This is a genomic window from Paractinoplanes aksuensis, assembly GCF_024137025.1.
GTDB lineage: Bacteria > Actinomycetota > Actinomycetes > Mycobacteriales > Micromonosporaceae > Actinoplanes > Actinoplanes aksuensis.
The window spans coordinates 1-56,733 of record NZ_JAMYJR010000039.1; the positions used below are offsets into that span (position 1 = coordinate 1).

Genomic DNA, 56,733 nt, shown 5'->3' on the forward strand with positions numbered 1-56,733 from the left:
GGCCGGGCAGGGCCGCGCCGGGCAGGGCCGCGCCGCGCAGGGCCGCGCAGGGCCGCGCAGGGCCGCGCAGGGTCGGCATGGCGTGTTCGGTTGGGTGGGATCGGGCCGGCTGAGCGGGCGCGCGCCGGCCGGGGCGTTGCTGTCCCCCGACGGCTCGGGGCCGAGGTTGATGTTCGGCTGGGGGTGGTCCACAGGGTGGGATGAGGGTGTGCTGGTTGGGGTCGTCCGGACGGGTTTTATCCCGGTCAGTGGGCGCCCCGGAATTCTGGTGGTATCCGGAAGGCAACGTGTGAGTAACAATGGCATTGATCGGAGTGCGTGCCGTCCGACTGAGTGTGGCCGCGGCCCGACCGGAGGTGGCGACATGTTGAGCAGGGAAGACAGCCGACGCCTGGCGCAGCTCGAGCGTCAGCTCCGCCGGGACGACCCCGAGTTCTGCGCCCGCATGACCAGCGGCCGGCTGGAGCCGCCGCGTCCTCGACGACCTTCCCTCTCGCTGCTCCTCACCGCCGCCGTCATCTGGATCGCCGCCCTGATTCTCGGCGTCCTCGGCTGGTGGGTCGCCGCGGCATCCGCCGCCTTCTTCGCCACCGTGGTCATCGCGGCCGCCGTCCTCCGCCGCCCACCGGGCCGCCCTCGACGCATCACCCCCGACCAACTCCCACCGGAGCAATAGCTCCACCTCGGCCGACCGGATCCGCGAATCCACCGGCGCGATCGCATCCCGAATCCGCGGTTCCGCACCCAGTCATCCGCACCTACGAACAGCGCCGAATTTTGTCCACCGCGATGGTCCCCGAGTCCTTCGCGGTGATCGTTCGCGAGTTTCGTCGGCCGTGCTGGTGTCCGAGTCCTTCGCGGTGATGGTTCGCGAGCTCCGTCCGCCGTGCTGGTCTCCGAGTCCTTCGCGGCGATGGTCCCCGAGCTCCGTCCGCCGTGCTGGTCTTAGACTCTGTCCACCGTGCTCGCGGTCGAGGCCTGGGCGCCGGGTCGTCTCCGAGTCATCCCCGACCAGCCGCCGTCCTCTGTCAGCCATCGGGCCGCCTCGCCTCCCCGCCCCGGCCAACTTTCGCCGGAGCACTAGCTCCGCTTCGGCCGACCGGATCCGCAGAGTTACCGGCGTGATCGCATCCCGGCGCTTGCGCTGCGGATCCCGCCAGCCGCCCCTGCCGCCCGTCCGTGCCGCCCGTCCGTGCCGCCCGGCCTTGCCGCGCAGAGAATGCCGGTACCAGCCGTCCTCCGTTGGCGACCGGGGCGCCCCGCCGACTCCCAGCTGCCGCCGGAGCTATCGCTCCGCCTCGGGCATTTGGATGCGGGCCGACCGGTGCGATCGCATCTCCGTGACCGCGTCGTTGGATCCCGCAAGCGCCAGCCTTCCTGACCGCGCTTGGCCTGGCCGCGTGCTTTCGCGGACCGCGTGGACCCGTTCTTTGTGCGCCATCGTTGCGGGGTTTGCTGTGGGGTGGAGCGATTCGCTGGGCGGTGTGAGGGGGTGGATGTTCACGGGTGAGTCTGGGCGGGGTGAGGGGAGCGGGAGCGGAAGACCCAGATGCGAAGCAAGAGGAAGCGGACTGCGGTGGCCAGCAGATTGGCTGCGACCAGGACGACCAGCTCTACCGGCTGGGATGGGGCTGAGTGCAGGTCGCCCAGCAAAGTCAGGGCTCCGCTGGTCAGGGCCAGGCCGATGCCGAAGACGATCAGGCCCTGGGTCTGGTGGCGCCAGGCGCCGTCATTGCCCCGTACGCCGAAGGTCAGGCGTCGGTTGGCTGCGGTGTTGGCCACGGCGGTCAGCAGCAGGGCTACGAAGTTGGCCCACTGTGGACCCAGGCCCATTCTGAGGGCGGCATACAGGCCCAGGTAGGCGAGGGTGCTGGCCACCCCGACGGCGGCGAAGCGGATCAGTTGGCCGGTCAGGCCGGCGGGGACTCCGGCCACCGGCAGGGGGTCGCGGCCCAGCTGGTCGCGCAGGGCGGCCAGGGGAAGCTTGCCCGAACCGAAGGCGCGCAACAGGCGTACGATGCCTTTCAGATCGGCCACCGCGGTGGCGATGATGTCGACCCGGCTGTCGGGGTCGTCCACCCAGTCGACCGGCACCTCGTGGATGCGCAGGCCGGCCCGTTCGGCCAGCACCAGCATCTCGGTGTCGAAGAACCAGCCGGTGTCCTCGACCATGGGCAGCAGGCGGGCGGCCACGTCCGAGCGGATGGCCTTGAAACCGCACTGGGCGTCGGAGAAACGGGCGGCCAGGGTGCCGCGCAGGATCAGGTTGTAGCTGCGCGAGATGAACTCGCGCTTCGCGCCTCGGACGACGCGGGAGCCGCGGGCCAGCCGGGAGCCGATGGCCAGGTCGGAATGGCCGCTGATCAGGGGCGCGACCAGCGGGAGCAGGGCGCCCAGGTCGGTCGACAGGTCGACGTCCATGTAGGCCAGCACGGCCGCGTCGGACTGGGTCCACACGTACTTGAGGGCGCGGCCCCGGCCCTTCTCGGCCAGGCGCACCGAGGCCACTTCGGGCAGGTCGTACGCGAGCCGGCCGGCCACCTCGGGGGTCGAGTCGGTGCTCGCGTTGTCGGCGATCGTGATGCGGAACCGGTAGGGGAACGAGGCACTCAGGTACGCATGCAGGCGCCGCACGCACGGCTCGAGGTCGATCTCTTCGTTGTGGACCGGGACGACCACGTCGAGCACCGGCGAGTCGAGTCGGGTCGGGGCCGCGGTGTGGGCCGGCTGCGTCGAAAGGCTCATCCCCCCACGATGATCGCGCCCCATAAGCGCGATTTGTGGCCGCCCTGTGCCGCGCCTGTGAAAACCCCAACCCCCCAAAGGCCCAGCCGTACGTTCCCAGCCTGACCCGAAGACGGCCGCCGCACCGCCATGCGCCCGCAACGCGCCGGCTCACCGAGGGGTAGCCGCCCTGTGCCGCGCCGTCTGTTAAACCCCAACCTCAAACGCCCAGCCGCGCGATCCCAGCCTGGCCCCAAGAAGGCCGTCGCACCTGCCCGTCGCCCGCAACGCGCCGCCTCGGCGAGGGGGTGGGCAACTGCCTGCAGTGGCGGTGTGGCCGGCGAGGAATAGCCGCCCTGTGCCCCGCCGCCTTTCAAATCCCAACCCCAAGGCCCAGCCGTACGATCCCAGCCTGGCCCGGAGACGGCCGTCGCACCCGCCAGTCGCCCGCAACGCGCCGGTCGGCTCGGCGAGGGTGGGCACTGCCTGCAGTGGCGGTGGGGCCGGCTAGGAACGCCCGAGCCGCTGCCACCCAGCAACGGGACCACTTCGCCGGGGCGATGTCGAGATCGAGAAGGGCGGGGCGGTGACCCGGGCCGGCCCGTTGCCGGAAGGTGTTGTTCGAGCGGGTGGACCAAAGGGATCGGCCGGCTCCCGGGTGGGAGCCGGCCGATCGTGGGGGTTGAGTGGTGGATCAGGCGGTGGTGCCGTTCTGCTGGGTCAGGTCGTAGACGGTGGTATTGCCTACGGTCTGGGCGGTGAAGTTCTCGGCGACCCAGGTGGCGATCTCTGAGCTGGCGCTGCTGCCGCCGGAGTTGCCGCGGCCGCCACCGAAACCGCCGCCGCCGATGAAGTAGTGGATTTTGCCCTCGGCCACGTACTGCTGGAACTGGGTCAGGGTGGGGGAGGGGTCGCTGCCGTTGAAGCCGCCGACCGCCATCACCGGGTCGCCGGTGGCCAGCTGGTAGCCCGACGCGTTCTGTGAGCCGACCGCGGCGGCGACCCAGGTGTACTGGTCGGCATTGGCCTCGAGCAGGGCCTTCATCTCGGCGCTGACCGTCGCGGCGTCGAGCAGGCCGCCGCCGCCCCGCATCCCGCCGCCACCGTTGCCGCGGCCACCGAAGCCACCGCCCTGCGTGCCGCCGGTCCCGCCATTGCCGGTCCCACCGTTCTGCCCGGTGCCGTTGCCGCCGCCAGGAAGGGTGCCGGTCCCGCCGCCGGGGGACGTGCCGGTGCCGTTCTGGTTGCCGCCCCCCGGAAGGGTGCCGCCGGTGCCGTTCTGGTTGTTGCCACCGGGGAAGCTGCCGCCCGGGAAGCCGCCCTGAGCGCCGCCGCCCGGGAAGCCGCCCTGAGCGCCGCCGCCCGGGAAGCCGCCCTGACCGCCACCGCCCGGGAAGCCGCCCTGAGCGCCGCCGCCCGGGAAGCCGCCCTGACCGCCACCGCCGCCGGGGAAGCCGCCGCGACCTCCGCGGCCGGGTCCGCCGCCGAAGCCGCCCGACGTCGCCGGCCCGGCCGACGGGATCGAGCCCGAGTGCCCCTCCGAAGCAGTCTGCACCGCGTACGCCGCAGGACCCGCCAGCACCGCGGCCAGCGCAACCCCGGCCGCGACAGCGGCGATCCGAGCCGGCAGGCGAAGGGCGCCGAGCAGCCCGACCGCTCCGGCGAGGCCGCCGATCAGCACCACCCACCGCAGACCCGGCAGGAAGTCCGCACTACGTCCGAGCAGGTGGAACGACCACCAGGCGGTGACCGCGACCGTCGCCGCCAGCGTCACCGCCGCGACCACGTTCCGCCGGTGCCGCCAGAGCAGCGCCGCCCCGATCGCCACGACCGCGCCGACCGCCGGGGCCAGCGCCACCGTGTAGTACGCGTGGAAGATCCCCTGCATGAAGCTGAACACGAGTCCGGTGATCAGCAGCCAGCCGCCCCACAGGATCAGCCCGGCCCGCTGCCGGTCCGTCCGCGCCCGCCGGGCCGTGACGACCAGCCCGGCCACCAGCAGGATCAGCGCCGCCGGCAGCAGCCACGAGATCTGCCCGCCCTGCTCGCTGTCGAACATGCGAGTCAGACCGGTCGAGCCCCACATCCCGCCGCCGCCCATGCCGCCGCCACCGCCGCCGACGCTGCCGGTCTCGTCACCGTTGAGCCGGCCGAGCCCGTTGTAGCCCAGGGTCAGTTCGAGGATGCTGTTGTTCTGCGAGCCGCCGATGTACGGCCGCATCGAGGCCGGCACCAGTTCGACGATCGCGATGTACCAGCCGGCCGAGACGACCAGCGCGACGCCCGAGAGCAGCAGCTGCCCGATGCGTTTGCCCAGCTTGGGCGGCCCGGCGATCAGGTAGGCCAGCGCGAACGCGGGCACCACCAGCAGCGCCTGCAGCATCTTGGCCAGGAAGCCGAACCCGACGAAGACCCCGGCCAGCATGATCCACTTGGTCGAGCCGTTCTCGATGGCCCGTACGGTCGCATAGGCCCCGGCCACCATGAGCAGCACGAGCAGGGCGTCCGGGTTGTTGAACCGGAACATCAGCACGGCGATCGGGGTGAGGGCGAGCACCGCGCCCGCGATCAGCCCGGCCACCGGCCCGTACCAGCGGCGCACCGTGGCGAAGAGCAGCCCGACACTGGCCACACCCATCAGCGCCTGCGGCACCAGGATGCTCCACGAGTTGACCCCGAAGATCCGGGCCGACAACGCCATCACCCACAGTGCGGCCGGCGTCTTGTCGACCGTGATCGAGTTGGCGGCGTCGGAGGAGCCGAAGAAGAACGCCTTCCAGCTCTCCGAGCCGGCCTGCACGGCGGCCGAGTAGAAGGCGTTGGCCCAGCCGTTCTTGTTCAGCCCCCAGACGTAGAGCACGCCGGTGGCCAGCAGCAACGCCAGCAGGGCGGGGCGCACCCAGACCGGATCGGAGGAACGCCGGGCCGGCGGTGGCGGCGGCAGGTCAGGCGCCACAGGGGGAGGGACGGGCAACGTCGTGGTCATGGTGACCAGATTCGGCGCTGCCCCTGTCCCGCCTTTATGTCGTCCCTGTGGCCTAGCTGTGAGTACGGCGCTTGGCGGCGGCGGTCGCGAGCCGCTCCAGCACGGAGACCGTCGCGTCCCAGCTCATGCACGCGTCGGTGACCGACTGGCCGTAGGTGAGCTCGCCCCCGAGGTCCTGGCGGCCGGCCTCGATAAAGCTCTCGAGCATGACGCCGCTGATGCCCTTCTGACCGGCTTCCATCTGCTCGGCGATGTCGTCGGCGACGAGCGGCTGGCGCCGGTGGTCCTTGCCGCTGTTGCCGTGCGAGCAGTCGATCACCAGGCGTTCGGGCAGCCCGGCCTTGCGCAGCAGTTCGAGCGCCCCGGCCACGTCGGCCGCGCTGTAGTTGGGCTTGCCGCCGCCCCCGCGCAGCACCAGGTGGGTGTCCGGGTTGCCGGTGGTGTGCAGGATCGCGGGCGTGCCCGAGTAGTCGATGCCGGGGAAGACGTGCGACACCTCGGCCGCCTGGATGGCGTCGATGGCGGTGGCGATGCTGCCGTCGGGGCGGTTCTTCATGCCGATCGGCATCGAGAGACCGGAGGCGAGCTGGCGGTGGACCTGCGACTCGACGGTCCGGGCGCCGATCGCGCCCCAGGCCACGGTGTCGGCGATGTACTGCGGGGTGATCGGGTCGAGGAACTCGACGGCGGTCGGCAGGCCCTGACCGACGATCTCGAGCAGCAGCTTGCGGGCGATGCGCAGGCCGGTGCCGACGTCGCCGGTGCCGTCCAGCGCGGGGTCGTTGATCAGGCCCTTCCAGCCGACGGTGGAGCGCGGCTTCTCGAAGTAGACCCGCATGACGATCAGCAGGTCGTCCGAGAGGCGCTGGGCCGTGGAGGACAGCAGACGGGCGTACTCGCCGGCGGCGACCGGGTCGTGCACCGAGCACGGGCCGACCACGACGAGCAGCCGCGGATCTCGGTGGTTGAGCACGTCCTCGACCTGGCGCCGGCCGTCGAGCACGGTGTCGTGCAAGTCGCTGGTCAGCGGCAGCTCGTGGTGCAGCAGGGCCGGGCTCATCAGCGGCACGACCTTTTCGATGCGCTGGTCACGGACGCGCTGGACCTCGGGGGCAGTCACGGTGGGTCTCCACTCCTGATGCCGGCGCCCACGGTGAGAGCCGGCGGCAAACAAAAAGGCAGCGACGTCGTGTCGCTGCCCGGGCCGGCTCTGGCTAGGTGTCTCAGGTCATGGCTGACTCATGGCTGAGGCACCGGCGGGAGCCGGCCCACTAAACCACGAATACCAGCGAGACATGTGGGCCAGCATAGCGCCTCAGTTCGGCCGCGGAGCGATTTGGGCCAACTGCTCAGCTGGTGGGACGGGGGTGGGACCCAGCGGCAGCACGACCGTGAACACCGTGCGGCCGGGCCGGCTGTCGACCGAGACGTGGCCGCCGTGCGCGGTGACCACGGCGTGCACGATCGACAGACCGAGTCCGGTGCTGCCCGCGGCGCGGGAGCGGGAGCTGTCACCGCGGGCGAAACGCTCGAAGATGTTCGGCTGCAGTTCGGCCGGGATGCCGGGACCGGCATCCTCGACGCGGAGCACGGCCGCGCCCGAGGTCGCGCTGACCCCGACCGTGACCGTGGTGCCCTCGGGGGTGTGGGTGCGCGCGTTGGCCAGCAGGTTGGCCAGCACCTGGTGCAACCGGGCGCCGTCGCCGGTCACGACGACCGGCTCCTCGGGCAGGTCGAGCTGCCAGTAGTGGCCGGGGCCGGCCGCGTGGGCGTCGCTGACTGTGTCGACGACCAGCATGCTGAGGTCGACCGGGTCGTGCCCGAGCGGGCGGCCTGCGTCGAGCCGGGCCAGCAGCAGCAGGTCTTCGACCAGCCCGGTCATCCGTTTGGCCTCGGACTCGACCCGGCTCAGCACGTGGGCGATCTCGGCCGGGACGGCGGCCCGGCTGCGGCGGCTGAGCTCGGCGTACCCACGAATGGCGGCCAGGGGCGTGCGCAGCTCATGGCTGGCGTCGGCCACGAACTGGCGTACCTGCATCTCGCTGGCGTGCCGGGCCTCGAGCGCGTTGCCGACGTGGTCGAGCATCTGGTTGAGCGCGGCGCCGACCTGGCCGACCTCGGTCCGCGGGTCGGTGTCGGGCTCGGGCACGCGCTGGGCCAGCCGTACCTCGCCGCGGTCGAGCCGCAGCTCGGAGACCTTGGTCGCGGTGGCGGCCACCCGGTCGAGCGGGGCCAGCGTACGCCGGACGATGAGCGCCCCGGCCCACCCGGCGATCCCGAGGGCGATGAGCACCGCGCCCCCGGTGACCAGAGCGACCCGCAGCAGTGTGAAGTTGGTGTTCTTGAGCGACAGGGCCACGACCCGGGTCTCGCCGTTGCCGGTGGTCAGCGCGACGGCCCGGAACGACCCGTACCCGTCGAGAGTGATGTCGCTCTTCGTGCCGTCGGCCGGCACGGCGGTGAGCTCGGCCTGCGCGGCGTCGCTGAGCGGCTCGTACGCGAGCACGGCGTAGCCGTCGTCCTCGGCGGTGACGATCAGGCCGCCGGTCACGACCGTCGGGACCGTGTAGGTGATGCTGATCGAGCCCGGTTCCGCCCCACCGAACGGGCGCTCGCGGTTGAACGACGGCGGCGGGCCACCGTTGGTCCGGCTGTGGAACGGGTTGCTGGTCTGGTCGAGCTTGGTGTCGAGCTGCGCGTAGAGCGTGTTGCGCAGGAAGAAGTAGGCCGTGCCGCCGACCGCGAGCCCGAGGATCGTGAGCAGGACGATGATGATCGCCACGATCCGGGTCCGCAGCGGCCAGCCCGACGGGCTGCGCCAACGGGCCGGATGGGCCCTAGTCAGCGGGCTTGAGGACATAGCCGGCTCCGCGCATCGTGTGGATCATCGGCGAGCGGCCCGCGTCGATCTTCTTCCGCAGGTACGAGATGTAGAGCTCGACCACGTTGGCCTGGCCCCCGAAGTCGTAGTTCCAGACCCGGTCGAGGATCTGGCTCTTGCTCAGCACCCGGCGCGGGTTGCGCATCAGGTAGCGCAGCAGCTCGAACTCGGTGGCGGTGAGCGTGACCAGGTCGCCGCCCCGGCGCACCTCGTGGCTGTCCTCGTCGAGCGAGAGGTCGCCGACGATCAGCTGCGAGTCGGTGCGCAGGGGGGAGTGGCCCATCCGGCGCATCAGCCCGCGCAGCCGGGCCACCACCTCTTCCAGGCTGAACGGTTTGGTCACGTAGTCGTCGCCGCCCGCGGTCAGGCCGGTGACCCGGTCCTCCACCGAGTCCTTGGCCGTCAGGAACAGCACCGGCACCTCGGGCGTCTCGCCCCGCAGACGGCGCAGCACCTCGAGCCCGTCGATGTCGGGCAGCATCATGTCGAGGACGACGGCGTCAGGGCGGAACTCGCGGGCCGTGCGCACGGCGGTCTGCCCGTCACCCGCGCTCTTGACGTCCCAGCCCTCGTAGCGCAGAGCCATCGAGAGCAGCTCGGCCAGCGTCGGCTCGTCATCGACCACGAGGACCCGGACCGGGCCCCCGTCGGGGCGGCGGAGGTCGGTGCCGGAGTCTGAGTTCGCCATCGTCATGCCCCTACTGTCGTGGGCCACGCTATGCGCCGGCTTTCCTGTTCCTGTGTACCAGCTGTGACTCCGGACGGCCTCAGTCGCCGGCCGTCACCACGAGCGCGGCGTCCCGCAGCTCCGCCGCGCCCTGCTTGAGTCGTTCGGTGTAGTACGGCCGGGTCCAGGCCGCCCAGCGCACCTGACCGACCGCCTGATCGGTGCCGGACGCGGTCAGCGACACCGTGACCCCGGGACTGACCTGGGTGGTGAGCTTGCCGTTCCTGGGCAGGCCGACCCGCCGAGCCGAGGGGTCGGCGAACCCGAGCATCGCCCACGGCACCCGCACGCTCAGGTCGTCGCCGTCGAGCTCCCACAGCGCCCGGCTGTCGGCCTCGTCGTCCTGCGGATCCCACGTGCCGTGCCGCAGCTGACCGGCGTTCTGCAGTTCGAGCGGCAGCTTGGCGCCGGTCCGAGGCAGGGTGAGCGCGCGGTTGACCAGCAGCTCGACGGGCTTCCAGCCCTCCGGCGCGGGGCCGCGGTCCGAGGCCGGCACCCGGAAGTCCAGCTTCATCGGGTCGAGCTGATTACGGACGTACGCCTGACCGCTGTGCCCGACCAGGTTGAGCGCGAAGACCGCGTCCGGCCGGCGGTCGCCGCTGCCCGGCATCGGCGCGCCGGTGACCCCCGGCAGCACGTCGAACGAGACCATCATCGAGCCCGGCGGTGAACCGGCCAGCTTGGCCTCGAGGTGCAGGTACTCCTCGTCGACCCGGGCCGTGACCGCGCGCGCGGGCCAGCCGTCGGAGTCGAGCAGCCGCTGCTCGCCGGCGTCGGGCGGGCCGTCGGCGTCCATCGCGAGCAGGCCGAAGTGCTGCTCGTTGGTGAGCGGGTCGTGCCAGAGCTGCCGCCGGGCCGGGTCCTGCTGGCCGGCCGTGTTCCACGTGTACCGGTACCACTCGTCGGCCCAGCTGAAGACGAAGCCGCCGCCCAGACCCTGATCCTTGATCATCCGCAGCAGTTCGGCGTTGATCCGCATCGCGTCCTGCTCGCTGTGCCCGCCCTGCGAGCGGCCCAGCGGCGCGTTGTGGGCCGATCCGATCGAGGACGGCACCCCGAACTCCGTGATCAGGGTCGGCATCGTGGCGTGGTGCCGGCGCAGGTCGGCCAGGTAGCCGGCATACGGGTCGGCGTGACCCTCGTACTCGTAATTGATCAGTTTGGGCTCGTGCCGCAGGAAGTCCGGATAGAAGGGGTACGCGTGGTAGCTGGCGAACGTCCCGGCCGGCCAGTCCGCCGTGGGGAGCACGTGGTTGGCGTCGATCGGCAGCAGATCCTCCTGCGGCAGCGGCTCCTGCGGGTGCTTCAGCGGATCGGTCGTCGGCCAGTTCACGAAGGCGATGGGCTGGCTGACGCCGTGTCCGGCGACGTATCCGGCCAGGTCGTTCATGCGGGCGGCGAGCCAGCGTTCGGTCGGTGTCGACTTGGGGGTGTTCCGGAAATAGCGGCCGAGGAACCGCGGCGCCGAGGCGTTGCGCCGGTCGGAGGCGGCGGCCGCGCCCGGGTCGATCTCGCGACCGATGATCCAGCCGGCCAGCCACGGCGTGACGTCGGTGGCCCAGACCCCGCCGACCTGCCCGAAGGTCGCGGTCCGGGTGAGTTTGCCGGTCACCGCCTCCGAGGCCGCCCGCAACTCGCGGCGGAAGGCGTCGGTGAACGGCTTGTCGAACAGGTTCCGCTTCTTGACGTACGTCTCGTCGGGCAGCCGGACCCCCTGCACGAGATAGAGGGGGCGCTCGGTGTTGGCCTGGTTCCAGGCGGCGAGCTGCTCGTAGAACGCGGGCGGGTGGATCTCGTAGATCCGCACCACGCGCAGGCCCAGCCAGCCCATGGCGGCGAACCAGGCCCGGTACTGCGCGGCCGAGATCGGCCCCTCGCCGGGCAGGTGGCCGGGGGTGGTGTCGCCGAGGTCGACGCCGGGCAGGAAGGTGCGGTCGCCGCCCGCCGTGTGCAGCTGGAACTGCTGTCCGTCGGCGCTGGCGACCATCCGCAGCCCGTCGGCAGTACGCGGCTGCGGCGCCCACGAGGTGCCCCGCGGTGGCGACGGGATCTCCCGCATCCCCGAGATCAGGAAGGCGGGCGAGGTCAGCGCCGGCGCCGACGTGCCGCCGGCCAGCAACAGGCACAGGCCGAGCACGAAGACACCGATCACGGACGCCCTGAATCGCCCGGACCGGGGTCGGGCCGGCGCGGTCACGAGATGGCTCGGAAAGTCCCCCACGGAGGCATTGTCTGACGGCTGAGTTGCTGTATCAGCCGTTTTGTCGGGAAGCTTGGATCATCGGAACACTCGCCGTTGACGCGTTGTTGTGCCAGCGTTAGACAGGCCGCCGAGAGTGGGGAGCGCACACGTGGATCTTCTCGAGGAGTACCGCCGAGCCACCTTCTTCTTCGAGTCCGGGGATCCGCTGGGCGCCGCCAAGCTGCTCGAGCCGATAGTCGAGGCCGAACCTCACAACACGGCCGTCCGGCAGTTGCTGGCCCGCGCCTATTTCAACTCGGCTCAGCTGACCAAGGCCGAGGAGCAGCTGCGCACCCTGGTCGAGCACGACCCGTCCGACCACTACGCGCACCACGTGCTCGGCCGCACGCTGGAGCGGGGCGGGCGCTTCCGCGAGGCCCTGCCCCACCTGCGCCTGGCCGCCGCCATGAACCAGCAGGCCGATTACCAGGAGGCCCTGCACCGAGCCGAGCAGTGGCTGGGCAAACCCGAGAATGCGTAGGGTCTAGACCGTGAAACTGAAGCTTGACCTGCACGACATCTTCAACAAAGGGCAAGAGATCGACCGGGCTCTGCGCGGGATCATCGACGAGGCCATCCAGAAGAAGGCGGCCACGGTCGAGATCATCCCGGGCAAGGGCAGCGGCGCGCTCAAGAAGAAGGTGCTGCGCTTCCTCGACCAGCGGGAGATCAAGCAGCTCTATCACCGGGTCGAGAAGGACGGCGACAACTGGGGCCGGCTCTTCGTGCACTTCAAGCACAACGAGTCGACCGGCCGTCGCGGTCGCGGGCGCTAGAGCGTGTAGCTCTTGGCCACGGCCAGCATCTCGCTGGTGTGCGAGCCGACGATGCCGACGCCGCTGGGCCGGGCCTGGAAGCCGGGCAGCTCGCTCAGGCCGTCGCTGGCGTCCATGGCCCGGAACTTCACCGGGCCGGCCGCCCGTACGACCAGCTTGATCTCGATGCCGTCGGCCGGCGGGGCGTGGAAGGCGAACCCGAAGTTCGGTGTGTGGACGGGCACCGGCCGGCCCTCGACCGTGGCCGACTCGACGACGACGTCGCCCGGCACGTGCAGGGTGGTCAGCCGCACCTGACGTTGGGGCTTCAGACGCAGCGTCATCGTGCGGGTGTCGCCCGAGCGGGTGTCGGACTCGACGGTGAGCAGCGGTGCGGGCAGGTCGGCGGCCTGCGCGTCACCGGTGCGCACCTCTTCGGGCCCGAAGGCGGGCATCGTGTCGTCGATCCGGCGCTTGTCGCCCGACACGTAGTTGCTGGTCCATTTCTGTACGTCCGTCTCGTCGCTGATCCAGCGGGCGGTGCCGTTGTCGGCGTCCATCGCGTACATCAGTTGGGTCAGGGCGGGACGGTCGGCGTCGAAGCGGTCGACCGCGAGGCCGGCGACGACGCACACCAGCACGGCCACCAGGGCGACCAGCGTGGGCAGGGCGCCCCGGCGGCGGCTGCGCAGCGCCTCGACGCCGCGCTGCCCGCCGGCCACCGGGTGGATCAGGTCGATCACCGGGAGCAGGGCCAGCCCGAGCAGAACGGTGAGGAAGGCCCCGGCCGCGCCCAGGCCCAGGCCGAGCGCGGGGAAGAGCATGACGACCGTCGGCAGCAGGATGACCGTCGCCACCGCGCCGCCGAGCGCCACCACGATCACCGGCAGCCAGCCCCGGGTGGCCACCGCGACCAGACCGGCCACCGCGCCGGCCAGGGCAGGCAGGGCGGCCAGGTAGGAGCCGCCGGGCACGAAGGCGGCCAGCACGACGCCGAGCACGGCCAGCCAGCCGAGCCCGGCGATGGCCAGGGCGGCCGGGCCGAGGCGACGGCGCAGCAGCGCGAACCAACTGATCACGACGGCCGCGGCCAGCACGATGACGGCCAGGCGATAGAGGCCGGGGCGGTACGGGTCGATCGGCATCGCGGCGTACTCGGGCCGGATCAGGGTGATCGCGAACCAGAGCACCTGGGCCAGCACCGGCGCGAGCACGATCGGGACCAGGGTCAGCACACCCGCCTTGAGCAGGCGCCGCCCGCCGGTCAACCGCTGGCGGCGGGCCAGCCAGGCTAGCGCGGCGACGGCGAGCACGGCCAGGACGGCGATCGGCCAGACCAGCGAGCCGGGATAGCGCACGAGGAAGCCGGGCGCCGGGAAGTAGGTGGCGTCGGCGCCGCCGGTGACCTCGAGGGCGGCGATGTCGCGCCCGCCCAGCTCACGGACGACGGCCAGGGTGTTGTCGCCGTGGTGCTGCAGGCTGTCGCGGTCCATGGCCGACGGCAGGTCGGTCGGCCCGTGATAGACGGCCGCGCCGTCGATGTAGGCCGCGTTCAACCCCGCGAAGCCGGCCTTGCGGAACGCCGTGAAGTCGGTGTCGTTCGTCATGATCCGGTAGATCTCGACCGCGAACGACGTGCCGACCGGCTTGCCGGCGTGGCTGTACGCCTCGACCAGGTCGTCGTTGCCCTCGGAGGTCTCGAACATGATCGCCGGCCCGCTGCTGCCGCGCGCCTCGAGATTGAGCACCACTCCACCGTCGCGGGCCAGCGGATGCTGGTCGACGAAGGCCTTGGCCCCGCACAAGCAGGCCTCTTCGCCGTCGGTCAGCACCAGCACCACGTCGTTGCGCAGCCGGGGGGCGGCGAGCAGGGCCCGGGCCGTCTCGAGGATGGCCGAGGTGCCGGCCGCGTCGTCGTTGCCGCCCGGCCCGACCTGCACCGAGTCGTAGTGGGCGACCAGGAAGATGCGGCCGGTGGAGCCGGTGCCCGGGATCGTGGCGATCACGTTGCGGACCCGGGCCAGGCTCGCCCCGCCGGCGCTGGCCGAGAGCCCGGCGCCCTCGATCGACACCGTGTCCTGCACCTCGGGGGTCAGGCCGAGGCCGCGCAAGGTGGTGATCAGGTGTTCCCGCACGTCGTCCTGAGCGGGGCTGCCAACCGGGTGGGGCCGGGTGGCGATCGCCTCGACCTGGGTGAAGGCGCGCTCGGCGCTGAACTCGGTGGCCGGGGCCGAGGTAGGGCGCGCGGACGGCGGCTCGATGGCCCACAGACCGGCCAGGCCGGCCAGGACGAGCACCACGACGGCGAGGAGGGCGGCCGGGGCCCGGCGGGCCGGTTCGGTGATTGCGCGCGCAAGCATGGGTGACATCTAAGCGGTTGGGTACGACACCGGGTAGTGGGAAGATCGTTATGGGCGTGCCCTAGCGTTGTCCGGGTGAGCACGCCCATCGACCCCGCAGCAGTCATGGCGGCGTTCATCGACGCTGTCGAGCCGTACGACCCGCGCCCCGAGGCCGACCCGGTCGCGCTGATCGGCGTGCGCACCGCGCTGGGCGAGGCCACCTTCGCGGTCGGCGACCATGTGATCCGCGCGATGTGCCGGGCTCTCGCGGCCTACCGCGACCCGGAAGACCGGGGCACCTGCGTGGAGTGTGGCAGCCGTCACCTCGACGAGAACCTGCACTGCGGCGAGTGCGGGCGGCTGCACGGCATCCTCGGCGAGGTCATCGCCCAGCACGCCCGGCGGGTCGCCGCCGAGGACGTCCCATGAGATCGCGCCGGTGTTGTGCGCCGCCCCCGGGTGGGGAACTATCAGCGGGTCAGCGCCGGGTGGTACGAGTGGGGGGTCGGCATGACTGAGCGCTCGGTCGCACCGCGCGCCCGGGCCGGCGACGCGGCCTACCAGGAACGTCTGCGGGTGCTGCTGGTCGAGGACGACGAGGGCGACGCCTTCCTGGTCCGCGAGCTGCTGCACGAGGCTGACGCGCCGTTCGACCTGCGGGTCGCGACCAGCCTGCGCGAGGCCCGCGGCCAGCTCGGCGGCGTCCACTGCGTCCTGCTCGACCTCGGCCTGCCCGACGCCGAGGGCCTCGACGGGCTGCGCAAGCTGCTCGCGGTGGCCGGCAGCGCCGCCGTCTGCGTGCTCACCGGTCGCTCGGACGAGCACCTGGGCGTCGCCTCGGTCGCCGAGGGGGCCCAGGACTACCTGGTCAAAGGTCAGGTCGACGGCGTCCTGCTGACCCGGTCGCTGCGCTACGCGGTCGAGCGCAAGCGGGCCGACGAGAACGCCCAGCGGCTGCGCGAGATCGAACTGCGTCAGGCCGAGTCGGCCCGCCTCGAACGTGGTCTGCTGCCCCAGCCGCTCATGTCCACCGAACGGGTGGCAGTGCACACGTTCTATCGCTCGGGCCGGGCCCTGGGCCTGCTCGGCGGCGACTTCTTCGACGTCGTCCAGGTCGGCCCGGACAAGCTGCACGTGATCGTGGGCGACGTCTGCGGGCACGGCGTCGACGAGGCCGCGCTGGGCGTCGAGCTCCGGGTCGCGTGGCGGGCGCTGGTGCTGGCCGGCGTGCCCGACGACCGGATCCTGGGCTCGCTCGAACAGGTGCTGATGAGCGAGCGCCGGGCCCGCGAGGTCTTCGCGACCGTCGCCTCGGTGGTGCTCGACCTCGAGGCCAACAAGGCCGTCTTCCGGCTCGCCGGTCATCCGCCCCCGGTGCTGCTGCGGGACGGGCAGGTCACACCGGTCGAGGCGCGTAGGGGCATCGTCCTCGGGGTACGACCGACACCCACCCCGGCCACCGAGGTGGATTTCTCGGGCGAGGACTGGTCTTTGCTGATGTACACCGACGGACTGATCGAGGGGCACACCGGCGTGGGCAACGAACGGCTCGACGTCGACGGCCTGCGCGGGCTGCTCGACGAGCCCGCGGCCCGCTCGGTGCCGCTCGCCGCGCTGCCCGCGTGGCTGGTCGGCCGGGCCGAACAGGCCAATGGCGGCCCGCTCGCCGACGACGTGGCGATGCTGCTCATCTCACGCGGCGGTGGCCGGTGAGCAGCCTTTTCTCCGTACGCACCTGGACCCTGCGCCGCCGGATCGTCGCCCTCTGCATCGCGGTCGGGATGCTGCTCAGCGCGCTCGGTGTGTTCGCCGCGATCACCGCCGCCTCGAACAACCGCCAGCTGGACGACGTGCTCAACCGGGCCAGCCCGATGCGGGCCGCGGGCGAGTCGCTCAACACGGCCTATGTCGACCAGGAAACCGGCATTCGCGGCTTCGCCATCACGGGCAACGAGGCCAATCTGACGCCGTACACCCAGGGCATGGCCGACGAGCAGCGGCTGGTCGACCGCATCGAGGACCTGCTGCACCCCGAGGACACCGACATCCGCGCCGAGCTCGACGAGGTGCGGCAACGGGCCGAAGTCTGGCACCGCGAGGTGGCCGATCCGGTGGTCGCGCTGATCCGGGCCGAGGGCACCCAGGCCGGTCAGGACAGGCTCCGGACGACCTCGACCGAGCGGTTCGACGCCCTGCGGGTCGCCATCGCCGACATGCAGGCGGACATCCAGATCCTTCGTACGAAATCGGCCGACGCGGCCAAGCAGAGCAGCCGCACGATGGTGGCCATCCAGATCTCCGCCGCGGTCATCATCATCCTGGCCGGCTCGGCCCTGTTGCTGCTGCTCGACCGCATGGTCAGCCGGCCCGTCACGGACCTCGCGGAACAGGTCCGCGAGGTGGCCGACGGCGCCTACGACAAGCACATCGAGAGCACCGGCTCGCCCGAACTGGCCGGCCTGGCTCAAGATGTCGACGGCATGCGGCAGAAGATCGCGGCCGAGCTGACCGAGGTGCGCGAGGCCCGCAGCCAGATCGAATGGGTCAACGACCAGCTCAAGGTGCAGGCCGAGGAGCTCACCCGGTCCAACCGCGACCTCGAGCAGTTCGCCTACGTCGCGTCGCACGACCTGCAGGAACCGCTGCGCAAGGTGGCCAGCTTCTGCCAGCTGCTCCAGCGCCGCTACTCCGGGCAGCTCGATGAGCGGGCCGACCAGTACATCGCATTCGCCGTCGACGGCGCCCAGCGCATGCAGCGGCTGATCAACGACCTGCTGGCCTTCTCGCGGATCGGCCGGCTCACGGCCGGCTTCACCGAGGTCGAGCTCGACCGGGTGCTGACCGAGGTGCGGTCACAGCTCGAGACCCGGGCCGGCGAGGACGCCGAGATCAGCTGGGGCGACCTGCCGACCGTCGAGGGCGAGGAACCGCTGCTCACCACGCTGTTCGTCAACCTGATCGGTAACTCGCTGAAGTTCCGCCGCCCCGACGTGCCACCGGTCATCCGGGTCAGCGCCGAGCGCGAGGGCGACGAGTGGCGGGTCAATGTGCGGGACAACGGCATCGGCATCGAGGCCGAGTTCGCCGACAAGGTCTTCGTGATCTTCCAGCGGCTGCACGCCCGGGACGCCTACGAAGGCACCGGAATCGGCCTGGCCATCGTCAAGAAGATCGTCGAATATCATGGCGGACGGATCTGGCTCGACCTCGACGTCGAGGACGGAACGTCGATCTGGTTCACCCTCCCGGTGCTGCCGGGCCTTCCGGCCGAGCAACCCGCGGCGCCGGAACACGAGGCGAGAAAAGAGGTCACCGCATGACGGCTCCCATTCGGGCCGACGGCACCCCGATCGAGGTGCTGCTGGTCGAGGACGACCCGGGCGACGTGCTGATGACCCAGGAGGCGTTCGAGGAGCACAAGGTCCGCAACCGGCTCAACGTCGTCTCCGACGGGGCCGAGGCGCTGGCCTACCTGCGGCGCGAGGGCGAGTACGCCCAGGCCGTGCGCCCCGACCTGATCCTGCTCGACCTCAACCTGCCCAAGCGCGACGGCCGCGAGGTGCTGGAAGAGATCAAGAAGGACGACGAGCTGGGCCGCATCCCGGTCGTCGTGCTCACCACGTCGGCCGCCGACGAGGACATCCTGCGCAGCTACCAGCTGCACGCCAACGCGTACGTGACCAAGCCGGTCGACTTCGAGCGGTTCATCACGGTCATCCGGCAGATCGACGAGTTCTTCGTCAGCGTCGTGAAGTTGCCGCCTCGTGCTTGAGCAGGTCGGCGAGCTGATCCGGGAGGTCGCGACGACGATCGTGCTGCCGCGGTTCCGGCACCTCGCCTCCGACGAGATCATCCAGAAGGCGCCCGGCGACCTGGTCACCGTGGCCGACCGCGAGTCCGAGGTCGCGCTGACCCGTGGCCTGACCGCCCTGCTGCCCGGCTCGACAGTGGTCGGCGAGGAGGCGGTGGCGGCCGATCCGCGGGTGCTCGAACGGGTCGGTGACGCGGGCGCGGTCTGGATCGTCGACCCGGTCGACGGCACCAACAACTTCGCGGCCGGCAAGACCCCGTTCGCCCTGATGGTGGCCCTGCTGCACGACGGCCGGCCGACCGCCTCGTGGATCTTCGACCCGGTCGGCGACCACATGACGGTGGCCGAGCTCGGCTCGGGGGCCTACCGCGACGGCGTACGGGTCAAGACCCGCACCGACGACCCCGGCGCGGCCGCCCTGGGTGGCGCCGTGGCCAGCAAGTACCTACCGGAACACCTGCGCTCGGTGGCGGCTGCCCACACCTCGGCCTTCCGCGAGGTCACCAACGGGCGGCACTGCGCGGGGTGGGAGTACCCGGCCGTCGCCCTCGACGAGCAGCAGTTCGCGCTGTTCTGGCGGATCCTGCCGTGGGACCACGTGCCGGGCTCGCTGATCATCGAGGAGGCCGGCGGCACGGTGCTGCACCTCGACGGCACGCCGTACCGGCCGACCGACAGCGAGCGCGGGATGCTCGTGGCGGCCAACGACGACATCTGGCGCACGGTCCGCGACACCCTCTTCCCCGACACCTCGATCCTGTAGCAGCCGTGACGTCGTACCTGGAAAGTGTTTTCGGTCTGCGGGGCCGGACGGCGCTGGTGACCGGCGGCAGTTCCGGCATCGGGCGCGACATGGCCGTCGCGCTCGGCCGGGCCGGTGCGCGCGTCGTGCTGGTCGCCCGCCGCCCCGAGCCGATGGCCGAGGTCATCGACGAGCTGCGCGGCTTCGGCGCCGAGGGCCAGGCGATCTCGGCCGACCTCGCCGACCGGGCCGAAGTGGCGCGGGTCATCGCCGCGGTCGAGGCCCCGGACATCCTGATCAATTCGGCCGCGGTCAACCGGCGTCCACCCCTGGACGAGCTCACCGAGGACGACTGGGACGTGACGCTGGCGGCCAACCTGACCGCCCCGTTCCTGCTCGGTCAGGCTTTCGGGCCGCGGATGGCCGAGCGCGGCTGGGGGCGGATCATCAACGTCGTCTCGCAACAGGCCTTCCGGGCGTACGGCAACAGCGGCGCCTACGGTGCGGCCAAGGCCGGCCTGGTCGGGCTGACCCGGTCGCAGGCCGAGGCGTGGTCGGCCCGCGGTGTCTGCTGCAACGCGATCGCCCCCGGCGTCGTCCACACCCCACTCACCGAGCCGGTCTTCGCGGATCCGGCAATCGTCGCCAAACACGCGGCCCGCACGATGATCGGCAGAAACGGCGTACCCGCTGATTTCGGGGCGTGTGCTGTCTTTCTGGCCAGCCACGCCGCCATCGCTGTGACAGGCCAAACACTCTTCGTCGACGGTGGTTACTCGGCCACTTGATCGATCTGCCTTTCCCTTACGTATCACGGTAGAGTCTGCCCGCGATCGACCTGGGGAGGTATTCCGTGGCGGCGGTTTTCAGACGCCGGCTCAGCACCGTGCTCGTGATGGTCATGGCGTTTTTGCTGGTGGCCCCCGCGGCCGCGCACGCCGACCCCGACGAGGGCGACGACAAGACGCTGCGCAACGCGCTCGAGTCCGCGGCCAAGGGCCAGGCCGTCGCGATCCAGAAACTGGCCGCCTCGAAGAAGCGGGCGGTGCAGCTCCAGACGACGGTCAAGCAGGCCGAGTCCGGGGCCAAGGCGATGGAGAAGCAGGTCGCCGAGATCGCCACCCGGTCGTACCGGCTGGGCCGGCCCAACACGATGTCGATGTTGCTCGACTCGACCTCGCCCGACGCCTTCCTCGAGCGCATCGAGCAGCTCGACATGATGGCTCAGTTCGACGCGAAGGTGCTGATCCGCTATCGCGAGACGCTGGACAAGGCCGAGGCGGCCAAGGCAGCGATCGACAAAGAGGTGCGCGAGCAGACCAAGCAGGTCGCGGCGCTGGGCAAGAAGAAGAAAGAGGCCGAGCTGGCCCTGGCCAGCGTCGGCGGCGGCTCGGTCGCGGGCGGTTTCGTCTCGGGTAACTCGCCGCTGGCCAAGCCGGCGCCGCGCAACTCCGACGGCTCCTGGCCCGACGAGAAGTGCACGATCAAAGACCCGACGAGTTCGGGCTGTCTGACGCCGCGCACGCTCAACGCCTACAAGGAAGCCAAGTCCGACGGCTTCACCCGCTACACGGTGTGCTGGAGCCAGCGGAACTCCGGCGAGCATCCCAAGGGCCGGGCCTGCGACATGTCGTCCAACGCGACGACATACAAGAACTCGCCGGCGACCGGCGGTGACCGGGCGTACGGCGATCGGCTGGCCAACTACTTCGTGAAGAACGCGAGCCGGCTGGGCGTGATGTACGTCATCTGGTTCCGGCAGATCTGGTTCCCGGGCGACGGCTGGCGAAGTTACAGCGGAAGCGGCGGGGCCTCGGCCGAGCACACGAATCACGTCCACGTGTCGATGCTTTAACGGCTGGTCCCAGGCGACTGCCAGGTTCGGGCGGCTAGCATCCGGCGGATGGGAAACCCGCCGCCGCGCGCTCTGCCGTCCGGCCTCGCCACCGCTCTGGTCTTCGGGTCGAGCGGGGCCGTGCTCGTCCTCGAGATCCTCGCGCTGCGCCTGGTCGGGCCCTATGTCGGCGTGACGCTGCAGGTGAGCAGCTCGGTCATCGGCATCGCGCTGGCCGCCATCGCGTACGGCACGTGGCTGGGCGGCCGGTTGGCCGACCGCTACGACCCGCGGGTGCTGCTGGCCCCGGCGCTGCTGCTGGGCGCGATCGGCACGGCCGTCACGCTGCCGCTGGTGCGGTTCGGTGGCGAGCTGCTGCGGGGCGGGGCCGCGCCGGCCGTGCTGCTGCTGGCCGCCCTGGCCATCTTCCTGCCCGCGTTCATCCTGTCGACGATCACCCCGCTCGTGGTCAAGCTGCAGCTGAGCGATCTGAACCGCACCGGCTCGGTGGTCGGGCGACTGTCCAGCATCGGCACCCTGGGCGCGATCACGGCCACGCTGGCGACCGGCTTCATCTTCGTGGCCGCGGTGCCGTCGAGCTGGATCATCATCTCGCTGGCGGTGCTGCTCGCGGTCTCGGGCGGCGCGCTCGGGTGGTGGCTGCGGCGCACGGGGGCGGTGCTGCCGGGCAAGCCGCGCACGCGGGCCGTGCTGGCGTCGGTCGGCCTGGTCGGGGCCGGGCTGGGGGTGGCCTCGCCCAACCCGTGCGACGTCGAGACGGCGTACCACTGCGCCGAGGTGCGCACCGACCCGGCCCAGCCCGGTGGGCGCGACCTGATCCTGAACTCGGCCCGGCACTCGTACGTCGATCTGGACGACCCGCGGCATCTCGAGTTCGCGTACATCCAGTGGATCGGCGTGGTGGCCGACGTGCTGCCCATGGGGCCGGTGTCCGCATTGCACCTGGGCGGCGGCGGCTTCACCGTGCCCGACTACCTGCGGGCGACCCGGCCCGGCAGCGATCAGCTGGTGGTCGAACTGGACGGCGGCCTGGTCGACCTCGACCGGGCCAAGCTCGGCCTGACGACCGGTCCCGATCTTCGCGTACGGGTCGGGGACGCCCGCGTGGGCGTGGCCGACCAGGCCTCGGCGTCCTACGACTTCGTGGTCGGCGACGCGTTCGGCCACCTGACCGTCCCGTGGCACCTGGCCACGAAAGAGATGGCGACCGACATCGCGCGGGTGCTGCGGCCCGGCGGCATCTACGTGCAGAACGTGATCGACTACCCGCCCGACCGGTTCATCCGGGCCGAGCTGGCGACGGTGGCGTCCGCCTTCCGGCACGTGGCTGTGATCAGCAGCCAGGAGGCGCTGGACGGCAAGGTCGGCGCCAACTTCGTCATCATGGCGTCCCAGTCACCGCTGCCCGAGGCCGATGTCAGCCGCCGCGTGGCCAAGGTCGCCGACCCGGCGGTGGTGCTGACCGGCGAGCCCCTGGCCGAGTTCATCGACGGGGCGCGCGTGCTGACCGACGACTATGCCCCGGTCGACCAGCTCCTGGCCGGCTAGTTCCCGGCCCGGACGGGACGGGCGGGACCGGTCGCGGCGGCTGGCCGAGGTGTTGGCCATGACCTCGGCCCGGCAGCCGACGCCGTCAACGGAGAACGCCAGCGGCAGCGGGTTGTAGTCGCGGTATTCGCCACGCAACGTGAAGGACTTGAGCTTGCCGTGACCCTTCGCGGTCACCTTGCGGCCCTTCTGCGTGACCGTCCTCGAGCCGCCGGTGAGCTTCTGGGTGCCCGGGTACGAGAACTGGACCCGCCACGAGCCCGGCGCCGAGGTCGTGACCGTCAGCTGGGCCTCGTAGTTGCGCCCGGAATCGTGCCGCAGCTGATAGCGGACAGCGCACAGGCTTTCATCGCCCGGCCCGACCGCCGCCACCGCCGTGCCCGCGGCCTGCGCCTCCTGGACGTCCGGAGCCTGCCGGCTGGCCGCCCATCCGGCCCCGGCCGCGGCCATCACCGCGAGGGTGACCAGCGCCGCCTGGGCCCGGTGGTGACCCCGGAGCAGGCCGCCGGTGACCCGCCCGCCTTCGAACAGGCCACCGCCCAGCGGCCGGGCCCCGCGCAGACGCAGGGCCGCCCCGATCTTCAACCCGGCCCGCAGGCGCAGCACCCGGGCCGCCGGCCGCGGTCCCGGCCCGCCACCGGGCAGGCCCAGATAGGTGAGCAGCGAACGGCCGAGACCCGGGCGCCGGCGGGGCACCACCGCCGGTGGCCCGGCCTTGCCGCGTACCGCCTCGGGGGCGTCGTCGGCCCGCTCGACCGGGGGCGGGATGACAGGCTGGATGCCGACGGTGGCGGCCAGCTCGCGGGCCACCTCGGGCGCGGTCGGGCGATCGGCCGGGTCCTTGGCCAGGCAGCGCAGGCACAGCTCGGCCACGGCCGGCGGCAGACCGGGCAGGGCGGGCAGCGGATCCGGATCGGCGTACAGGTGGGCCCGCAGCGCCTCGGCGGTGTTGTCGGCCGGCCACGGGTGGCGGCCGCACAGGGTGCGATAGAGCAGCAGCCCGAGCGCGTAGACGTCGGTCGCCGTGGCCACCTGGGCGCCGCCGAGCCGCTCCGGCGCCAGATAGGCCGGGGTGCCGAGCAGGCTGCCGTCGGGCGCGGCGTCGCGCTGGCCGACGATGGCCGAGATGCCGAAGTCGACGACCTTGGCCCCGCCACCGGTGAGCATCACGTTGGCCGGGGTGACATCCCGGTGCACCACGCCGCGGGCGTGGGCCGTGGCCAGGGCCGACGCCACCTCGACGGCCACCGTGACCGCCTCCCGCCAGGGGAGCGGGCCCTGCCGCAGGATCCGGGCCGACACCGACTCGCCGTCGTTGAGCTCCATCACCACGTACGGGACGGTCAGTCGCTCGTCGAGCGGGGACTCGCCGAAGTCGAAGATCCCGGTGATGTGCGGGTGGCAGAGCCGCGCCGCCGCGAGCGCCTCCTGCCGCAGCCGGTCGCGGAAGGTCTGATCGTCGGCCAGCCGGGGAGACAGCACCTTGACGGCGATCGCGCGGCCGAGCGTCTCGTCGTAGCCGCGCCACACCTCGGACATGCCGCCCGTGCCCAGCTTCTCGACGAGCCGGTAGCGCCCGGCGATACGAAGCGAGGCCAACTGACCGTTTCGCTCCGTCCGCCCCATGTGCCGATTGTGACCCGAGGGACGGGCCGCGCATGCCGGTCCGCCGAAACCCGTTCCGCTCGTGCCCGAATGCCGTATTCCGGCTAGGGTCAGCTCGATCAGTCCCCTTCCGGACGGAGGGTTCGCATGCAGCACACCTCGGTGACGGTCTTCGCCTCGTTGCGAGGGCGTGTCTCAGCCCGCTAGAACGCCGGCGGGCTCACGCTTCTCCTCGCCTCGGGGCGGTCGCCTTCCGACCGTTTCCCTCCTCCGAGGAGTTCTTGTTGCGTGCCCATTCCGCCGTGCCCCTGGGCGCGGATTACTGGAAGCTCTGGACGTCGTCCGCCGTCTCCAACCTCGGTGACGGCATCACCATGGTGGCGGGCCCCCTGCTCGTCGCCTCGATCACCACCGACCCGGCCGCGGTGGCCGGCGCGGTCTTCGCCCAGCAGCTCCCGTGGCTGCTGTTCGCCCTGATCAGCGGGGCCTGGGCCGATCGCCTGGACCGCCGCCGCCTGGTCGTCTCGGTCAACACCATGCGGGCCGGCGCGATGGCTGTGCTGGCCGTCGCCGTCGGCTTCGAGGTAGCCACGGTGCCGCTCATCCTGACCGTGTTCTTTCTGCTCGGCACGGGCGAGACGCTGGCCGACACGGCGTCGGCCGTCTTTGTGCCAGCCGTCGTGCCCGAGGCCGGGCGACCAAAAGCCAATTCCCTGCTGTACGCCAACTTCAACGTGCTCAACCAGTTCGCGGCCAAGCCGTTGGGTGGTTGGCTGTTCGTGGCGGCGGCCGCCGTGCCGTTCGCGGTCAACGCGCTGACGTTCGCCCTCTCCGCCGCCCTGATTGCCACCATCCGAGCCATCACTCCGACGCCTGCGGCCCCGGTCGACCGGTCGCCGCGACCCGGGGTGCGGGCGGAGATCGGTGCGGGCGTGCGGTGGCTCTTGCGGCATCGGCTGCTGCGCACGCTGGCGGTCACGATGGCGGTCGGCAACGTGGTCTTCTGCGCCGCGTTCGCGGTCTTCGTGCTGTACGCGATGCGACGGCTCGGCCTCAGCGACGTCGGCTACGGGGTGCTGCTGGTGGCCTTCGCGGTCGGCGGCTTCCTGGGCACGCTGGTCGCGCCCGCGCTGATCCGGCGGATCCGGGCGTCGTACCTGCTGCGGGCGGGCCTGCTGGTCGAGGTCGCCCTGCACGCGACGCTGGCCCTGAGCCGGGAACCGTGGGCGGTGGCGGCGATGATCGTCGTCTTCGGCGTCCACACCACGGTCTGGGGTGTGGTGGTCACCACGATCCGCCAGCGCGACGTGCCGTCGGCCCTGTTCGGGCGGGTCACCAGCGTCTACTCGTTCCTGGACCTGGGCGGGGCGGCGGTCGGATCGCTGCTGGGTGGGGTGCTGGCCACGGCGTACGGACTGGTGGCGCCCTATTGGATCGCCGCCGTGGCCATGGCCTTGGTGGTTGTTGTCGCGTGGCGACCTCTCCGGAGTGCCGGCCTCTGAGCGTGGCGGGGGCCGCTGCCGTCCGGCGCTGCCGGTGAAGCGGCCCCCGCCCTCGCGGCCGGATTCTTCTGCGGCCTGTGGACAACCGGCCCGCCTGTGGATAACTCCGGGTTCTGTCGGACCGGCCTGATAGACATGCCCCGTGACCGAGACGATGCCCACCGCCAGCCCAGCCGACCGAGCCGCCGTGCGTGAGCAGGCCGAGGCGGTGCTGCGCCGGTTGGCCGGCGAGCACGCGGTGCTCCGCGAGGATCAGTGGCGGGCCATCGAGGCGCTCACCGTCGACCGCCGGCGGGTGCTCTGCGTGCAGCGCACCGGCTGGGGCAAGTCCGCCGTCTACTTCGTGGCGACCGCCCTCCTGCGCCAACGCGCCTCGTCCGGGCCCACGGTCATCGTGTCGCCGCTGCTCGCCCTCATGCGCAACCAGGTCGAGGCCGCGGCCCGGGCCGGCATCACGGCCCGCACGATCAACTCGGCCAACCTCGACGAGTGGTCGCTGATCGAGGCCGAGATCCGGGCCGGCGAGGTCGACGTGCTGCTGATCAGCCCCGAGCGGCTCAACAACCCCGACTTCCGCGACAACGTGCTCCCCGGCCTGGCCGCCGAGACCGGTCTGCTCGTGGTCGACGAGGCGCACTGCGTCTCCGACTGGGGTCACGACTTCCGTCCCGACTACCGGCGTCTGCGCACGTTCCTGGCCGGGCTGCCCGGCCGCACGCCCGTGCTCGCCACCACCGCCACGGCCAACGCCCGGGTGACGGCCGACGTGGCCGACCAGCTCGGCGACGCGCTGGTGCTGCGGGGCACGCTCGAGCGCGACTCGCTGCGGCTGGCCGTGCTCGATCTGCCCAACCCGGCCCACCGGCTGGCCTGGCTGGCCGACCACCTCGACCGCCTGCCCGGCTCCGGCATCATCTACACGCTCACCGTGGCCGGCGCCACCGAGACGGCCGACTTCCTGCGCTCGCGCGGCTTCGCCGTGGCCTCCTACACGGGCCAGGTCGAGGACGGTGAGCGCCGCGCGGCCGAGCAAGACCTGCTCGACAACAAGATCAAGGCGCTGGTGGCGACGTCCGCGCTGGGCATGGGGTTCGACAAGCCCGACCTCGGCTTCGTCGTCCACCTGGGCGCCCCGCCCTCGCCGATCGCCTACTACCAGCAGGTCGGCCGGGCCGGCCGGGCCGTCGAGCACGCCGAGGTGGTGCTGCTGCCGGGCGCGGAGGACGCAGCGATCTGGCGCTACTTCGCCTCGCTGGCCTTCCCGCCGGAAGATCAGGTGCGGGCCGTGCTGGCCAACCTCTCAGGCGACCGGCCGATGTCCACCCAGGCCCTCGAGCCGCTGGTCGACCTGCGCCGCAACCGCCTCGAGATGATGCTCAAGGTGCTCGATGTGGACGGTGCGGTCCGGCGCGCCCGCGGCGGTTGGCTCTCCACCGGCGAACCCTGGACCTACGACTCCGCCCGCCTGCGCCGGGTCGCCGAGGCCCGGTCGGCCGAGCAGCAGACGATGATCGAGTACGCCTCGACGACCACCTGTCGCATGGAATACCTGCGCCGGTGCCTCGACGACCCCGAGGCCCAACCGTGCGGCCGCTGCGACAACTGCGCCACCCCGCTGTTCGACGCCGAGGTGTCGGCCGGCGCCCTGGCCGCGGCCGACGCGTTCCTGGGCCACCCGGGCCTGGTGGTCGCGCCCAAGAAGATGTGGCCGACCGGTCTGGCCGCGGTCGGCATCGGGCTCAAGGGCAAGATCCCGGCCGGCGAGCAGATCGAGCCCGGCCGGGCCGTCGGGCGGCTCTCCGACCTGGGCTGGGGCAACCGTCTGCGCGGCCTGGTCAGCCCCGAGGCGCCCGATGCCGCGATCCCCGACGAGCTGGCGGCCGCGGTGGTCGAGATCCTCAAGGACTGGGCGCACGGCGACGACGCGTGGGCCCAGCGCCCGGCCGCGGTGGTCGCGGTCGCCTCGAGCCGCCGTCCCGAGCTGATCAGCAGCCTGGCCGAGCACATCGCCCGGGTCGGCCGGCTGCCCTTCCTGGGCACGGTCGCGGTCGCCCACGACGACGGGTCCGACGCGCGGGGCAACAGCGCCCAGCGGGTCCGCGCCCTGCACGACGCCTTCACGGTCCCGGCCGAGGTCGCGGCCGGGCTCGGCTCGCTCTCGGCCCCGGTGCTGCTGGTCGACGACCTGGTCGATTCCGGCTGGACGATGACGCTGGCCGGCCGGGCCCTGCGCCGCGCGGGCGCCGAGGGGGTGTTGCCACTGGCGCTGGCGGTGGCCGGCTGATACCGCGAGGTCGCCGCATACGGGGTGGGGGTATGCTGGCGTCATGTCCGACGAGTCGACGCCGCAGCACGGTCCGCATGGCTATTCGGGAGACAAGGCGGCGCTGCTCGGCCGCCTCCGCCGCATCGAGGGCCAGATCCGCGGCCTGCAGCGCATGGTCGACGAGGACACGTACTGCATCGACGTCCTGACCCAGATCTCGGCCGCCAAGAGCGCGCTCCAGGCGGTGGCGGTGGGGCTGCTCGAAGACCACCTGGCCCACTGCGTCGTCGACGCGGCCCGGGCCGGCGACCCGACGGCCAAGGTCAAAGAGGCGTCGGACGCGATCGCCCGGCTCGTTCGTTCCTGACGCTCTTCGAAAGGCGTTTCCATGTCTGTGACCAGCACCTACACCGTGACCGGCATGACCTGCGGCCACTGCGTGCAAGCGGTGACCGGCGAACTGTCGGCCCTGCCGGGTGTGGACGCGGTGCAGGTCGACCTCGCCTCGGGCGCGGTCACCGTGACCAGCGAGACCGCGCTGACCGACGACGCCGTGCGCGCGGCGGTGGACGAGGCCGGCTACGAGCTCGCGAATGCCTGACACGGCCCCTCCGGCCGTCGAACCCATCGACGAGCAGGCTGAGACCCCGGTCGGCGACAAGGCCGGGTTCCGGCTGGCCGCGTTCGGGGCGGTGCTGATCGTCGTGCTCTTCGCGGGGTACGGGCTGGGGCGGCTCAACAACTCGACCACCTCGGCCTCGGCGCCGCCCACGGCGGGCAGCCAGGCGGGGGCGGCCATGCCGGGCATGACCGTCGACGAGAACCAACAGCATGCGCACAGCGGCGGCGGCCCGTCGGCGCAACCCGTGGACGAGAGCCAGCCCCACGCGCACGGTGCCGACGGCACCTCGGTGCAGGCGGGGACGGCCATGCCCATGGGCGCGGCCGTCGGTGGGCTCTCGCTCAGCTCGGGCGGGCTCACCCTGGTGCCGGAAACGACCAGCTTCCCGGCCGGGCGGGCCCAGCGGCTCAGCTTCCGGGTGGCCGGGGCGGGCGGGGCGGCCGTCACGACGTACGCGGTGGTGCACGACAAGCCTCTGCACCTGATCGTCGTGCGGCGCGACCTGACCGGGTTCCAGCACCTGCACCCGACCATGGCCGCCGACGGCACCTGGGGGATCGACCTCACCCTGGCCCAGCCCGGGATCTACCGCATGATCGCCGACTTCACCGCGATCGTCGGCGGGCAGCAGGTCGCCACCACGCTTGGCAGCGACCTCACGGTGGCCGGTGACTACGCGCCGCAGACACTGCCCGCGCCGGGTAGGACCGACCAGCCGGACGGCTTCACTGTCTCGTACGAGGGCACGCCCGGCACCCAGGCGACCCAGCCGCTGCTGATGACCGTGACCGGTGCCGACGGCAAGATCGCCCAGCTCGACCCCTACCTGGGCGCGTTCGGTCACCTGGTCGTCATGCGCGAGGGTGACCTGGCCTACGTGCACGTCCACCCCGAGGCCACGCTGGTCGACGGCAAGGTCAAGTTCTGGCTCACCGCACCCAGCCGGGGCAGCTACCGCATGTTCTTCGACTACCAGGTGGCCGGCCAGGTCCACACCGCGGAGTGGACCCTCAAGGTCGAGTAGGACCGGTTCTCGGGCGGGCCCGACCGGGGCCCGCCCGGTGCTACGGGAGCATCTTTTCCAGGGCCGGGGTGACGCCCCACTCGGTGGTCAGCGCTTCGTACTCGGCCTGCTGGGCCGCGGTCGGCGGGGTCGACGTGCGGCGGGCTCGCAGCAGCAGGTTGCGCGGGGTGTGGGCCGAGTCGATAAACTCGACGACCTCGACCTTGTAGCCGTTGAGCCGCAGCAGGGCGGCCCGCAGCGAGTCGGTCAGCACGTCGGCGAAGCGCTCGCGCATGATCGCGTGGCGGGTCAGCTCGCCGAACGGGGCCGGGGCCGGGCGACCCTTGAGCTGGGCCGCGATGTCGTGGTGGCAGCACGGCGCGGCCAGCGTCCACTGCGCGTTCCACTCGACGGCCCGGGCCAGCGCCTGGTCGGTGGCGGTGTCACAGGCGTGCAGGGCGAGCACCAGGTCGGGATCGAACGGCAGCGTCGCCTCCTCGATCGTGCCGGCCACGAAGGTCACGTCGTCGGCGCAGCCGAGCGAGGCGGCCACGGCGGTGTTGCGTACGCGCTGGTCCTCACGCACATCGACCCCCACGACCTGAACTTGCGCGCCGCGCCCGGCCAGATAGCGGTAGGCGGCGAAGGTCAGGTACGCGTTGCCGCAGCCCAGGTCGACCACCCGCAGCGGCGACGGCAGCGTCTCGGGCAGCGTCGCCGCCAGAGCCCGCAGGAAAGCGTCGATCTGGCGCCGCTTGGCCGCGTTGCCGCCGATCACCTCGAACAGCGGGTCGCCCGGGTCGAGCAGCCACTGCTTCTGCCGGTCGTGGCCGTCGGGCGTCGCGGGCGCGCCCGCCGAAGCCGCGCGGTGCACCTGAGCGTCACCCTTCTTGGTCACGCGCAGTTGCAGCGTGACCGAGGACGTCTCGACATGCCAGTTGCCGAACGGCTCGGCCAGCAGCTCATCGACGGCGGCGGACGCCTCGTCGCCGGGCGCGACGTTACGGGTGAACGGGCGCGCGCCGTCGTCCGTCACGATCTGCAGTCGCGGCCCACCTTTGAGTGTCACCGGCCTGATCTCGGCCCTGGTCACCGAAGGAGTGAACCCGCGACGGCGACCGGCCGCCACGGCTCGGGTCAATCCGGGCGTCAGCAGCAGATCTCGGACCTCGGACAGGGCATCGGCGAGCTGTTGTGGCATGTCTCCATTCTGCCGCGCGTCGTTCGGAAACCCACGCGGCGTAAGATCCCGCCGCACACGCGCCGTGAGGTGCTGTCGGGCACCAGTTGATCTTTAGATAGGCTGACAGGCCGGGAAGTGAGGTGCCTTGCCGATGTCGTTGATGGCCGATCCGCCGGGGGCCGACCGGCTCTCCGTTCGTGTGCGCCGTAACACAGTCGGTGCGCATGATTCGGCCCAGCGCAGCGGCTTCCTCGACTCCCTGGCCGCGGGCCAGTTGCCCTGGGAGGCGTACGCCGACCTGACCGCGCAGCACTGGTTCATCTACGAGGCGCTCGAGTCGGCCGCCACCACGATGGCCGACGACCCGGTGGTGGCCACGTTCCTCTTCCCCGAGCTGCGGCGGCTGCCGTCGCTCGAGGCCGACCTGCAGTTCCTGTACGGGCCGCGGTGGGCCGACCACCTCTTCGCGCTGCCCGCCACGACGACCTACTGCACCCGGCTGCGCGACGTGGCCCACCGGGCGGCCACGGGGTTCGTCGCGCATCAGTACACGCGCTACATCGGCGATCTCTCCGGTGGGCAGTATCTGGGGCCGGCCATCGCCCAGTCCTACGGTCTGCCCGCGACCGACGGCCACCGCTTCTTCATCTTCGCCGGGGTCGACCCGATGGCGTTCAAGACCCACTATCGCGGGCTGCTCGACTCCGTGCCCTGGTCGCACCACGAGCAGGAAGAGTTCATCACCGAAGTCAACGAGGCCTACCGGCTCAACATCGGCGTCCTCAACGAGCTCCAGAGCCGCTGGTCCTAGGTTTGCTCCCCGGACACGAAACAGACCCAGGAAGGCCGGCAGACGTGACGGATCCGTTCCCGCCCGAGGTGGTCGACCAGATCGCCCGGCACATGAACGACGACCACGCCGACGACAACGTGCTGATCGTGCGCGCGCTCGGCGGCGTGCCGGCGGCGACCGCGGCCCGCATGTCCGGCCTGGACGCCGACGCCATGGAGTTCCACGCGGTGGTCGACGGCATCGAGGTGCCGGTGCGTGTCCCGTTCTCGGAACGCCTCACCGAGCGCCGCCAGGTGCGCGCCGAGGCCGTCCGCATGTACCGCGACGCCTGCGCCGCGCTGGGTCTCGAGCCCCGCCACTAGATCCGCCTGCGTTCGGGTCGGCCTGCGTAAACGAAATGCCCCTCGGCCCGTGGTGGGCCAAGGGGCATTTCCCGTACGAATGTCAGGCGGTCGCGCCGACGCCGGCTTCCGATCCGCCGCTCATCTCGGCCGGCGCTGCCTCGGCCGCAGCCGACTCGGCACCGGTGCCGGAACCACGGCTGCCCCGTCCACCCCGGCGACGCCGGCGGCGGGGAGCGGCTGAATCCGACTCGTCGGACGACTCGGACGCGTCGGCGCCCTCTGGGGCTTCCGCGGCGCCGTCGGAGAACTCCGGGGTCGCCACGCGACGGCGGGACCGCGCGCGCGGAGCGGCCGCGGGGGCGTCACCGTCGGCGTCGCCCTCGGTCTTCGCCGGGGCGTCGGTGGTCGCGCCCTCGGCACCGGCCGGAGCGTCGTCGCCGACCCGGCGGCGGCGCCGCTGCCGCTTGGGCCGCTCGCCACCCTCGCCGCCCGGCTCGTCGCCGGACGGGCTGGAGGACGCGGGGGAGGAGCCACCCCGGGTGCGCCCGCCGCGCCCGCGGGGGCCGGTCTCGCGACGGCCCCGGCGGCTGCCACCGCCCAGGTCTTCCTCGACCTCGGCGGCCAGGCCGACCCGGCTGCGGTCGGCCGTCGGCAGCGTGCTGGTGACGTCGGCCGGGATGTCCAGGTCGCTGTAAAGCGCCGGGCTCGTGTGATAGGTCTCGGGCGGCTGCGGCATGCTCAAGCCCATCGACTTGTCGATGAGGACCCAGCGCGGCATGTCCTCCCAGTCGACGAAGGTGACCGCGACGCCGGTCGCGCCGGCCCGGCCGGTGCGGCCGATGCGGTGCGTGTAGGTCTCGGGGTCTTCCGGGCAGTCGTAGTTGATCACGTGGGTGACGCCGGAGACGTCCAGGCCGCGGGCCGCGACGTCGGTGGCCACGAGCACGTCGATCTTGCCGCTGCGGAACGCGCGCAGGGCCCGCTCGCGGGCGCCCTGGTTGAGGTCGCCGTGCACCGCGGCCACCGCGAAACCGCGGAAGTCGAGGTCTTCGGCCAGCCGGTCGGCCGCCCGCTTGGTGCGGGTGAAGATCATCGTGAGCCCGCGGCCGCGGGCCTGCAGGATGCGGGCCACCATCTCGACCTTGTTGAGCGGGTGGGTGCGATAGACGACCTGCTTGGTCAGCGGGGACGGGCCGCTGTCGGCGGTGTGGCCGGCGTGGATCGTCACCGGGTGGCGCAGGAAGCGGCGGGACAGGGCGACGATCGGGTCGGGCATGGTCGCCGAGAACAGCATGGTCTGCCGCTGCTCGGGGATCATGGCCAGGATCTTCTCGACGTCCTCGAGGAAGCCCAGGTCGAGCATGCGGTCGGCCTCGTCGAGCACGAGGGTCTTGACCGAGTCGAGCTTGAGCTGCTTCTGCTTGGCCAGGTCGAGCAGGCGGCCGGGCGTGCCGACCAGGATCTCGACGCCCTTCTTGAGCACGTCGACCTGCGGCTCGTAGGCCACCCCGCCATAGATCGGCAGGACCCGGACGCCGCGGGTGCTCCCGGCGGCGGCGAGGTCGCGGGCCACCTGCAGGCCCAGCTCGCGGGTGGGGACGACGATGAGCGCCTGCGGACGGCCGTCGGCGCCCTCGGAGGGGGCGGTCACGCGCTCGAGCATCGGCAGGCCGAAGCCGAGGGTCTTGCCGGTGCCGGTGGGGGCCTGGCCGATCAGGTCGGTGCCGCGCATCGCGATCGGCAGCGCGTATTCCTGGATGGCGAAGGCGTGGGTGATACCGGCCTTGGCCAGCGCTTCTACGGTCTCGGCACGGACACCCAGCTCAGCGAAGGTGGGGCTGTCCGGGCGGACCGGCGCGCGGTTGGTTACGGGAACCAGTGCGGGTTCAGTGATCTCGATGTTGTCGGTCATGAAGTTTTACGGGTGCCTCTCGTGGTGCGCCCGTCGGAAGTCTGGGGCGCGGTCTGGATAGGGCGCGGGCCACACGCTCACAGAAGAAAAGCGGGCCGCACGCGCGGGTTGCCGCGGCGATCGGTAGAGATCGACGTCGACGGCAACGGGCCCAGTCTACCCGACAGAGCGATCGCGCACCTCAGAGCGGACTTCCGGCCGGAAAGCACGCGGAGGGCGCCCCCGAGCCGAGCCGGGGACGCCCTCCGCGAGGGTGGAACTGATACTCAGCGGGTGGTGAAACCGAACGGACGCGTGTTCGAGTCGGCGATCTCCACGTAGGCCACCTTGGCGATCGGGATGATCACCTTGCGGCCCTTCTCGTCTGTGAGCGACAGCACGCTGTCCTTGGCCATCGCCTCGGTCACGGCCTGCTCGACCTCCGCCGGGGTCTGAGCGCTCTCGAGCACCAGCTCACGCGGCGTGTGCTGCACGCCGATCTTGACCTCCACGGGGCCCCTCCTTCTCGCGGTCCTACCGCTGGCAAGGCTATCCGATTTCGGCCGGGGTGCCGCCCGATGCGCCGCCCTGGAGGGGGAAGCTGGCGATTCCCCGCCAGATAAGCGCAGCTACGAGCGCTTCGGCTTCAGCTTTAGGCGTACGCCGACCGTTCGCCAGCCAGTACTGGGCCGACTGCCCGGCCGCCCCGACCAGGCCCGCCGCCAGCAATCGGGCCGCGTCGCCGGCCAGATTCGTGTCCGAGATGATCGTGTCGGTGACGGCCGCGATGCAGCCCTGTTCGACCCGCTCGACCCGCTGGCGGACCTGCGGGTCGTTGCGCAGGTCGCTCTCGAAGACGAGCCGGAACGCCTCGCTCTCGTGGTCCATGAAGTCGAAGTAGGCCCGGACGGCGCCCTTGACCCGTTCCTTGTTGTCGGCCGTGGCCAGCATGGCGTCACGCACCTTGGCGATTATCGCGTCGCAGTGCGTGTCCAGCAGGGCCAGGTAGAGCTCGAGTTTGCCCGGGAAGTGCTGGTAGAGCACGGGCTTGGAGACGCCGGCCCGCTCGGCGATGTCGTCCATCGCCGCGGCGTGGTAACCCTGGGCGACGAAGATCTGCTGAGCTGCCGCGAGCAGCTGCTTACGGCGTGCGGAGCGAGGCAGACGGGTGGGACGGGCCGTCTGAGCTCCGCCGGACGCAGCGGTCATGTCTCTCGAACCTCCAGGGGGTCGGACCCCATTCGCCGGCGCGGATTGCCCGGATCGGCGCGTGATGCTGTCGATGGGCAATTGTCGCGCCGCTGCAACTTATCGCCACTGCAAGCACACGGTAGCCTCAGCGGGGGCGAGCGAGGAGCACGCGGTGGATGAATCAGGGCATTCCGGAGACGCCGGAGCCGCAGACAGCGGCAACGGCGCCGATTCGCGTGAGCGCGCTCGGGTGAACGGCTGGGCGACTCCCGACAGTCCCTGGTCCTTCACCGGGTCCACGGTCGACCCCGAGGCCGAGGTGCCGGCCTGGCGTCGTCCGGCTGCTGAGGCACGCTCTTTCCCGCGTAATCCGGCATTTCCCTCCTCGGCCGTGCCGGTGTCGGCGTTGCCGAGCTCGAGCATTCCGGCGCCGTCCCCGGCTCCGGCCCCGCCCGGTTTTGTCGACGCCCAGAAAAGCGGCGAAATTCCCCCGTCCGGGGAGTCCGCGCCGGGCGGTTCGCGGTGGGACAGGTCCCGCTTCTCCGAGTTGCTGAGCCCGCACCCCCGGCCGGGGGAACAGCGCCGCCCGCCGTCCGAGCCGGCCCCCACACCCGCCGCCCCGGTCTCGTCGCCATCCACCCCGCGCGAGCCCGGCCTGACCACGGGCGACCGTCGCGAGCCCGGCCTGACCACGGGCGACCGTCGCGAGCCCGGCCTGACCACGGGCGACCGTCGTGAGCCCGGCCTGACCACAGGCGATCGCCGTGAGCCCGGCCTGACCACAGGCGATCGCCGTGAGCCCGGCCTGACCACCGGCGCCCGGCGCGAGCCCGGCCTGGGCAGTGGCACCGTGACGCCCGGCCTGGTCAGTGGGAACATCCCGCCGGCCCGGCCCGCCCCGATGCGCGCCTACGACGTCCCGACGCCCAGCAGCGCCCCGCCCTACCCGTACGAGGGCGACCTCGACGACGCCGCGCCCGAGCCCCCGAGCCCGGTCGTCCAGCAGCGCGCCGCCGTCCCGCTGGTGCGCCCGGCCACGCCCGGCGGCGGCCGTCGAGCCGACTGGGGCACGGCCGAGCACACCACGACCGAGCCGCCCCGTCACGCGCTGAGCGGCGGCACCCCGATCCAGGGCGTCCCGCGGGTGGCCTCCGACGAGCCCGGCCCGGCCCGGCCGGCGTACGACCCGTCGAGCTTTCCCCGCCGCCTGTCGTACGAGCCCCCGGCGCCCTACGAGTCGCCCAAGAGCTTCGACGCCCCCCGGCCCTACGAGCCCAAGCCGTTCGAGCCGGCCCCGCCCTACCCGGGCTTCGAACCGCCCGAGGAACCGAGCCAGGGCGTCCTGCCCCAGCGCGTCCCGGCCCAGCCCGACATTCCCAAGGGCGTCCCCGAGCCCTCGCTGGTGGAAGCCACCGCGGAGACCCCCGCGCTCGCCCGCATCGCCACCCACCTGCGCCGCGGCGACGTGCTGCCGGTCCAGGAAAGGCAGGAAGGTTTCGACGTGCAGGCGATCCTGGCCGCGGTGCGCGAGGTCGAGGGAGTGCGCGACGCGTCGCTGCGCCAGACCCCGACCGGCGCGCACAGCCTGCGGCTGGATCTCGCCGAGGGCGCCGACCCGGCCGAGGTGAGCCGCCGGGTGGCCCGCCTGCTGCAGGACCGCATGGGCCTCGACGCCGCGATGCCCGGCGAGGCCCCGCCCGCGGCCGCGCCGGTGTCCCCGTCAGCTCTGGTGCCCCGCAGCCGGTCGGCCGGGCCCGCGCCGGTCTCGGCGCCGCCCGTACGGTCGTCGCTCGCCGACCTCTACGCCCCCGCCCCGGACCGGCCCGATTTCGGCCGGACCCAGGAGCGCAGCCCCGCTGACGACCGGACCGAGCCTGCCTCCGGCCCGGACCGGACTGATCAGCTCGGGACGGACCGGTCGGAAGAGACCGCGGCTCGCGAGCGTGAAGCCCGCGAGCAGGCGGCCCGCGAACAGAAGGCCCGCGAGCAGGCCGAGCGCGAGCAGGCCGAGCGCGAGACAGCGGAGCGGGAGAAGCGCGAACGCGAAGCCGGTGAGACCCGGGAGCGCGAGGCCCGCGAGCTCGAGACCCGGACGCGCGACCGGGAACGGGAGACGCGAGAGCGGGAGAAGCGCGAACGCGAGGCCCGCGACCGCCACGCCGCCGCGGCCCGGCTCGTCCCCGAGGTCGAGGAGGCGGCCGAGGTCGTCCCCACCGGCTCCGAGTACGGCCCGCCGCGCCCGCTCTATCCCGGCGAGCACCCCGGCCCGCGCATCGTCATCGAGAACGTGCACGTCAACACGTTCGGCTCGGACGCCACGGTCGAGGTCCGGCTCACCGTCGGCGCCCGCACCGCGTCCGGGGTGGCCAGCGGCCCCGCGGTCGACGGCTACCTGCTGCGCCTGTGCGCGATGGCCACGGCCGGCGCCGTCGACGAGCTGCTGGCCGAGTCCGACCACCCCGACGGCCCGGCCCGCTGCTTCGTCGAGCATGCGGCCGCCGTCCCGTTCGGCGCGGCCCAGGTCGCCGTGGTCGTGCTGTTGCTGTCCTGCGGCGGCTGGGTCGAGCAGCTGGCGGGCTCGGCCGTGGTCACCAGCGACGACCGGCATGCCATGGTCCGGGCCACTCTGGCCGCGGTCAACCGCCGGCTTGAGGCACTCTTGTCTCGATGAGAGGCGCCAACCTGGCCCCCGACAGCGCACTGCTGCCCGAGGGCGAAGCACCGGATCCCTGGCCCGCGCGACGGGTCACCATCGGCGGAGCGATGCTCCACGTCCGTGACACCCCGGCCACCCGGCCCGAGGCCGAGCCGGCCGTCTATGTGCACGGGCTGGGCGGGTCGTCGCAGAACTTCACCGATTTCGCGGGCCTGCTGGCCGACCGGTTCGACGCGCGGGCGGTCGACCTGCCCGGCTTCGGCTACAGCGACCCGAGCCCCCGCTATTCGATCGGCTCGTTCGCAGGCACGCTGATCAGCTATCTGGAGCACGACGGGCGGGGACCGGTCCACCTGGTCGGCAACTCGCTCGGGGGCTCGATCGCCGTGCGCGTGGCCGGTCTGCGGCCCGACCTCGTGCGTACGCTGACGTTGATCTCCCCGGCCATGCCGTTCCTCGACCCCCGGCGTACGGCTCAGGCCCGGGCCTTGCCCCTGCTGGCGCTGCCCCGGGCCGACCGCGTGCTCGGGTGGGCGTTCTCGCGCCTGACCGCCGAAGAGATGGCCGAGCAGGTGCTGGCCGCCTGTTTCGGTGACACCCGCAAGGTGACCCCGCAGCGCCGCGCCGAGGCGATGGAAGAGATCCGCCTGCGCTACACGGTTGAGCACTACCCGAAGGCCTATCTCGGCACCCTGCGCGGGCTGGTCTCCAGCTTTCTGCGGGCCTATCTGCCGGGGGCGAACTCGCAGTGGCGGCTGGCGGCCCGGGTCGAGGCGCCGACGCTGGTGGTCGGCGGGCTCAACGACCGGCTGGTCGACGCGCGGGTGCCGCTCCAGGTGGCCCGGGCGATCCCGGACTCGCGTCTGCTGATGCTGCCCGGCGTCGGCCATGTCGCCCAGATGGAGGTCCCCCGGGTGGTGGCCCGGGCGGTGGTCGGCCTGCTGGACGACATCCGTTCCCCCGTGGGGGGATGAGCGGCCCCAGGAACGACACGACTCGCGGGACACGCCGGGGAACGGCGCGATTCGGATCTCACAAGATCCATCTAGGGCGGACACCGTTCAGGCCGGTGTGCGACGCTGGCGGCGATGATCGACGAAGCCCTCGCGCCGCCCGCTCTGCGCCCGCCGCCCCGCCGGGATCGGTGGCGCAAGTGGTGGCTGGCCGCGTTCGCGTTGGTGATCGTCGTCGGCGCCGGATTCGCCGTCGGCCGGCGCATCGAGCAGGATCCGGCCTTCCTGGCGGTCCCGCCGAGCGCAGCGCCGGTCCCGAGCGCAGCGCCGGTTCCGAGTTCGCCGCCGGTTTCGAGTGCGCCACCGTCGCCTTCGGCTTCGCCGTCGAAAACCCAGCCTGTGCTGCAACTGCCGGGTGCGGTGCCCACGCGCGGTTCCGGCCAATTCGCGTACGCCGCCGGCCGCGGCCCCGTGGTGGGCGGTAAGGGCCAGTTGCGGCGCTTCCGGGTGGCCGTCGAGAAGGGCAGCAACGAGAACCCGGCCGACTTCGCCGAGCAGGTCGCGGCCACGCTCGGCGACCCGCGCAGCTGGACCGGGGGCGGGCAGCTGCGCCTGCAGAAGGTGGGCGGCGCCGACCCGGCCGACTTCACGGTGTATCTCGCCACGCGGGATACGGCCGGGCGGATGTGCCTGCAGGGCGGCACCAACATCCGGGTCGGCGGGCGCCCCTACACGTCGTGCCGCACCACGGGCCGGGCGATCATCAACCTCGACCGGTGGCGGCTGTCGGCGCCCACGTTCGTGAGCCGGAAGGTTCCCCTCTCGATCTATCGGCAATATGTGGTCAACCACGAGGTCGGCCACGAGCTGGGGCATCGTCACGAGGGGTGCCCGCGGGCCGGCAGTCCGGCCCCGGTGATGGTGCAGCAGACTCTCACGCTGCGCGGATGTCAGCCGTACGCGTGGCCGCGCCTGAAGGGGAAGGCGCTGACCGGCCCCCGGCTCTAGCCGGTGCAGTGTGAACGGCTCGGAAAATTCCCGTGTCCCGCATGTCGGGCCTATGGGTAACGTCATGGTCGATCACGGCCGTCGCGAGTGACAATGGTGACCGATCCTTACCGTCAACCCGGGGAGTTAACGTGGCACTGCCCCCGCTCGTCGAGCCGGCCGCAGAGCTGACCGTCGATGAGATCCGTCGCTACTCGCGGCACCTGATCATCCCGGATGTCGGGATGGACGGCCAGAAGCGGCTGAAGAACTCGAAGGTCCTGGTCGTCGGCGCGGGCGGCCTCGGTTCGCCGGCGCTGCTCTATCTCGCCGCCGCCGGCGTGGGCACGCTGGGCATCGTCGACTTCGACACCGTCGACGAGTCCAACCTCCAGCGCCAGATCATCCACGGCGTCTCCGACATCGACCGGCCCAAGGCCGAGTCCGCCGCGGCCAGCATCGCCGAGGTCAACCCGCTCGTGAACGTGGTCATCCACAACACCGCGCTCGACGTCGACAACGTCAAAGAGATCTTCAGCCAGTACGACCTGATCGTCGACGGCACCGACAACTTCGCGACGCGCTACATGGTCAACGACGCCGCCGTGCTGCTCGGCAAGCCGTACGTCTGGGGTTCGATCTACCGCTTCGACGGCCAGGCTTCCGTCTTCTGGGAAGAGCACGGGCCCTGCTACCGCTGCCTCTACCCCGAGCCCCCGCCGCCCGGCATGGTGCCCAGCTGCGCCGAGGGTGGCGTCCTGGGCGTGCTGTGCGCGTCGATCGGCTCGATCCAGGTCAACGAGGCGATCAAGCTGCTGACCGGCATCGGTGAGCCGCTGGTGGGCCGTCTGATGGTCTACGACGCCCTCGAGATGGAATACCGCAAGATCAAGGTGCGGAAAGACCCGAACTGCGCGCTCTGCGGGGACAACCCGACCGTCACCGACCTGCTCGAGGACTACGAGGACTTCTGCGGCGCGGTGTCGCCCGAGGCCGAGGAGGCCACGCTCGACGCGACCATCACGGCCCGCGAGCTGAAGGACTGGCAGGATTCCGGCAAGGACCTCTTCCTGGTCGACGTCCGCGAGCCGGCCGAGTGGGAGATCAACCGGATCCCGGGCGCGACCCTGATCCCCAAGGGCGAGATCCTTTCGGGCGAGGCGCTGTCGCGCTTCCCGCAAGACCGTCAGATCGTGCTCCACTGCAAGTCGGGCGTGCGCTCGGCCGAGGCGCTGGCGGCCCTCAAGGCGGCCGGCTTCAAGGACGCCGTGCACGTCCAGGGCGGCATCGTCTCGTGGGTCAACACGATCGACCCGTCCCAGCCGTCGTACTGATTGTGTGATTAATCCGTCACTCTGGGAAATCACAAGCGTGAATTCCCAGAGTGACGGCAAGACGGCGCAGCGAAATACAGGTACGGGTTGTAGCGTCACCGGAGTGGTAGATATCGACGCTGCGATCGGTTACGTCGTCGCGCACGGCGACCCGGTCGAGCGGGCCCGTCTCTCCTACCTGCGCACCGGTCAGCGGCCGGATCCCCACGTGCTCGACCGCATCGTCGAGGGGCAGACCGAGTCCGGCGGCTGGCCCGCCTCGACCGACGGGGCCGTGAGCTCGATCGACGCCACCTGCTTCCGCCTCAACGAGCTCGACGACCTCGGCGGATTGCACGGCGAGCCGGTCGACCGGGCGCTGAGCTGGCTGGCCACCGTGCAACGGGCCGACGGCACCTGGCAAGAGGCCGAGGAACTGGCGGCCGAGGCGCCGGCCTGGGCGATGCCCGGCGACCCCGAGGCCACCCTCTATCTGACCACCGTCGCCGGGTTCTGGATGACGCTGGCCGAGTACGAGGCGCATCCCAACTTCGACGTGCCGGCCCGCCACGGGCGTACGCTCGGCGCCGCCGCCACCTGGGTCGTGCACCAGATCCGGCCCGACGGCACGTGGCCGTCCTTCCTGGCCGCCGGCTGGCACGCGGCCGGTCTGCTCTACGGCCAGCAGTACTTCTACGAGTCGGCGCGGGTGCAGCTCGTGCTCGGCGACCGGCTGCCCGACATGGCGCCGGCCGACGTCGCCTCGATGGCCGCCGCCCTGCGCCGGGTCAACCTGGGCGACGACTGGCTGCTGCAGAGCGCCCGCAAGCGCCTCGGCGAGACCCAGCGCACCGACGGGGGCTGGGACAGCGCCGAGGGCCCGATCTTCGACGTGAACACGACGCTGACCGTGCTGCGCGCCTGCCGTTAGCGCCGTCTCCTCAGCGCCGGATGTGGCCGTTGCCCGTCACGACGTACTTGGTCGAGGTGAGTTCGGGCAGGCCCATCGGGCCACGGGCGTGCAGCTTCTGGGTGCTGATGCCGATCTCGGCCCCGAAGCCGAACTCGCCGCCGTCGGTGAAACGGGTCGAGGCGTTGATCATCACCGCGGCCGCGTCGACCCGGGCCGTGAAGCGCCGGGTCGCGGTCACCGATTCGCTGACGATGGCCTCGGTGTGACCGCTGCCGTAACGGCGGATGTGGTCGACCGCGTCGTCGAGCGAGTCGACGATGGCCACCGCGAGGTCGGCCGACAGATACTCCGTGCCCCAGTCGGCCTCGGTGGCCGGTACGACCGCCGGGTCGTACGCCGCCACCCGCGGATCGCCGTGCACCGTGACGCCGGCCTCGATCAGCTCGGGCAGCACCAGCGGCAGGAACCGGTCGGCGATCTCCGCGTGCACCAGCAGCGACTCGGCCGTGTTGCAAGTGGACAGACGCTGGGTCTTGGAGTTGACCGCGACCGCCAGCGCCTTCTCGAGGTCGGCCGCTTCGTCCACATAGACGTGACAGTTGCCGACACCGGTCTCGATCACCGGCACGGTCGACTCCTCGACCACCGTCTTGATCAGCGACGCCCCGCCCCGCGGGATCAGCACGTCGACCAGGCCGCGGGCCCGCATGAGCTCCTTGACCGAGTCGCGGCTGGTCGCGTCGAGCAACTGGATGGTGTCGGCCGGCAGCCCGCTGTCGGCCACCGCCTTGCGCAGCACCGAGACGATCGCCGCGTTCGAGCTGAGCGCCGAGCCCGAGCCGCGCAGCAGCACCGCGTTGCCCGACTTGAGGCAGATGCCGGCGGCGTCGGCGGTCACGTTGGGCCGGCCCTCGTAGATGATGCCGACCACGCCGAACGGCACCCGCACCTGCCGCAGCTCGAGCCCGTTGGCCAGGGTCGAGCCGCGCACCACGTCACCCACCGGGTCGGGCAGCGCGGCCAGTTCCCGCAGCCCCTCGGCCATCGCCTCGACCCGGGCCGGGGTGAGCGTGAGCCGGTCGATCATCGCCTCGGACAGGCCGCCGGAGCGCCCGTTGGTCACGTCGACCTCGTTGGCCGTGACGATGTCGGCCGAGCGCTCGACCAGGCGGTCGGCCATCAGCAGCAGCGCCTTGTCTTTCTCGGATCGGGTGGCGGCGGCGAGGTCGATGGCGGCCACGCGTGCGTCGGCGGCCTGCTGCAGGACGGTCGTCATGGCGTACCCCTGGAAGGTTTTGGGTTTAAAGGAGGACGAGGTCGTCGCGGTGAACTACCTCACGTTCATATCCCGGGCCCAGTGCGGCGGCCAACTCGGGGGTGGAGCGTCCCAGCAGCGCCGGCAACTCGACGGCGTCGTAGTTGACCAGGCCGCGGGCCACCGGCGCGCCCGAGATGTCGACCAGGTCGACCGCGTCGCCGGCCGCGAACGAGCCGTCGACCGCGGTGATTCCCGCTGGTAGCAGCGATTTTCGGCGCGCGACGACGGCGGTCACCGCGCCCGGGTCGAGATGCAGCCGGCCCCGCGGCGCCGTCGCGTGCGCGAGCCAGAAGAGCCGGGCCGTGGGCCGGCGGTCGGCCGGTTGGAACAGCGTCCCCACGTCGTCGCCGGCCAGCGCGGCCCCGGCCAGGGGAGCGGCGGTGAGAACGACCGGGATGCCGAAACCGGTCGCTATGCGGGCCGCCTCGACCTTGGTGACCATGCCACCGGTGCCGACCTTGGACCTGCTGGGCGTGGCGATGTTGATGCCCTCGAGGTCCGAGTCGTTTCCCACGTACGAGATCTTGCGGGACGACGGGTCGGCCGGGCTGCCGGTGTAGAGGGCGTCGACGTCGGACAGCAGCACGAGCAGGTCGGCCTGCACCAGCGCGGCGACCAGGGCGGCCAGGCGGTCGTTGTCGCCGAAGCGGATCTCTTCGGTGGCCACCGTGTCGTTCTCGTTGACGATCGGCAGCGCGCCCAGGTCGAGCAGTTTGCGCAGAGTGCGATACGCGTTGCGGTAATGCGTGCGGCGGGTCACGTCGTCGACCGTGAGCAGCACCTGGCCGACGGTCAGGCCGTGCCGGGCCAGGCCCGCCGCGTACCGCCCGATGAGCAGCCCCTGCCCGACCGAGGCCGCCGCCTGCTGGGTGGCCAGGTCGCGCGGCCGGCGCGGCAGGTGCAGCGGGGCCAGGCCGGCGGCGATCGCACCGCTGGACACCAGCACCACCTCGCGCCCGCCCGCGGCGAGCCCGCCCAGCACATCGACCAGACTGTCGACCCGCTGCTCGTCGATTCCGCCGGCGGCCGTGGTCAGCGAGGAGGAACCCACCTTGACCACGATCCGTCGCGCATCGGTCACCAGTTCACGCACCGGCCAATTGTGCTCGGCCACACCGGCCGACCCGGCCCGAGATCCCATATCGTGGCCCGCGTGACACCGCAGGAGTACGTCGAACAGGTGCTTTCCCTCGTCGAGCGGATCCCCGAGGGCCGGGTGATGTCGTACGGCGCGGTGGCCGACGCCCTGGCCGAGCGCTCGGGTCGCAACTCGTCGCGCCTGATCGGGGCGATCATGGCCCGGCACGGCGGCGGCGTGCCGTGGCACCGGGTCGTCACCAGCGCCGGCCGGATGCCACCCGGGCACGAGCAGGAGGCCCGGCAGCGATTACTGTCCGAGGGCGTTCCGCTGAAGGGGGAGCACGTGGACATGGCCCTCGCCTCGTGGCAGCCCGCATGAAGTCCGGCGAGCCCAGCCGTACGGCGATGAGTGCGGCCCGCTATCGCGCGGCCCACCAGGTCGTGGAGAACGGCAAGATCTTCAACGACCACCTGGCCGTACGCATCCTGGGGCTGCCCGAGGAGCAGTTGCTCGCGGACGCGCCCCGCCGGGCGATGCGCGTGTTCATCGCCGCCCGGCACCGCTTCGCGGAGGACGCGCTGGCCGCGGCGGTGGCCCGGGGCGTACGCCACCTGGTCGTCCTCGGCGCGGGCCTGGACACCTTCGCCTACCGCAACCCGCACCCCGGCCTGCGCGTGACCGAGGTCGACCACCCCGACACGCAGGCGTGGAAGCGGGCGCGGCTCGGCGAGTCGGGCATCGAGGCGCCGTCGTCGCTGACCTACCTGGGCGTCGACTTCGAGCGGGAAGCGCTGGCCGACCGCCTCGAACCGGACGGACCGGCCTTCTTCATGTGGCTGGGCGTGGTGCCCTACCTGACGATCGAGGGCTTCAGCACGACGCTCCGAGTGGTCGCCTCGCGACCCGGTAACGAGGTCGTCTTCGACTACGCGCAGGCGCCCTCGTTGATGGAGGCCTCGCGGCGGGAGGCGCTCGAGGCGCGGGCCGCTCGGGTGGCCGAACTGGGCGAGCCCTGGCTGACGTACTTCGAGCCGGACGAGATCGCCGCTCAGCTGGCCGGATCGGGCTTCACGGAGATCGAGGACCTGGGCCCGTCCCAGTTGGCGGCCACCTTCTTCGACCGCCCCGACGTTCCCGTCGACACGCCGGGCGGGCACGTGCTGCGGGCGGTCATTTCAGGCCGATGAGGTGGGCGGCGCCGCGCATCTGGAATTCGAAGTAGCCGCGTCGATCCTCTTCGACCGAGGCTTTGAGCTGGCCGAACAGCTCCGCGCTGATCGCACCGCTCAGGTGGATGTAGGCCGACAGCGCTGTTCCGACCAGCCGGGGCGGCGCGCCCGGCGTGAACCTCTCGCCGACGGCGGCCAGCTCCTCGGCGTACCGCCCGGTGATCGGCTCCCGCTCCTCGATCTCACCCCTCCCGTACGCGTCCCGCACGACGGCCGCGATCAGCAGAACCACCCGCGTGGCCGGGCCGATCGTGTCCTGCGGCGCCTCGTAGCCGGGCACCGGGCTGCCGTAGATCAGGGCCCACTGGTGCGGATCGGCCAGGGCCCAGTCCCGGGCGGCGTGGGTCGCGGCGAGGAAACGCTCGAGCCCGGTCCGGCCGTCGGCCGGATCGTCGGGCGGGCTCGTGGCGGTCTGGCCGGCGGCCGCCTCCGCCGCCGCACCGAGTGAGTTGTAGGCGTCGATGATCAGCGCGGTCAGCAGTTCGTCGCGGCTCGCGAAGTACCGGTAGACGGCCGACGAAGCCATGCCCAGGTCCCGGGCGACCGCACGCAGCGACAGGTTGGCCCCGTCGGTGGCGAGGTGGCGGCGGGCCACAGCCTTGATCTCTTCGGTCATCTCGGCCCGCACGCGGGCCCGCACTCCGGAAGCGCTCATGCGACCAGTGTGCCATAACGAGAGCACTGCTCTTGCTTTTTGGGCGTGCGCGTGTAATCGTTGTTCTCAACAGAGAGCGGTGCTCACAAAGGAGAACAGCTATGTCGAACCATGTCGTCGTCGGCTCCGGCCCGATCGGTTCCACCGTCGCCCGCCTCCTCGCCGAGCGCGGCGAGCGGGTCCGCATGGTCACCCGCAGCGGTGGTGGCCCGACCCACCCGCTGATCGAGCGGGTCGCGGCCGACGCGGCCGACGCCCGCCGCCTGACCGAGCTGACGCAGGACGCGGTGACGCTCTACAACTGCGCCAACCCCAAGTACACCGAGTGGGAGAGGCTCTGGTTCCCTATGAACGACGCCATGATCGCGGCGACCAAAGCGGCCGGCGCGGTCTACGTGATCACCGGGAACCTGTACGGCTACGGCCCGCAGCCCGGCGGCCACATGACCGAGGACACCGCGCTGGCCGCGGTCGGCCGCAAGGGCCGGGTGCGGATCAAGATGTGGCAGGACGCGCTGGCCAGCGGCGTGCGCACGGTCGAGGTGCGCGGGTCCGACTACATCGGGGCGGGCGCGGTGGGCGTCTTCTCGTCGGTGCTGCTGCCCGCGATCAACGCCGGGCGGGCCGCGTGGGCGCCGGGTGACCCGGACCAGCCGCACAGCTTCACCTACACGGGGGACCAGGCGCGGACGATGGTCGCGCTGTCGCACGACGAGCGCGCGTGGGGCAAGGCCTGGCACACACCGACCGCACCGGCGATCAGCATTCGCACGTTGGCCGACCGCTACTGTGCGCTGGTCGGCCGGCCTCGGGTGAAGATCAATAAGCTGCCGCGCTTCGTGATGCGGACGGCCGGGCTGGTGCACCCGATGTCGCGGGAGCTGGCCGAGATGGACTACCAGTTCTACGGCCCGTTCCACCTGGACAGCGCGCGCACCGAGCAGACCTTCGACCTGCATCCCACCAACATCGAGGTCGGCATCCGCGAGACCGCCGACGACGCCCAGGCCATCGCCACCCGCACGATGTGACTCGCCTCCACCTGCGGCGTCGCCGCAGCCGCGTCCTGCCCGCACGTGCAGCGGTATCGTGCCGTTTTCCCGGGGCGGTGCTCAGGCGGCGTGGCGTGCGTTGCTCGGCGGGTCAGAGGAGCAGGCCGACGCCGTCGCGGCGGGGATCACCCGCGGCGCCGGCCCGGCCGACCGCGGTGACCCCGCCGAAGTAGTGGTTGAGCCCCGGCCACTGCTTGATCTGCCACCCGGCCGCGGCCAGAGCCGCCAGTTCCTCGCGCGGATAACCCGGCTCGACATGCACGGTGTCATCGACGACATGGAAGCGCGGCCGCCCGGTCGCCTCGGCCATCTCGAGCCCGTCCACCAGCACCCCGAGCAACGTGTCGACCAGTGCCGTCCGGATCCGGCTGGCCCCCGCCGATCCCGCCGCCACCGCGAGCTCCCCCTCCGGCGAGATCACCACGAGCGGGCACATGTTCGACGACATCCGCTTCCCCGGAACCATGTCATCGGTCACCAGCTCGCCCTCACCCAGCATGGAGTTGAGGTTGATGCCGAGCCCCGGCAGCCAGACCCCCGACCCCAGCCCCAGCGTCGTCGTGATCACACAGGCGTTCCCGTCGGAGTCCACGACCGACACATTGGTCGTGTCCCCGATCTTCTGCCGCCCCTGGTCACGCAGAGCCTGGGCCACTCCGACGGTCCGCCCCGGACGCGACAAATCGCCCGGAAGGCCCGCGATCGTGTCCACCGTGCGGTTCAGGTCGTGCCGCGCGAGCACCCGGTGCCCGGCCAGCATCGCGTGGTCGACCGGCGTCTCGAGCACCCGGTACCCGGCCAGATCCCGCGGCCCCAGACAACCCCCGGTCGCCCGAACCGCGTCAACCATGACCGCAGCGAACTCGCCGGTGTAGAAGACCTCCGGCCCGGCCTCGGCCAAGGTTGCCATCGCCCGCCCGAGTCCATCGTGGAACAGCAGGTCGCCGCCCTGGAGCCGACGCCCGTTCGGCGTATAGACCGAAGCGCCCTCACCCCAGGCCAGCGCCGGCGCGCACGAGTCGAGCGTCTGCGCGTGCGCCGCGGGCACCGCGACACCGCTGGTGGCCAGCTCGACCGCGGGCTGCACGACCTCGGCCCACGGCAACCGCCCCCAGCGCCGGTGCACCTCGCCGCACCCGGCCGGCACACCCGGAACGGCGACGCTGGCGCCGCCGATCGAGTAGACCTGCGGCATCCCGCCGAAGAACACGTCGACGGCGACCATCGGCCCCGCATCGAGGTCACCGTCGGTGCCCGGCACCGAGACGAAGAAGTCGAGACAGGTGACCCGGCCCGTGCCCGCGTCGAAGTACGTCGCGAACCCGCCACCGCCCAGTCCGGTGTAGATCGTCTCGGCGGCGCAGCAGGCCAGCACCGCCGCGACGGCCGCGTCAGCCGCCGTGCCCCCGTCCCGCAGAACCCGCAGCCCCGCCCCGGCCGTGGCCGGGTGGCTGGCCGCGACCCCGGCCGCAACCTTTTTCATCTGGCGAAGCGTAGGCGTCATCCCATGATCATGGTTACCATCCGCGGTCATGACGACCGCTGATCCCACTCCCGGCGTACAAGCGGGGGCCGCCCTGCCACGTCGTGTTTTGGCGGGATATTCGCTGGGTTCGCTGGTCACGGGCGCCTTCGGCACCGTGCCGGGATTGCTCCTGCTGCCCTATCTGACCGATACGTTAGGTGTGGCGGCTGGCGTGGCGGGCCTCCTTGTGCTGCTGCCGAAAGCGTGGGACGTCCTGGTCAACCCGGTCGCGGGCCGGATCTCGGACCGGCGTGGCGACCGACGGCCCTTCCTGCTCGTCGCCGGCCTGGTGCTCGCGGTCCTCTTCGCCGCGATCTTCGCTGGTCCGGTGGGCAGCGGCGCCGGCGCGGGCGCCTACGTCGCCCTCGCCTTCCTCGCCGCCGCCACCGCGTACGCGTTCTTCCAGGTGCCGTACGTCGCGATGCCGGCCGAGCTGACCGACGGCTACGCCGAGCGCACGCGCCTGATGACGTGGCGGGTGGCCGTGCTGGCGCTGGCCATCCTCATCTCGGGCGCGCTCGCCCCGCTCGTCGTCGAGCAGACCGGTGGCGGGCTGACCGGCCACCGCTGGTCGGGCATCTTCGTCGGGGCGCTCATCGTCGTGGGCACCCTCGGCGTGTACTTCGGCACGCGCACGGCCGACTCGCGCTCGGTCGAGGCGGTGGAGCCCGACCTGCGGACGCAGATCCGGGTCGCGGTGGCCAACGGTCCCTTCCGGGCATTGCTGCTCCTCTGGATCATCCAGGCCGTCGGCATCGGCACGATGCTCGCCGGCGTTCAGTACTTCGCGGACCACGTCGTCGGACGCGAGTCGGGCGCCACCTTCCTGTTCGCGGCCTTCGTCGGGCCGGCCCTGCTGGTCATGCCGCTGTGGAGCCGGGTCGGTGGCCGGATCGGCAAGCCCCGCTCGCTGGCCGCCGGCTCACTGCTCTTCGCGGCCGGCGCCCTCGCGCTGCTGGCCGCGCCGACGCTGCCCGCCGTGGCCGTCTATCTGCTGGTGGCCGTGGTCGGCGTCGGCTACGCCGGCCAGCAGGTCTTTGCGATGGCGATGCTGCCGGACTGCATCGCCTACGACACCGAGCGCACCGGCCGCCGCCAGGCCGGCGTCTTCACCGGGCTGTGGACGGCGGGGGAGACGCTCGGACTGGCGCTCGGGCCCGGTCTGTTCGCACTGGTCCTCCAGATTTTCGGATACGTCTCGTCGTCGACGGGCGAGGCCGCCACCCAGGACGACACCGCGCGGCTCGGCGTGCTGCTCGGCTTCACCGTTCTGCCGGCCCTGCTGGTCGGCTTCGCGGTCGTCCTATTACGCGCCTACCGGGACGTCTCCCGGTAGCGCCATCGGTACCGCCCGGCCCGGTTCTTCGGTAGGGGGTCAGGGACCGACCGAAGTCCCTTATCGCCGCTACCGCCGTCCGCTAGCGTTCTCGCCATGTTCGAGGCGCTGCCCGCAGAGGGCGTTCCGGGTGACCAGATCCTCGCCGAGTTGCGAGGGCTGCGAACCGCCGACCTGCCCACCCACGGCGGCCGGCTGTTCGCCTACGTCTACGACCCCGCGCTCGAGGGTCTCGACGATCTGGCCCGGGCCGCCCACGCCGTGTCCGCGCACGTCAACGGCCTCGACCCGACGGCCTTCCCGTCGCTCCTGGCCATGGAAAACGCCCTGGTCGGGGCCGCGGCCAAGCTTCTCGGCGGCGACGCGGGCACGGTCGGCAGCGTCACCAGCGGCGGCACCGAGTCGCTGATCCTCGCGGTGAAGGCGGCCCGCGACTCCCGGCCCGATCTCGCCGTCCCGCGCCTCGTGGTCCCGTCGACCGCGCACGCCGCGTTCGCCAAGGCCGCCCACTATCTGCGGGTCGCGCTCGACGTGGTGCCGGTCGGGGCCGACCTGCGGGCCGAGCCAGTGGCGATGGCCGCGGCCATCGGTCCCGACACCGTGCTGGTGGCCGCGTCCGCGCCCTCGTACGCCCACGGCGTGGTCGACCCGATTCCCGAGATCGCCGCGGCCGCGGCCGAGCGGGGCGTCCGGTTCCACGTCGACGCGTGCTTCGGCGGCTGGGTGCTGCCCTACCTGCGCCGTCTCGGCGCCGAGCTGCCGCCCTTCGACCTCGCCGTCCCCGGGGTCACCAGCATCTCGGTCGACCTGCACAAATACGCGTACGCGGCCAAGGGCGTCTCGATCCTGCTCCACCGCGACGAGGCGCTGCGGCTGCCGCAGTACTTCGCGTACGCGGGCTGGCCCGGCTACACCATGATCAACCCGGTCATCTCGTCCACCCGCTCCGGCGGCCCGATCGCCGCCGCCGTGGCCACCCTGCGCCACATCGGCGACGCGGGTTATCTCGAGCTCGCCGCCCGCACCCGCGAGGCCGTGTCCGTCCTGGCCGAGGCGGTGCGCGAGACCGAGGGGGTCCGGCTGTTCGCCCCACCCGAGACCAGCGTGGTCTGCCTGGCCGCCGACGGTGTCGACCTCTTCGTCCTGGCCGACGAGCTGGCCGCCCGCGGCTGGCACACCCAGCCCCAGATGGCGTACGAAGACCTGCCCGCCACCATCCACCTCACCGTGACCGCGTCGGTGGCCTCGACGGCGGCCGAGTTCGGCCCCGATCTGGCCGCGGCCGTGGCGGCCGCGCGGGCGGCGGGCCCGGCCGACCTCCCGGCGCCGCTGCTCGAGGCGGCGGCCGCGCTCACCCCCGAGATGGTGACCCCTGAGCTGATCGGCGGACTGGCCGAGGGGCTGGGGCTCGGCGCCGGCGACTTCACCCGCATGGCCGCGGTCAACTCGCTGCTCAACGTGGCCCCGCCTGCCCTGCGCGAGGCCCTGCTCACCGGCTTCCTGAGCCTGCTCCAGCGCCCGGCACCGGCCGCGGCCAGTGATTCCATTGCTGAGCCGCCACCGTCCGGCCCCGACGCTTCATCTGCCACCGCTGCGCCTGCTTCGGGCAGTCCGTTCTTCGGGCATCCGCTGCGCGCGCCGCGCTCCGCGGCCACGCCCTCCGCGGACGCGGAGTAGGTTGACGTCGTGGCCGGTCTGCCAGGAGTGCTCGGGGAACCCATCAAGTTCGTGCTGAACTGGGGGCGGCGTTACTCGCTCTGGGTGTTCAACTTCGGCCTGGCCTGCTGTGCGATCGAGTTCATCGCGTCGAGCATGAGCCGGCACGACTTCATGCGCATGGGGGTCATCCCGTTCGCGCACGGCCCGCGCCAGGCCGACCTGATGGTCGTGTCCGGCACGGTGACCGACAAGATGGCCCCGGCCATCAAGCGGCTCTACGACCAGATGCCCGAGCCGAAATACGTCATCTCGTTCGGGTCCTGCGCGAACTGCGGCGGCCCCTACTGGGACTCCTACTCGGTGACCAAGGGCGTCGACCAGATCATCCCGGTCGACGTGTACGTGCCGGGCTGCCCGCCGCGGCCCGAGGCGCTGCTGCACGGCATCCTGCGCCTGCAGGAAAAGATCGCCGCCGAGCAGTCGGGGCCGGGTGGCGTCCCGCGACCCGACCCTCTGGGCGCGGGCCGAACGGCTGCTCCGGGCCGCGATGTGTCGGCGCTGACTGCCCCGATGGTGGCCCCGCCGGTGGCAAGTGGGGACTAGTGTCCGCACTATGAGCGATCAGTCGCGGGCCGACTTCATCATCGACGTTCTGACCAGGGAGTTCGGCGACCTGATCGCCGTCGATCCGGCCGCCTTCCGGCGCAAGTTCCGCAAGATGGCAGCGTCGCCGTTCGCCTTCTATCGGGGCAGCGCGTCGCTCTTCTACGCCGACCTCACCGACGCCTACGCCGATGCGAGCTTCCTCGACGAGCGCACCAGCCGGGTGTGGATCCACGGCGACCTGCACGCCGAGAACTTCGGCACCTACATGAACTCGTCGGGTCAGCTCGTGTTCAACGTGAACGACTTCGACGAGGCGTACGTCGGGCCGTTCTCGTGGGACCTCAAGCGGTTCTCGGCCAGCGTGGCGCTGATCGGCTACCAGAAGGCGCTCTCCGACGAGGACATCTCGCAGCTGGTCACCGAGTTCGCCCGGTCCTACGTGACCGAGCTGCGGGCCATCGCCCACGGCGGCGACGACGCGATCGGTTCGATCACGCTCGACAACGCGGCCGGCGTGCTGCGGCGGGTACTCCAGCAGGCGCGGCTCAACACCCGTATCGACCTGCTCAACACGCAGACCACGATCGACGACTACGAGCGCCGGTTCACGCTGGCCGACGGGGTCTTCGAGGTCGACGAGACCACCGGCGCGGCGGTGCGCGAGGCGTTCGACCGCTACCTCGACACGCTGCCGACGGCGACCCGTCCGGGCGCGACCAACATCAAGGACATCAAGCTGCGCAAGGGTGTGGGCATCGGCTCGGCCGGGCTGCCGTCCTACAACCTGCTGCTCGAGGGGCACACCCAGGCCCTCGAGAACGACGTCGTCATCTACATGAAGCAGGCCCAGGTGCCGGCGGTCGCCCGCTGGATCGACGACGACCGGGTGCGGTCCTACTTCAAGCACCAGGGCCACCGCACGGCCGAATCGCAGCACGCGTTGCAGGCGCACGCCGATTCCTGGGTCGGATACACCACTTTGGAAGGTGTCGGCCAGTTGGTCGCGGAGGTCTCCCCGTACGCGGCCGACCTCGACTGGTCCGACGTCAACGAGCCCGACGAGCTGCACGGCGTGATCGCCGACCTGGGCCGGGCCGTGGCCCGCATGCACTCGGTGGCCGACGACGAGTCCAGCCACGACCTGGTCGACTTCTCGACCGAAGAGGCGATCGTGGCCGAGATCGACAAGGACGAGACCGGCTTCGTGCAACACCTGGTCGACTTCGCCCACCGCTACGGCGACCAGGCCCGCGAGGACCACCAGGACTTCGTCGACGTCTTCCGCAACGGCCGCCTCCCCGGCCTCTGACACCTCAAGGTCCGGGGCAACCTGTGGCTCTCGGGGACTCCGAGCGGTGGGCCGGATCATAGGATGAGGGCCATGACGCCTGAAGAGGTCGGCGAGCGCCTGGTGGCGCTGCTGACGGACGATTCGCCGGACGCGCCGCCGGGCGAGATCGTCGCCGGCCTCTCGGGTGGCGGGGCCGGGCACGAGCGTGCGGTGGTCGACGTCCCGGTCGCCCGATGGTGGGAGACCGTGGGGACGGCCAAGCACAACGGCGCCCTCGGCTGCGACTACTTCGACTGGCTGTCGGCCGTGGACGAGCTCGACGACGGGTTCCGGGTGGTCGCCCACCTCTATTCCACGCGCCGGCGGCACGCTCTGCTGCTGCGCACGCTCGTGCCCCGGGACAACCCGGTGATCGAGTCGGTGATCGAGCTGTTCCCCGGCGCGGCCTGGCACGAGCGCGAGACGTACGAGATGTTCGGCATCACCTTCGCCCGCCACCCCGACCTGCGTCCGCTGCTGCTGCCGCCCGGCTTCGAGGGACACCCGCTGCGCAAGGAGTTCGTGCTCGCCTCCCGCGTGGCCAAAGCCTGGCCCGGCGCCAAGGAGCCCGGCGAGTCCGAGGCGGGGACGGCCAAGCGCGCCCCCATGCGCCCGCCCGGCGTCCCCGACCCCAACGAGTGGGGCCCCAAGGCCGGCCAGGCCCCGCCCGCCCCCGCGCGCCCGCCCCGCCCCGCCGCGGCCACCGACCGCCCCCGCCGCCCCGCGACACCTCGCCCCGCCACAGCCCAGCCCCGCTCGACCTCACCGTCGTCCGCGCCGACCACCTCGCAGCCCGGCGCGGCATCGCCACCCGCACAAGCTGATTCGCCGCCGCCCGCGCAGGCTGATCCGCCGCCGGTCACGCAGCCGCCCACGCAGTCTGATTCGTCGGCGCCCGCTCAGGCCGGCCCGCCGTCGTCGGCGCAGACCGATCCGCCGCCGACCAGGCCGTCCGGTCCGGCCCCCGCGACAGGGGAAGAGCAGGACGGGTCGGGGGCCCCACGCGCTGAGGGCGGCGACTGATGCCGGTCTGGCTTGATCTGGTCGTGCGGGTGGTCGCCGTCGTGGTGGCGTTCCTGGTGTTGCCGCTGGTTGTGGGGCAGGCCGAGCACAAAGTCATGGCCCACATGCAGGGCCGGCTCGGTCCGATGTACGCGGGCGCGTTCCACGGCTGGGCACAGCTCGTCGCCGACGGGGTGAAGTTCGTCCAGAAGGAGGACGTCACGCCCGGTGAGGCCGACCGGCGGGTTTTCCGGCTGGCCCCGATCGTCGCTCTCTTCCCGTACCTGTTGGTTCTGCTGGCCATCCCGCTCGGCCCGAACGGCCTCGTGGCCCAGGCGCTCGACGTCGGCCTGTTCTTCGTGCTGGCCGTGCTCGGCGTCGGCGTGCTGGCCGTCCTGATGTCGGCCTGGGCCTCGGCCAACAAATACAGCCTGCTCGGCGGCCTGCGCGGGGCCGCTCAGCTCTTGGGGTACGAGCTTCCGCTGGTGCTCGCCGCGGCCAGTGTCGCCATGGCCGCGGGCACGCTCAGCCTGCCCGGCATCGTCGAGGCGTGGCGCCCGTGGTGGCTGTTGTGGCAGGCCCCGGCCGCGATCGTCTTCTTCATCGCCGGTCTGGCCGAGATCCGCCGCCCACCGTTCGACATGCCGATTGCCGACTCCGAGTTGGTCTTCGGCTACATGACCGAGTACACGGGCTTGAGGTTCGCGTTCTTCCTGCTCGCCGAGTACGTGGGCATCGTCGTCATCGCCGCCCTGACCACCGTGCTGTTCCTGGGCGGCTGGCACGGCCCGTTCGCCGACCAGCTCGGCTGGCTGTGGACCCTGGCCAAGGTCTTCGCCGTCTCGTTCGTGATCATCTGGTTCCGCGTGAGCTACCCCCGCCTGCGCGAGGACCAGCTGCAAAGACTCTGCTGGCTGGTCCTCGTGCCGGTGGCGCTCGGTCAGCTCGTGCTGACCACGGTGGTCAAGGTGATCATTTAGCCGTCAGAGGTTACGCGGGCGGACGGAGCGCAGCGGGATCTCGATCGGCCAGGGGCGGTCGAGACGGATCGTGTCGTCACCGCCGAACGTTTCCAACGGCTCGTAGATCTTCTCGTCTGTGTCCAGCTCGTAGACAGTTACGGTGAGCTCGTCGTTCGTCTCGATCAACCAGTAGAACGGGATTCCCGCGTGGGCGTAGAACGCGGGCTTCGTAAGTGAGTCGATGCTCTTGGTGCTGGGCGATACGATCTCAGCCGCCAGTACCACCTCATCGGGGGTGAACTTTCCCGTCTTCGACTTCGCCGCCTCAAAGGTGACCACAAGGAGGTCTGGTACGTAGCGGCGCTGCGGGCTCAGAATCACGTCGTTCGCCTGGCTGACGAAAAGATGCTCGGGGCAGGACAGCGACAGCGCGTAAAACAGCAAGCCGGAAAGGGCTTGGTGAACGCTGGAGGGTGAGGGGGTCACGTGCAGAACTCCATCGATGATTTCGCGACGGACGCCATCCTCAGGAACACGATCGAGATCGTCTGAAGTCCACTGGCCCTGGGGCGGCATGTCGCTGGCAGTAGCGGTCATGAGAGGCCTCCCGGGCGTGGGCTCTCGTACTCGTCGCCAATCCTATCGGAAGATCTGATGGGGGTGTGCTCGCATCAAATGGAGCGACGGGGCAGGATATGCGTTTGTGAGTGACGACGGGGAGCGCGGCATGCCCGGCAAGGGCCTTGTCCAGGGGCTCGCCGTGACGTTCAAGACGATGACCCAGCGCTCGACCACCCAGCAGTACCCCGACGTAGAGCCCGAACTGCCGCCGCGCAGCCGGGGCGTCATCGCGCTCACCGAGGAGAACTGCACGGTCTGCATGCTCTGCGCCCGGGAGTGCCCGGACTGGTGCATCTACATCGACTCGCACAAAGAAGAGGTCGTCGTCCCCGGCGCGGCCCGCTCGCGGCAGCGCAACGTGCTCGACCGGTTCGACATCGACTTCTCGCTCTGCATGTACTGCGGGATCTGCATCGAGGTCTGCCCGTTCGACGCGCTGCACTGGACGCCCGAGTTCGAGTACGCCGAGACCGACGTCCTCGACCTGCTGCACGACAAGAACCGGCTGGGGGAGTGGATGCG

At 71.6% G+C, this 56,733-nt stretch carries 47 protein-coding genes and 3 pseudogenes (1 of these 50 only partly in view); 33 read left to right on the forward strand and 17 right to left on the reverse strand.

Features of this window, described 5'->3' with window-relative positions:
* The first annotated feature begins 364 nt into the window (after nt 1–364).
* Nucleotides 365–676, forward strand: a complete 312-nt coding sequence (locus tag M1L60_RS33985) for a DUF3040 domain-containing protein (protein ID WP_253241671.1) — start codon at nt 365–367, stop codon at nt 674–676.
* Between the two features lie 824 nt (nt 677–1,500).
* Here M1L60_RS33985 and M1L60_RS33990 read toward each other — a convergent pair.
* The 6 genes from M1L60_RS33990 to M1L60_RS34015 all read right to left on the reverse strand — a co-directional run bounded on the left by M1L60_RS33990 (nt 1,501) and on the right by M1L60_RS34015 (nt 11,470).
* A complete protein-coding gene (locus M1L60_RS33990; protein ID WP_253241672.1) occupies nt 1,501–2,745 on the reverse strand; it encodes a bifunctional glycosyltransferase family 2/GtrA family protein in 1,245 nt (414 codons plus the stop codon).
* Between the two features lie 673 nt (nt 2,746–3,418).
* Nucleotides 3,419–5,710 carry a glycosyltransferase family 39 protein gene (locus M1L60_RS33995; RefSeq protein ID WP_253241673.1) on the reverse strand — a complete coding sequence of 764 codons (2,292 nt, stop codon included), beginning with the start codon at nt 5,708–5,710 and terminating at the stop codon, nt 3,419–3,421.
* 52 nt (nt 5,711–5,762) lie between these two features.
* Nucleotides 5,763–6,830 carry a 3-deoxy-7-phosphoheptulonate synthase gene (locus tag M1L60_RS34000; protein WP_308208577.1) on the reverse strand — a complete coding sequence of 356 codons (1,068 nt, stop codon included), beginning with the start codon at nt 6,828–6,830 and terminating at the stop codon, nt 5,763–5,765.
* A 195-nt stretch (nt 6,831–7,025) separates the two neighbouring features.
* On the reverse strand, nt 7,026–8,570 hold the full coding sequence (locus M1L60_RS34005) for a sensor histidine kinase (RefSeq protein WP_253241674.1): 1,545 nt from the start codon (nt 8,568–8,570) through the stop codon (nt 7,026–7,028).
* Complete coding sequence (locus M1L60_RS34010; RefSeq protein WP_253241675.1) at nt 8,548–9,285, reverse strand: response regulator transcription factor; 738 nt, start codon at nt 9,283–9,285, stop codon at nt 8,548–8,550. Before M1L60_RS34010 ends, M1L60_RS34005 begins: the two co-directional genes overlap by 23 nt.
* Before the next feature lie 73 nt (nt 9,286–9,358).
* Nucleotides 9,359–11,470, reverse strand: coding sequence for a hypothetical protein (locus tag M1L60_RS34015; protein ID WP_253241676.1), 2,112 nt, complete (start codon nt 11,468–11,470; stop codon nt 9,359–9,361).
* 199 nt (nt 11,471–11,669) lie between these two features.
* Between M1L60_RS34015 and M1L60_RS34020 the strand changes: the two genes are divergently transcribed.
* Both M1L60_RS34020 and M1L60_RS34025 read left to right on the forward strand, forming a co-directional pair.
* The gene (locus M1L60_RS34020) at nt 11,670–12,041 is read left to right on the forward strand and encodes a tetratricopeptide repeat protein (RefSeq protein WP_253241677.1); all 372 of its coding nucleotides are present in this window, start codon (nt 11,670–11,672) and stop codon (nt 12,039–12,041) included.
* 10 nt (nt 12,042–12,051) lie between these two features.
* Complete coding sequence (locus M1L60_RS34025; protein ID WP_253241678.1) at nt 12,052–12,336, forward strand: Smr/MutS family protein; 285 nt, start codon at nt 12,052–12,054, stop codon at nt 12,334–12,336.
* Here M1L60_RS34025 and M1L60_RS34030 read toward each other — a convergent pair.
* The gene (locus M1L60_RS34030) at nt 12,333–14,675 is read right to left on the reverse strand and encodes a M28 family peptidase (protein WP_253241679.1); all 2,343 of its coding nucleotides are present in this window, start codon (nt 14,673–14,675) and stop codon (nt 12,333–12,335) included. The two genes, M1L60_RS34025 and M1L60_RS34030, sit on opposite strands and share 4 nt — an antisense overlap.
* A gap of 75 nt (nt 14,676–14,750) precedes the next feature.
* On the opposite strand from M1L60_RS34030, the gene M1L60_RS34035 reads away from it, so the two are divergent.
* From M1L60_RS34035 to M1L60_RS34070, 8 genes are all read left to right on the forward strand, one after another.
* Nucleotides 14,751–15,086: a hypothetical protein gene (locus tag M1L60_RS34035; protein WP_253241680.1), complete on the forward strand. Its 336-nt coding sequence runs from the start codon at nt 14,751–14,753 to the stop codon at nt 15,084–15,086.
* A gap of 81 nt (nt 15,087–15,167) precedes the next feature.
* Nucleotides 15,168–16,370 carry a PP2C family protein-serine/threonine phosphatase gene (locus tag M1L60_RS34040; RefSeq protein ID WP_253241681.1) on the forward strand — a complete coding sequence of 401 codons (1,203 nt, stop codon included), beginning with the start codon at nt 15,168–15,170 and terminating at the stop codon, nt 16,368–16,370.
* A gap of 68 nt (nt 16,371–16,438) precedes the next feature.
* Nucleotides 16,439–17,977, forward strand: a complete 1,539-nt coding sequence (locus M1L60_RS34045; protein WP_253241821.1) for a sensor histidine kinase — start codon at nt 16,439–16,441, stop codon at nt 17,975–17,977.
* Entirely contained in the window at nt 17,974–18,429 is a 456-nt protein-coding gene (locus tag M1L60_RS34050) for a response regulator (RefSeq protein WP_253241682.1), read from the forward strand. The genes M1L60_RS34045 and M1L60_RS34050 overlap by 4 nt, the downstream gene beginning before the upstream one ends.
* Nucleotides 18,422–19,231, forward strand: a complete 810-nt coding sequence (locus M1L60_RS34055; RefSeq protein ID WP_253241683.1) for an inositol monophosphatase family protein — start codon at nt 18,422–18,424, stop codon at nt 19,229–19,231. Before M1L60_RS34050 ends, M1L60_RS34055 begins: the two co-directional genes overlap by 8 nt.
* Before the next feature lie 5 nt (nt 19,232–19,236).
* The gene (locus M1L60_RS34060; RefSeq protein WP_308208579.1) at nt 19,237–19,998 is read left to right on the forward strand and encodes an SDR family NAD(P)-dependent oxidoreductase; all 762 of its coding nucleotides are present in this window, start codon (nt 19,237–19,239) and stop codon (nt 19,996–19,998) included.
* Between the two features lie 107 nt (nt 19,999–20,105).
* Complete coding sequence (locus tag M1L60_RS34065; protein WP_253241684.1) at nt 20,106–21,065, forward strand: coiled-coil domain-containing protein; 960 nt, start codon at nt 20,106–20,108, stop codon at nt 21,063–21,065.
* 48 nt (nt 21,066–21,113) lie between these two features.
* The gene (locus M1L60_RS34070) at nt 21,114–22,613 is read left to right on the forward strand and encodes a fused MFS/spermidine synthase (RefSeq protein ID WP_253241685.1); all 1,500 of its coding nucleotides are present in this window, start codon (nt 21,114–21,116) and stop codon (nt 22,611–22,613) included.
* A gap of 735 nt (nt 22,614–23,348) precedes the next feature.
* Here the strand turns inward: M1L60_RS34070 and M1L60_RS34075 are convergent.
* A pseudogene (locus tag M1L60_RS34075) lies at nt 23,349–24,239 on the reverse strand (serine/threonine-protein kinase); the annotation flags it as partial.
* Between the two features lie 263 nt (nt 24,240–24,502).
* On the opposite strand from M1L60_RS34075, the gene M1L60_RS34080 reads away from it, so the two are divergent.
* The 5 genes from M1L60_RS34080 (at nt 24,503) to M1L60_RS34100 (ending at nt 29,632) form a co-directional block, all read left to right on the forward strand.
* The gene (locus M1L60_RS34080) at nt 24,503–25,720 is read left to right on the forward strand and encodes an MFS transporter (RefSeq protein ID WP_253241686.1); all 1,218 of its coding nucleotides are present in this window, start codon (nt 24,503–24,505) and stop codon (nt 25,718–25,720) included.
* Nucleotides 25,721–25,874: 154 nt separating this feature from the next.
* Entirely contained in the window at nt 25,875–28,004 is a 2,130-nt protein-coding gene (locus M1L60_RS34085; RefSeq protein ID WP_253241823.1) for a RecQ family ATP-dependent DNA helicase, read from the forward strand.
* A gap of 43 nt (nt 28,005–28,047) precedes the next feature.
* Nucleotides 28,048–28,353, forward strand: coding sequence for a metal-sensitive transcriptional regulator (locus tag M1L60_RS34090; RefSeq protein ID WP_184953800.1), 306 nt, complete (start codon nt 28,048–28,050; stop codon nt 28,351–28,353).
* Between the two features lie 21 nt (nt 28,354–28,374).
* Nucleotides 28,375–28,587, forward strand: a complete 213-nt coding sequence (locus M1L60_RS34095; RefSeq protein ID WP_253241687.1) for a heavy-metal-associated domain-containing protein — start codon at nt 28,375–28,377, stop codon at nt 28,585–28,587.
* Nucleotides 28,580–29,632 (forward strand): DUF8832 domain-containing protein, encoded by a 1,053-nt coding sequence (locus M1L60_RS34100; protein ID WP_253241688.1) that lies wholly within the window; start codon nt 28,580–28,582, stop codon nt 29,630–29,632. Before M1L60_RS34095 ends, M1L60_RS34100 begins: the two co-directional genes overlap by 8 nt.
* A 40-nt stretch (nt 29,633–29,672) precedes the next feature.
* Here the strand turns inward: M1L60_RS34100 and M1L60_RS34105 are convergent, their stop codons facing one another.
* Entirely contained in the window at nt 29,673–30,812 is a 1,140-nt protein-coding gene (locus M1L60_RS34105) for a class I SAM-dependent methyltransferase (RefSeq protein WP_253241689.1), read from the reverse strand.
* A 133-nt stretch (nt 30,813–30,945) separates the two neighbouring features.
* Here M1L60_RS34105 and M1L60_RS34110 point away from each other — a divergent pair, with 133 nt between their 5' ends.
* Together M1L60_RS34110 and M1L60_RS34115 are read left to right on the forward strand one after the other, a co-directional pair.
* Nucleotides 30,946–31,605, forward strand: coding sequence for a biliverdin-producing heme oxygenase (locus M1L60_RS34110; RefSeq protein WP_253241690.1), 660 nt, complete (start codon nt 30,946–30,948; stop codon nt 31,603–31,605).
* 44 nt (nt 31,606–31,649) lie between these two features.
* Entirely contained in the window at nt 31,650–31,949 is a 300-nt protein-coding gene (locus M1L60_RS34115; RefSeq protein ID WP_253241691.1) for a DUF2470 domain-containing protein, read from the forward strand.
* 82 nt (nt 31,950–32,031) lie between these two features.
* Here M1L60_RS34115 and M1L60_RS34120 read toward each other — a convergent pair whose 3' ends face one another.
* From M1L60_RS34120 to M1L60_RS34130, 3 genes are all read right to left on the reverse strand, one after another.
* The gene (locus M1L60_RS34120; RefSeq protein ID WP_253241692.1) at nt 32,032–33,843 is read right to left on the reverse strand and encodes a DEAD/DEAH box helicase; all 1,812 of its coding nucleotides are present in this window, start codon (nt 33,841–33,843) and stop codon (nt 32,032–32,034) included.
* A 266-nt stretch (nt 33,844–34,109) separates the two neighbouring features.
* The gene (locus tag M1L60_RS34125) at nt 34,110–34,334 is read right to left on the reverse strand and encodes a DUF3107 domain-containing protein (protein WP_253241693.1); all 225 of its coding nucleotides are present in this window, start codon (nt 34,332–34,334) and stop codon (nt 34,110–34,112) included.
* Nucleotides 34,335–34,371: 37 nt separating this feature from the next.
* The gene (locus tag M1L60_RS34130; RefSeq protein WP_253241694.1) at nt 34,372–35,031 is read right to left on the reverse strand and encodes a TetR/AcrR family transcriptional regulator; all 660 of its coding nucleotides are present in this window, start codon (nt 35,029–35,031) and stop codon (nt 34,372–34,374) included.
* A gap of 232 nt (nt 35,032–35,263) precedes the next feature.
* Here M1L60_RS34130 and M1L60_RS34135 point away from each other — a divergent pair, with 232 nt between their 5' ends.
* The 5 genes from M1L60_RS34135 to M1L60_RS34155 all read left to right on the forward strand — a co-directional run bounded on the left by M1L60_RS34135 (nt 35,264) and on the right by M1L60_RS34155 (nt 41,853).
* Nucleotides 35,264–37,684 carry a hypothetical protein gene (locus M1L60_RS34135; protein WP_253241695.1) on the forward strand — a complete coding sequence of 807 codons (2,421 nt, stop codon included), beginning with the start codon at nt 35,264–35,266 and terminating at the stop codon, nt 37,682–37,684.
* On the forward strand, nt 37,681–38,643 hold the full coding sequence (locus M1L60_RS34140) for an alpha/beta hydrolase (RefSeq protein WP_253241696.1): 963 nt from the start codon (nt 37,681–37,683) through the stop codon (nt 38,641–38,643). The genes M1L60_RS34135 and M1L60_RS34140 overlap by 4 nt, the downstream gene beginning before the upstream one ends.
* Nucleotides 38,644–38,757: 114 nt before the next feature.
* On the forward strand, nt 38,758–39,630 hold the full coding sequence (locus tag M1L60_RS34145) for a DUF3152 domain-containing protein (RefSeq protein WP_253241697.1): 873 nt from the start codon (nt 38,758–38,760) through the stop codon (nt 39,628–39,630).
* Nucleotides 39,631–39,761: 131 nt separating this feature from the next.
* Nucleotides 39,762–40,943, forward strand: coding sequence for an adenylyltransferase/sulfurtransferase MoeZ (gene moeZ / locus M1L60_RS34150; protein WP_253241698.1), 1,182 nt, complete (start codon nt 39,762–39,764; stop codon nt 40,941–40,943).
* Nucleotides 40,944–41,046: 103 nt separating this feature from the next.
* Complete coding sequence (locus M1L60_RS34155; protein ID WP_253241699.1) at nt 41,047–41,853, forward strand: prenyltransferase/squalene oxidase repeat-containing protein; 807 nt, start codon at nt 41,047–41,049, stop codon at nt 41,851–41,853.
* Between the two features lie 10 nt (nt 41,854–41,863).
* Here the strand turns inward: M1L60_RS34155 and M1L60_RS34160 are convergent, their stop codons facing one another.
* Nucleotides 41,864–43,111, reverse strand: coding sequence for a glutamate-5-semialdehyde dehydrogenase (locus tag M1L60_RS34160; RefSeq protein WP_253241700.1), 1,248 nt, complete (start codon nt 43,109–43,111; stop codon nt 41,864–41,866).
* Nucleotides 43,112–43,136: 25 nt separating this feature from the next.
* The gene (gene proB, locus M1L60_RS34165) at nt 43,137–44,246 is read right to left on the reverse strand and encodes a glutamate 5-kinase (protein WP_253241701.1); all 1,110 of its coding nucleotides are present in this window, start codon (nt 44,244–44,246) and stop codon (nt 43,137–43,139) included.
* 60 nt (nt 44,247–44,306) lie between these two features.
* Here proB and M1L60_RS34170 point away from each other — a divergent pair, with 60 nt between their 5' ends.
* Both M1L60_RS34170 and M1L60_RS34175 read left to right on the forward strand, forming a co-directional pair.
* On the forward strand, nt 44,307–44,612 hold the full coding sequence (locus tag M1L60_RS34170) for an MGMT family protein (RefSeq protein ID WP_253241702.1): 306 nt from the start codon (nt 44,307–44,309) through the stop codon (nt 44,610–44,612).
* Nucleotides 44,609–45,421 carry a class I SAM-dependent methyltransferase gene (locus tag M1L60_RS34175; RefSeq protein ID WP_253241703.1) on the forward strand — a complete coding sequence of 271 codons (813 nt, stop codon included), beginning with the start codon at nt 44,609–44,611 and terminating at the stop codon, nt 45,419–45,421. Before M1L60_RS34170 ends, M1L60_RS34175 begins: the two co-directional genes overlap by 4 nt.
* On the opposite strand, the gene M1L60_RS34180 is transcribed toward M1L60_RS34175, so the two are convergent.
* Nucleotides 45,405–46,118 (reverse strand): TetR/AcrR family transcriptional regulator, encoded by a 714-nt coding sequence (locus M1L60_RS34180; protein WP_253241704.1) that lies wholly within the window; start codon nt 46,116–46,118, stop codon nt 45,405–45,407. The two genes, M1L60_RS34175 and M1L60_RS34180, sit on opposite strands and share 17 nt — an antisense overlap.
* Nucleotides 46,119–46,219: 101 nt before the next feature.
* On the opposite strand from M1L60_RS34180, the gene M1L60_RS34185 reads away from it, so the two are divergent.
* Nucleotides 46,220–47,149: an NAD-dependent epimerase/dehydratase family protein gene (locus M1L60_RS34185; protein WP_253241705.1), complete on the forward strand. Its 930-nt coding sequence runs from the start codon at nt 46,220–46,222 to the stop codon at nt 47,147–47,149.
* Between the two features lie 112 nt (nt 47,150–47,261).
* Here M1L60_RS34185 and M1L60_RS34190 read toward each other — a convergent pair whose 3' ends face one another.
* Nucleotides 47,262–48,653, reverse strand: a complete 1,392-nt coding sequence (locus tag M1L60_RS34190) for a gamma-glutamyltransferase (protein ID WP_253241706.1) — start codon at nt 48,651–48,653, stop codon at nt 47,262–47,264.
* 49 nt (nt 48,654–48,702) lie between these two features.
* On the opposite strand from M1L60_RS34190, the gene M1L60_RS34195 reads away from it, so the two are divergent.
* From M1L60_RS34195 to M1L60_RS34220, 6 genes and pseudogenes are all read left to right on the forward strand, one after another.
* Nucleotides 48,703–50,031 carry an MFS transporter gene (locus M1L60_RS34195; RefSeq protein ID WP_253241707.1) on the forward strand — a complete coding sequence of 443 codons (1,329 nt, stop codon included), beginning with the start codon at nt 48,703–48,705 and terminating at the stop codon, nt 50,029–50,031.
* A 96-nt stretch (nt 50,032–50,127) separates the two neighbouring features.
* Nucleotides 50,128–51,552, forward strand: a pseudogene (locus M1L60_RS34200) (pyridoxal phosphate-dependent decarboxylase family protein); the annotation flags it as partial.
* A gap of 165 nt (nt 51,553–51,717) precedes the next feature.
* Entirely contained in the window at nt 51,718–52,293 is a 576-nt protein-coding gene (locus M1L60_RS34205; protein WP_308208580.1) for an NADH-quinone oxidoreductase subunit B, read from the forward strand.
* 10 nt (nt 52,294–52,303) lie between these two features.
* Nucleotides 52,304–53,605, forward strand: coding sequence for a DUF2252 domain-containing protein (locus M1L60_RS34210; protein ID WP_253241708.1), 1,302 nt, complete (start codon nt 52,304–52,306; stop codon nt 53,603–53,605).
* A gap of 72 nt (nt 53,606–53,677) precedes the next feature.
* Nucleotides 53,678–54,379, forward strand: a pseudogene (locus M1L60_RS48045) (NADH-quinone oxidoreductase subunit C); the annotation flags it as partial.
* Nucleotides 54,380–54,648: 269 nt separating this feature from the next.
* Nucleotides 54,649–55,608: a complex I subunit 1/NuoH family protein gene (locus M1L60_RS34220; RefSeq protein WP_253241710.1), complete on the forward strand. Its 960-nt coding sequence runs from the start codon at nt 54,649–54,651 to the stop codon at nt 55,606–55,608.
* Nucleotides 55,609–55,611: 3 nt separating this feature from the next.
* Here M1L60_RS34220 and M1L60_RS34225 read toward each other — a convergent pair whose 3' ends face one another.
* On the reverse strand, nt 55,612–56,187 hold the full coding sequence (locus tag M1L60_RS34225; protein ID WP_253241711.1) for a Uma2 family endonuclease: 576 nt from the start codon (nt 56,185–56,187) through the stop codon (nt 55,612–55,614).
* Nucleotides 56,188–56,317: 130 nt separating this feature from the next.
* Between M1L60_RS34225 and M1L60_RS34230 the strand changes: the two genes are divergently transcribed.
* Nucleotides 56,318–56,733: the 5' portion of a NuoI/complex I 23 kDa subunit family protein gene (locus M1L60_RS34230; protein ID WP_256517748.1), read on the forward strand. It continues 157 nt past the right edge of the window; only the first 416 of its 573 coding nucleotides appear in the window; the start codon lies at nt 56,318–56,320; its stop codon lies off the right edge, out of view.

What these genes read in the sequence shown, in the direction of transcription:
- M1L60_RS34070 (WP_253241685.1), top strand. Translation starts at nt 21,114, where the DNA reads ATGGGAAACCCGCCGCCGCGCGCTCTGCCGTCCGGCCTCGCCACCGCT.
- M1L60_RS34045 (WP_253241821.1), top strand. Translation starts at nt 16,439, where the DNA reads ATGCTGCTCAGCGCGCTCGGTGTGTTCGCCGCGATCACCGCCGCCTCG.
- M1L60_RS34005 (WP_253241674.1), bottom strand. Translation starts at nt 8,570, where the DNA reads ATGTCCTCAAGCCCGCTGACTAGGGCCCATCCGGCCCGTTGGCGCAGC.
- M1L60_RS34095 (WP_253241687.1), top strand. Translation starts at nt 28,375, where the DNA reads ATGTCTGTGACCAGCACCTACACCGTGACCGGCATGACCTGCGGCCAC.
- M1L60_RS34175 (WP_253241703.1), top strand. Translation starts at nt 44,609, where the DNA reads ATGAAGTCCGGCGAGCCCAGCCGTACGGCGATGAGTGCGGCCCGCTAT.
- M1L60_RS34145 (WP_253241697.1), top strand. Translation starts at nt 38,758, where the DNA reads ATGATCGACGAAGCCCTCGCGCCGCCCGCTCTGCGCCCGCCGCCCCGC.
- M1L60_RS34010 (WP_253241675.1), bottom strand. Translation starts at nt 9,285, where the DNA reads ATGACGATGGCGAACTCAGACTCCGGCACCGACCTCCGCCGCCCCGAC.
- M1L60_RS34105 (WP_253241689.1), bottom strand. Translation starts at nt 30,812, where the DNA reads ATGCCACAACAGCTCGCCGATGCCCTGTCCGAGGTCCGAGATCTGCTG.
- M1L60_RS34190 (WP_253241706.1), bottom strand. Translation starts at nt 48,653, where the DNA reads ATGAAAAAGGTTGCGGCCGGGGTCGCGGCCAGCCACCCGGCCACGGCC.
- M1L60_RS34040 (WP_253241681.1), top strand. Translation starts at nt 15,168, where the DNA reads ATGACTGAGCGCTCGGTCGCACCGCGCGCCCGGGCCGGCGACGCGGCC.
- M1L60_RS34210 (WP_253241708.1), top strand. Translation starts at nt 52,304, where the DNA reads ATGAGCGATCAGTCGCGGGCCGACTTCATCATCGACGTTCTGACCAGG.
- M1L60_RS34120 (WP_253241692.1), bottom strand. Translation starts at nt 33,843, where the DNA reads ATGACCGACAACATCGAGATCACTGAACCCGCACTGGTTCCCGTAACC.
- M1L60_RS34140 (WP_253241696.1), top strand. Translation starts at nt 37,681, where the DNA reads ATGAGAGGCGCCAACCTGGCCCCCGACAGCGCACTGCTGCCCGAGGGC.
- M1L60_RS34090 (WP_184953800.1), top strand. Translation starts at nt 28,048, where the DNA reads ATGTCCGACGAGTCGACGCCGCAGCACGGTCCGCATGGCTATTCGGGA.
- M1L60_RS34195 (WP_253241707.1), top strand. Translation starts at nt 48,703, where the DNA reads ATGACGACCGCTGATCCCACTCCCGGCGTACAAGCGGGGGCCGCCCTG.
- M1L60_RS34160 (WP_253241700.1), bottom strand. Translation starts at nt 43,111, where the DNA reads ATGACGACCGTCCTGCAGCAGGCCGCCGACGCACGCGTGGCCGCCATC.
- M1L60_RS33990 (WP_253241672.1), bottom strand. Translation starts at nt 2,745, where the DNA reads ATGAGCCTTTCGACGCAGCCGGCCCACACCGCGGCCCCGACCCGACTC.
- M1L60_RS34180 (WP_253241704.1), bottom strand. Translation starts at nt 46,118, where the DNA reads ATGAGCGCTTCCGGAGTGCGGGCCCGCGTGCGGGCCGAGATGACCGAA.
- M1L60_RS34220 (WP_253241710.1), top strand. Translation starts at nt 54,649, where the DNA reads ATGCCGGTCTGGCTTGATCTGGTCGTGCGGGTGGTCGCCGTCGTGGTG.
- M1L60_RS34085 (WP_253241823.1), top strand. Translation starts at nt 25,875, where the DNA reads ATGCCCACCGCCAGCCCAGCCGACCGAGCCGCCGTGCGTGAGCAGGCC.
- M1L60_RS34100 (WP_253241688.1), top strand. Translation starts at nt 28,580, where the DNA reads ATGCCTGACACGGCCCCTCCGGCCGTCGAACCCATCGACGAGCAGGCT.
- M1L60_RS34225 (WP_253241711.1), bottom strand. Translation starts at nt 56,187, where the DNA reads ATGACCGCTACTGCCAGCGACATGCCGCCCCAGGGCCAGTGGACTTCA.
- M1L60_RS34050 (WP_253241682.1), top strand. Translation starts at nt 17,974, where the DNA reads ATGACGGCTCCCATTCGGGCCGACGGCACCCCGATCGAGGTGCTGCTG.
- M1L60_RS34110 (WP_253241690.1), top strand. Translation starts at nt 30,946, where the DNA reads ATGTCGTTGATGGCCGATCCGCCGGGGGCCGACCGGCTCTCCGTTCGT.
- M1L60_RS33995 (WP_253241673.1), bottom strand. Translation starts at nt 5,710, where the DNA reads ATGACCACGACGTTGCCCGTCCCTCCCCCTGTGGCGCCTGACCTGCCG.
- M1L60_RS34030 (WP_253241679.1), bottom strand. Translation starts at nt 14,675, where the DNA reads ATGCTTGCGCGCGCAATCACCGAACCGGCCCGCCGGGCCCCGGCCGCC.
- M1L60_RS34065 (WP_253241684.1), top strand. Translation starts at nt 20,106, where the DNA reads ATGGTCATGGCGTTTTTGCTGGTGGCCCCCGCGGCCGCGCACGCCGAC.
- M1L60_RS34130 (WP_253241694.1), bottom strand. Translation starts at nt 35,031, where the DNA reads ATGACCGCTGCGTCCGGCGGAGCTCAGACGGCCCGTCCCACCCGTCTG.
- M1L60_RS33985 (WP_253241671.1), top strand. Translation starts at nt 365, where the DNA reads ATGTTGAGCAGGGAAGACAGCCGACGCCTGGCGCAGCTCGAGCGTCAG.
- M1L60_RS34185 (WP_253241705.1), top strand. Translation starts at nt 46,220, where the DNA reads ATGTCGAACCATGTCGTCGTCGGCTCCGGCCCGATCGGTTCCACCGTC.